The sequence below is a fragment of the Rhizobium sp. RU20A genome (assembly GCF_900155885.1).
Classification (GTDB): Bacteria; Pseudomonadota; Alphaproteobacteria; order Rhizobiales; family Rhizobiaceae; genus RU20A.
Genome location: NZ_FTMB01000015.1, coordinates 1 through 55747, shown reverse-complemented (window position 1 = coordinate 55747; position 55747 = coordinate 1). Strand labels below are relative to the sequence as shown.

At 57.7% G+C, this 55747-nt stretch carries 60 protein-coding genes, 1 tRNA gene and 1 riboswitch (1 of these 62 cut by a window edge); of the genes, 24 read left to right on the top strand and 37 right to left on the bottom strand.

Features of this window, described 5'->3' with window-relative positions:
- The 10 genes from F3H41_RS20850 to F3H41_RS20805 form a co-directional block, all read right to left on the bottom strand.
- A protein-coding gene (locus tag F3H41_RS20850; RefSeq protein WP_244616303.1) for a glycoside hydrolase family 130 protein crosses the window boundary here: on the bottom strand, positions 1-1314 show its 5' portion. The gene continues 42 nt to the left of window position 1, outside the view; 1314 of the gene's 1356 nt are visible here — the first part of the coding sequence; it begins with the start codon at positions 1312-1314; its stop codon lies beyond the left edge, outside the window.
- On the bottom strand, positions 1311-3590 hold the full coding sequence (locus F3H41_RS20845) for a glycosyltransferase family 4 protein (RefSeq protein WP_149740679.1): 2280 nt from the start codon (positions 3588-3590) through the stop codon (positions 1311-1313). Before F3H41_RS20845 ends, F3H41_RS20850 begins: the two co-directional genes overlap by 4 nt.
- Before the next feature lie 62 nt (positions 3591-3652).
- Positions 3653-3856, bottom strand: a complete 204-nt coding sequence (locus F3H41_RS20840) for a hypothetical protein (protein WP_149740678.1) — start codon at positions 3854-3856, stop codon at positions 3653-3655.
- 75 nt (positions 3857-3931) lie between these two features.
- Positions 3932-4195: a hypothetical protein gene (locus F3H41_RS20835; RefSeq protein WP_149740677.1), complete on the bottom strand. Its 264-nt coding sequence runs from the start codon at positions 4193-4195 to the stop codon at positions 3932-3934.
- Positions 4196-4413: 218 nt separating this feature from the next.
- A complete protein-coding gene (locus tag F3H41_RS20830) occupies positions 4414-4731 on the bottom strand; it encodes a hypothetical protein (RefSeq protein WP_149740676.1) in 318 nt (105 codons plus the stop codon).
- 126 nt (positions 4732-4857) lie between these two features.
- A complete protein-coding gene (locus F3H41_RS20825; RefSeq protein ID WP_149740675.1) occupies positions 4858-5145 on the bottom strand; it encodes a DUF1488 family protein in 288 nt (95 codons plus the stop codon).
- Positions 5142-5393 carry a hypothetical protein gene (locus F3H41_RS20820; RefSeq protein WP_149740674.1) on the bottom strand — a complete coding sequence of 84 codons (252 nt, stop codon included), beginning with the start codon at positions 5391-5393 and terminating at the stop codon, positions 5142-5144. Before F3H41_RS20820 ends, F3H41_RS20825 begins: the two co-directional genes overlap by 4 nt.
- Positions 5394-5594: 201 nt before the next feature.
- Complete coding sequence (locus F3H41_RS20815) at positions 5595-6698, bottom strand: AI-2E family transporter (RefSeq protein ID WP_149740673.1); 1104 nt, start codon at positions 6696-6698, stop codon at positions 5595-5597.
- 84 nt (positions 6699-6782) lie between these two features.
- Positions 6783-7589, bottom strand: a complete 807-nt coding sequence (locus F3H41_RS20810; RefSeq protein WP_149740672.1) for a transglutaminase family protein — start codon at positions 7587-7589, stop codon at positions 6783-6785.
- Positions 7590-7723: 134 nt separating this feature from the next.
- A complete protein-coding gene (locus tag F3H41_RS20805) occupies positions 7724-8800 on the bottom strand; it encodes a histidine kinase dimerization/phosphoacceptor domain -containing protein (RefSeq protein ID WP_149740671.1) in 1077 nt (358 codons plus the stop codon).
- Between the two features lie 271 nt (positions 8801-9071).
- Here F3H41_RS20805 and F3H41_RS20800 point away from each other — a divergent pair, with 271 nt between their 5' ends.
- The 4 genes from F3H41_RS20800 to F3H41_RS20785 all read left to right on the top strand — a co-directional run bounded on the left by F3H41_RS20800 (position 9072) and on the right by F3H41_RS20785 (position 11967).
- Positions 9072-10310 carry an APC family permease gene (locus F3H41_RS20800; RefSeq protein ID WP_149740670.1) on the top strand — a complete coding sequence of 413 codons (1239 nt, stop codon included), beginning with the start codon at positions 9072-9074 and terminating at the stop codon, positions 10308-10310.
- Between the two features lie 81 nt (positions 10311-10391).
- On the top strand, positions 10392-10796 hold the full coding sequence (locus F3H41_RS20795) for an OsmC family protein (RefSeq protein ID WP_149740669.1): 405 nt from the start codon (positions 10392-10394) through the stop codon (positions 10794-10796).
- A complete protein-coding gene (locus F3H41_RS20790) occupies positions 10793-11488 on the top strand; it encodes a VIT family protein (protein ID WP_149740668.1) in 696 nt (231 codons plus the stop codon). Before F3H41_RS20795 ends, F3H41_RS20790 begins: the two co-directional genes overlap by 4 nt.
- Positions 11489-11577: 89 nt before the next feature.
- The gene (locus tag F3H41_RS20785) at positions 11578-11967 is read left to right on the top strand and encodes a DUF302 domain-containing protein (RefSeq protein WP_149740667.1); all 390 of its coding nucleotides are present in this window, start codon (positions 11578-11580) and stop codon (positions 11965-11967) included.
- Between the two features lie 87 nt (positions 11968-12054).
- On the opposite strand, the gene F3H41_RS20780 is transcribed toward F3H41_RS20785, so the two are convergent.
- Positions 12055-13644, bottom strand: a complete 1590-nt coding sequence (locus F3H41_RS20780; RefSeq protein WP_149740699.1) for an MBL fold metallo-hydrolase — start codon at positions 13642-13644, stop codon at positions 12055-12057.
- A gap of 550 nt (positions 13645-14194) precedes the next feature.
- Here F3H41_RS20780 and F3H41_RS20775 point away from each other — a divergent pair.
- The gene (locus F3H41_RS20775; RefSeq protein ID WP_149740666.1) at positions 14195-14506 is read left to right on the top strand and encodes a hypothetical protein; all 312 of its coding nucleotides are present in this window, start codon (positions 14195-14197) and stop codon (positions 14504-14506) included.
- Here the strand turns inward: F3H41_RS20775 and F3H41_RS20770 are convergent.
- From F3H41_RS20770 to F3H41_RS20745, 6 genes are read right to left on the bottom strand one after another with little or no spacing between them, the layout of a single operon-like run.
- Positions 14500-14922, bottom strand: coding sequence for a hypothetical protein (locus F3H41_RS20770; protein WP_149740665.1), 423 nt, complete (start codon positions 14920-14922; stop codon positions 14500-14502). The genes F3H41_RS20775 and F3H41_RS20770 overlap by 7 nt on opposite strands.
- A gap of 9 nt (positions 14923-14931) precedes the next feature.
- On the bottom strand, positions 14932-15519 hold the full coding sequence (locus tag F3H41_RS20765; protein ID WP_149740664.1) for a hypothetical protein: 588 nt from the start codon (positions 15517-15519) through the stop codon (positions 14932-14934).
- Between the two features lies 1 nt (position 15520).
- Complete coding sequence (locus F3H41_RS20760) at positions 15521-15871, bottom strand: hypothetical protein (RefSeq protein WP_244616302.1); 351 nt, start codon at positions 15869-15871, stop codon at positions 15521-15523.
- Between the two features lie 54 nt (positions 15872-15925).
- Entirely contained in the window at positions 15926-16630 is a 705-nt protein-coding gene (locus F3H41_RS20755; RefSeq protein ID WP_113380205.1) for a thermonuclease family protein, read from the bottom strand.
- Positions 16627-17163: a thermonuclease family protein gene (locus F3H41_RS20750; RefSeq protein WP_149740662.1), complete on the bottom strand. Its 537-nt coding sequence runs from the start codon at positions 17161-17163 to the stop codon at positions 16627-16629. The genes F3H41_RS20755 and F3H41_RS20750 overlap by 4 nt, the downstream gene beginning before the upstream one ends.
- A complete protein-coding gene (locus F3H41_RS20745; RefSeq protein ID WP_149740661.1) occupies positions 17160-17768 on the bottom strand; it encodes a hypothetical protein in 609 nt (202 codons plus the stop codon). The genes F3H41_RS20750 and F3H41_RS20745 overlap by 4 nt, the downstream gene beginning before the upstream one ends.
- 159 nt (positions 17769-17927) lie before the next feature.
- On the opposite strand from F3H41_RS20745, the gene F3H41_RS20740 reads away from it, so the two are divergent.
- Genes F3H41_RS20740 through F3H41_RS20680 form a run of 13 tightly spaced genes read left to right on the top strand, consistent with a single transcriptional unit; the run spans position 17928 to position 30918 of the window.
- Complete coding sequence (locus tag F3H41_RS20740) at positions 17928-18902, top strand: lytic transglycosylase domain-containing protein (RefSeq protein WP_149740660.1); 975 nt, start codon at positions 17928-17930, stop codon at positions 18900-18902.
- Positions 18903-18912: 10 nt separating this feature from the next.
- A complete protein-coding gene (locus F3H41_RS20735) occupies positions 18913-19260 on the top strand; it encodes a TrbC/VirB2 family protein (protein ID WP_112635882.1) in 348 nt (115 codons plus the stop codon).
- Positions 19260-19559 carry a VirB3 family type IV secretion system protein gene (locus tag F3H41_RS20730; RefSeq protein WP_081950740.1) on the top strand — a complete coding sequence of 100 codons (300 nt, stop codon included), beginning with the start codon at positions 19260-19262 and terminating at the stop codon, positions 19557-19559. Before F3H41_RS20735 ends, F3H41_RS20730 begins: the two co-directional genes overlap by 1 nt.
- Before the next feature lie 3 nt (positions 19560-19562).
- Positions 19563-22022: a VirB4 family type IV secretion/conjugal transfer ATPase gene (locus F3H41_RS20725; protein ID WP_149740659.1), complete on the top strand. Its 2460-nt coding sequence runs from the start codon at positions 19563-19565 to the stop codon at positions 22020-22022.
- Positions 22019-23110 (top strand): lytic transglycosylase domain-containing protein, encoded by a 1092-nt coding sequence (locus tag F3H41_RS20720; protein ID WP_149740658.1) that lies wholly within the window; start codon positions 22019-22021, stop codon positions 23108-23110. Before F3H41_RS20725 ends, F3H41_RS20720 begins: the two co-directional genes overlap by 4 nt.
- A 14-nt stretch (positions 23111-23124) precedes the next feature.
- Positions 23125-23823: a type IV secretion system protein gene (locus F3H41_RS20715; RefSeq protein ID WP_149740657.1), complete on the top strand. Its 699-nt coding sequence runs from the start codon at positions 23125-23127 to the stop codon at positions 23821-23823.
- Complete coding sequence (locus F3H41_RS21660) at positions 23816-24052, top strand: hypothetical protein (RefSeq protein WP_149740656.1); 237 nt, start codon at positions 23816-23818, stop codon at positions 24050-24052. Before F3H41_RS20715 ends, F3H41_RS21660 begins: the two co-directional genes overlap by 8 nt.
- Before the next feature lie 4 nt (positions 24053-24056).
- Positions 24057-25085 carry a type IV secretion system protein gene (locus F3H41_RS20705; protein ID WP_149740655.1) on the top strand — a complete coding sequence of 343 codons (1029 nt, stop codon included), beginning with the start codon at positions 24057-24059 and terminating at the stop codon, positions 25083-25085.
- 33 nt (positions 25086-25118) lie between these two features.
- The gene (locus tag F3H41_RS20700) at positions 25119-25811 is read left to right on the top strand and encodes a type IV secretion system protein (protein WP_149740654.1); all 693 of its coding nucleotides are present in this window, start codon (positions 25119-25121) and stop codon (positions 25809-25811) included.
- Positions 25808-26623 (top strand): P-type conjugative transfer protein VirB9, encoded by an 816-nt coding sequence (gene virB9, locus F3H41_RS20695; protein ID WP_149740653.1) that lies wholly within the window; start codon positions 25808-25810, stop codon positions 26621-26623. The genes F3H41_RS20700 and virB9 overlap by 4 nt, the downstream gene beginning before the upstream one ends.
- Positions 26620-27831: a type IV secretion system protein VirB10 gene (gene virB10 / locus F3H41_RS20690; RefSeq protein WP_149740651.1), complete on the top strand. Its 1212-nt coding sequence runs from the start codon at positions 26620-26622 to the stop codon at positions 27829-27831. Before virB9 ends, virB10 begins: the two co-directional genes overlap by 4 nt.
- Positions 27812-28834, top strand: a complete 1023-nt coding sequence (gene virB11 / locus F3H41_RS20685; RefSeq protein WP_149740650.1) for a P-type DNA transfer ATPase VirB11 — start codon at positions 27812-27814, stop codon at positions 28832-28834. The genes virB10 and virB11 overlap by 20 nt, the downstream gene beginning before the upstream one ends.
- Entirely contained in the window at positions 28831-30918 is a 2088-nt protein-coding gene (locus tag F3H41_RS20680) for a type IV secretory system conjugative DNA transfer family protein (protein ID WP_149740648.1), read from the top strand. The genes virB11 and F3H41_RS20680 overlap by 4 nt, the downstream gene beginning before the upstream one ends.
- 7 nt (positions 30919-30925) lie before the next feature.
- On the opposite strand, the gene F3H41_RS20675 is transcribed toward F3H41_RS20680, so the two are convergent.
- The 3 genes from F3H41_RS20675 to F3H41_RS20665 are packed head-to-tail and all read right to left on the bottom strand — an operon-like array spanning position 30926 to position 34027.
- Entirely contained in the window at positions 30926-31138 is a 213-nt protein-coding gene (locus F3H41_RS20675; protein WP_113380122.1) for a hypothetical protein, read from the bottom strand.
- 6 nt (positions 31139-31144) lie between these two features.
- Positions 31145-33622 carry a conjugal transfer protein TraA gene (locus tag F3H41_RS20670; protein WP_149740647.1) on the bottom strand — a complete coding sequence of 826 codons (2478 nt, stop codon included), beginning with the start codon at positions 33620-33622 and terminating at the stop codon, positions 31145-31147.
- 3 nt (positions 33623-33625) lie between these two features.
- Complete coding sequence (locus F3H41_RS20665) at positions 33626-34027, bottom strand: DUF6290 family protein (protein WP_149740645.1); 402 nt, start codon at positions 34025-34027, stop codon at positions 33626-33628.
- A 552-nt stretch (positions 34028-34579) separates the two neighbouring features.
- On the opposite strand from F3H41_RS20665, the gene F3H41_RS20660 reads away from it, so the two are divergent.
- The 4 genes from F3H41_RS20660 (at position 34580) to F3H41_RS20645 (ending at position 36947) form a co-directional block, all read left to right on the top strand.
- Entirely contained in the window at positions 34580-35293 is a 714-nt protein-coding gene (locus F3H41_RS20660) for a ParA family protein (RefSeq protein WP_149740644.1), read from the top strand.
- A gap of 67 nt (positions 35294-35360) precedes the next feature.
- Positions 35361-35732: a hypothetical protein gene (locus tag F3H41_RS21655; RefSeq protein WP_244616301.1), complete on the top strand. Its 372-nt coding sequence runs from the start codon at positions 35361-35363 to the stop codon at positions 35730-35732.
- Complete coding sequence (locus F3H41_RS20650; protein ID WP_149740642.1) at positions 35729-36151, top strand: hypothetical protein; 423 nt, start codon at positions 35729-35731, stop codon at positions 36149-36151. Before F3H41_RS21655 ends, F3H41_RS20650 begins: the two co-directional genes overlap by 4 nt.
- A gap of 172 nt (positions 36152-36323) precedes the next feature.
- Entirely contained in the window at positions 36324-36947 is a 624-nt protein-coding gene (locus F3H41_RS20645) for a helix-turn-helix transcriptional regulator (protein ID WP_149740641.1), read from the top strand.
- Positions 36948-37052: 105 nt separating this feature from the next.
- On the opposite strand, the gene repC (F3H41_RS20640) is transcribed toward F3H41_RS20645, so the two are convergent.
- The 12 genes from repC (F3H41_RS20640) to F3H41_RS20580 form a co-directional block, all read right to left on the bottom strand.
- Positions 37053-38291: a plasmid replication protein RepC gene (repC, locus tag F3H41_RS20640; protein ID WP_149740639.1), complete on the bottom strand. Its 1239-nt coding sequence runs from the start codon at positions 38289-38291 to the stop codon at positions 37053-37055.
- A gap of 198 nt (positions 38292-38489) precedes the next feature.
- The gene (repB, locus tag F3H41_RS20635) at positions 38490-39488 is read right to left on the bottom strand and encodes a plasmid partitioning protein RepB (protein ID WP_149740638.1); all 999 of its coding nucleotides are present in this window, start codon (positions 39486-39488) and stop codon (positions 38490-38492) included.
- Positions 39485-40702: a plasmid partitioning protein RepA gene (gene repA / locus F3H41_RS20630; protein ID WP_149740636.1), complete on the bottom strand. Its 1218-nt coding sequence runs from the start codon at positions 40700-40702 to the stop codon at positions 39485-39487. The genes repB and repA overlap by 4 nt, the downstream gene beginning before the upstream one ends.
- Before the next feature lie 263 nt (positions 40703-40965).
- Complete coding sequence (locus tag F3H41_RS20625) at positions 40966-41856, bottom strand: zincin-like metallopeptidase domain-containing protein (protein ID WP_149740635.1); 891 nt, start codon at positions 41854-41856, stop codon at positions 40966-40968.
- A 220-nt stretch (positions 41857-42076) separates the two neighbouring features.
- Positions 42077-43141, bottom strand: coding sequence for a Fic family protein (locus tag F3H41_RS20620; RefSeq protein ID WP_244616300.1), 1065 nt, complete (start codon positions 43139-43141; stop codon positions 42077-42079).
- Positions 43142-43206: 65 nt separating this feature from the next.
- Positions 43207-43413, bottom strand: a complete 207-nt coding sequence (locus F3H41_RS20615) for an antitoxin VbhA family protein (RefSeq protein ID WP_113460381.1) — start codon at positions 43411-43413, stop codon at positions 43207-43209.
- A 119-nt stretch (positions 43414-43532) separates the two neighbouring features.
- Positions 43533-43865: a DUF736 family protein gene (locus tag F3H41_RS20610; protein WP_149740632.1), complete on the bottom strand. Its 333-nt coding sequence runs from the start codon at positions 43863-43865 to the stop codon at positions 43533-43535.
- A gap of 393 nt (positions 43866-44258) precedes the next feature.
- A complete protein-coding gene (locus tag F3H41_RS20605; protein ID WP_244616310.1) occupies positions 44259-44762 on the bottom strand; it encodes a thermonuclease family protein in 504 nt (167 codons plus the stop codon).
- Positions 44762-46042, bottom strand: coding sequence for a plasmid replication protein RepC (repC, locus tag F3H41_RS20600; protein WP_149740631.1), 1281 nt, complete (start codon positions 46040-46042; stop codon positions 44762-44764). Before repC (F3H41_RS20600) ends, F3H41_RS20605 begins: the two co-directional genes overlap by 1 nt.
- Positions 46043-46619: 577 nt before the next feature.
- The gene (locus tag F3H41_RS20595; protein ID WP_149740629.1) at positions 46620-46799 is read right to left on the bottom strand and encodes a hypothetical protein; all 180 of its coding nucleotides are present in this window, start codon (positions 46797-46799) and stop codon (positions 46620-46622) included.
- Between the two features lie 69 nt (positions 46800-46868).
- Positions 46869-48797 (bottom strand): ParB/RepB/Spo0J family partition protein, encoded by a 1929-nt coding sequence (locus F3H41_RS20590; RefSeq protein ID WP_149740628.1) that lies wholly within the window; start codon positions 48795-48797, stop codon positions 46869-46871.
- Between the two features lie 680 nt (positions 48798-49477).
- Positions 49478-49684 carry a hypothetical protein gene (locus F3H41_RS20580; RefSeq protein ID WP_149740625.1) on the bottom strand — a complete coding sequence of 69 codons (207 nt, stop codon included), beginning with the start codon at positions 49682-49684 and terminating at the stop codon, positions 49478-49480.
- A 109-nt stretch (positions 49685-49793) separates the two neighbouring features.
- Between F3H41_RS20580 and ligD the strand changes: the two genes are divergently transcribed.
- Positions 49794-50849: a non-homologous end-joining DNA ligase gene (ligD, locus tag F3H41_RS20575; RefSeq protein ID WP_149740623.1), complete on the top strand. Its 1056-nt coding sequence runs from the start codon at positions 49794-49796 to the stop codon at positions 50847-50849.
- Here ligD and F3H41_RS20570 read toward each other — a convergent pair.
- The 4 genes from F3H41_RS20570 to F3H41_RS20555 form a co-directional block, all read right to left on the bottom strand.
- Complete coding sequence (locus F3H41_RS20570) at positions 50846-51097, bottom strand: hypothetical protein (RefSeq protein WP_149740621.1); 252 nt, start codon at positions 51095-51097, stop codon at positions 50846-50848. The genes ligD and F3H41_RS20570 overlap by 4 nt on opposite strands.
- Before the next feature lie 97 nt (positions 51098-51194).
- Positions 51195-51392: a hypothetical protein gene (locus F3H41_RS21400; RefSeq protein WP_052642493.1), complete on the bottom strand. Its 198-nt coding sequence runs from the start codon at positions 51390-51392 to the stop codon at positions 51195-51197.
- Positions 51393-51886: 494 nt separating this feature from the next.
- Positions 51887-51965: riboswitch (SAM riboswitch) on the bottom strand.
- Between the two features lie 301 nt (positions 51966-52266).
- The gene (locus F3H41_RS20560; protein WP_149740619.1) at positions 52267-53307 is read right to left on the bottom strand and encodes a dienelactone hydrolase-related enzyme; all 1041 of its coding nucleotides are present in this window, start codon (positions 53305-53307) and stop codon (positions 52267-52269) included.
- Entirely contained in the window at positions 53297-54907 is a 1611-nt protein-coding gene (locus F3H41_RS20555; RefSeq protein WP_149740618.1) for a hypothetical protein, read from the bottom strand. The genes F3H41_RS20560 and F3H41_RS20555 overlap by 11 nt, the downstream gene beginning before the upstream one ends.
- A gap of 108 nt (positions 54908-55015) precedes the next feature.
- Here F3H41_RS20555 and F3H41_RS20550 point away from each other — a divergent pair, with 108 nt between their 5' ends.
- The gene (locus tag F3H41_RS20550) at positions 55016-55360 is read left to right on the top strand and encodes a hypothetical protein (RefSeq protein WP_149740616.1); all 345 of its coding nucleotides are present in this window, start codon (positions 55016-55018) and stop codon (positions 55358-55360) included.
- A 296-nt stretch (positions 55361-55656) separates the two neighbouring features.
- On the opposite strand, the gene F3H41_RS20545 is transcribed toward F3H41_RS20550, so the two are convergent.
- Positions 55657-55741: transfer RNA gene (locus tag F3H41_RS20545), tRNA-Leu, on the bottom strand.
- Positions 55742-55747 lie beyond the last annotated feature (6 nt).

Genomic DNA, 55747 nt, shown 5'->3' with positions numbered 1-55747 from the left:
CCGGATCTTGATCGTCGTGAAGTTGGAATAGGTGTCCGACACAGCATAAGGCAGGGCGATCAGGTCGCCGTGTCGCATGGCTCCGCAGGAATAGACAACATTCGGCACATAGCCTTCCCGCTCCGTCGGGTCCGGCTGCAGCAAGGGGTCGACCGTCCGCGAGAGAATGATGCTGGGGTCCTGCTTGTCGAGCAAGGTCACCCCGATCGCGTAGCGTCGCATCGGCCCCACCCCGTGGGTGAACAGGAGCCAGCCCTCATCGATTTCGACTGGCGAGCCGCAGTTTCCGATTTGTACGAACTGCCAGGCAAATTCCGGCTTCATCAGCATCTGGCCCTCCTCCCAATAGTGAAGATCGTCGGAATAGAGGAGGAAGAGGTTTTCGCTGTCTTGCCGGGCAATCATCGCGTAGCGACCGTTGATCCGCCGAGGAAAGAGCGCCATGCCTTTGTTGCGGGCAGCAGGGCCTCGCAAAGGGGTCAGGGTAAAGGTCGCAAAGTCTTTCGTCTCAAGGAGTTCCGAGCGGATTGAAGAGCCGCTATAAGCCGTATAGGTGGCAAAATAGATCGTCTGACCATCGTCTTCAAAAGCCACGAAACGGGCATCCTCAATGCCGTTGGATTGGGCCTCGGTGACCGGGAAGACCACGCGCTCGCTGAGGTCGCTGTCACGGTTGAAGCTGAGCCCGATACATCCGGCGGGCGCTAATCCATCATGGGCATGAATGTCCGGCAGCCCAGCCAACCGTGTCGGAGGATCGATGGCCAAAGCACCATTCGGATCAAGCACACCCGAGCGGAAGGTTAGCGAGGAGATGTGGCCCTCTCCGACCGCCCTCAGACTTAGGATCACCCGCCTGCTGCCCTCAACGATACCAGACTGATCTGGATGCGCAACGATGCTGGGATTGAATAGGGCGGCGGATTCGAACGAATACTCGTTCATGAAATAGGCCCCGACCAACTGCCTCTGTTGCTGGCTGAACTGCTGGTGATGATGGAATGCGTCTTCCATCGCATCCGCCCGCAGCTCGAACTGGCGCAACAGGTTGCGGTGTCGTCCGTCGAAATTGGCGAGGATATCGCGCAACTGCTGGGCCGTGGCGACCGGATCCAGCGACAGCACGCGATCGACGATCTCATTCGCCCTGCTCTTGTCACGTGGATTGAGGTGGCGCGGCTCGGTTGATGGCTTGAATGGGCGCACGATCACGCGTGTCGGGTCCGGCCGGAGATACAGAGCCTGCCGGTTCAGAAGGCTGTCTTGGGGCAAAAGGGAACCTGTTCTGTCTGGATGAGGGGTGATCCGGCTCATGAGAGTTGCCGGAACACGACCTTGGGAGGCACAGGCGCGTGTGCCTGATTAACTCTCCCGATCTCGATTGAGGAGATCAGGTAACAAAGTACGGATTCAGCGCCGCGATTTTCATTGGGGCGGTCTGCATGCAGGCCGTCGCGGCAACTCCCCGTTTCCGGATCGACAAGCGAGATCCCATGATCGTTGCTGCCCGTGAACCAATTGAAGGTTCTGTTGGCAACCTCGATCCAGTGCTTGTCGGAGGTGGCTTCGTACGCGGCAAGACATGCCGATATCGTTGCCGTTGCCTCCACGGGCTGCTGATCAAATGGCTTCGGTGGTTCACCGATTTCGAAGAAGCCGTCCGTGCCTATGGCCCGAAAATGACCAGCTTCTGCAGTCTGCTGACCCATCAACCATTGCAGGGTCGCCAAACCCGTTTCGAGATAGGCTGACACCTTGGTCGACAGGCCCGTGACAATCAAAGCCTGGCTCAGTCGCGCGTTTTCGTAGGACAGTCCCTCCTCGAACCAGCGGCGTCCATTCTTCGACACACGCCGTTCCAGATCCATCAGATTTTCGGCGTGCCGAACACGCAGCATACGTGCGTGGGGATCGTGGGGATTGGCCGTGCAGTAGTCGTTCAATCCAAGGAGCGTGAAAGCCCAGGCTCGGGGAGAGCGAAAATCGATCGTGACGGACATGGCCTTCGCAAAGAGCGTACTCGCCCAGCGGCGACGAGGCGCATTGGTGTCGTTGAGCGCACAGCAGCCCAAGGCCCAGAGCGTCCTCCCGTGGCTGTCTTCGGATCCCTCGTCCTCAAGCCAGCGGCGGTCAAAGCTCATGAAGTTGCGAAAACGGCCCGTATCCGGATTCCACGCATGTTCGACAAAGGCTGCGAATGACACTGTCATCCGATCGGGAATTCCAATCTCAGCAGCTTTCGACAGCAGAGACGATAGAAGCAGCGCCCGCGCATTGTCGTCCACGCAGTAACCGTGAGACCTGTCTGGCACAGAAAAGACGGCATGTTGAATAATGCCGGTATCGTCACACATGGCGTGGAAATGACCGAGTTTCAACGCCGCTCGCTGCGCCGGCCGCTTGATCCGCAAGGAGACGAGGTCACTGACGAGCTTCGGCCGAAAGGATTCGCGCGCCTTTGCCATGCTCTCGAGATAGAGTGTGGCCACATGGGACCAGATCATCGAACGTCCCGCATCGTAGGCGAGGTGGCGCATGGCCATACGACGCTCATCGTCTCCGAGGAGGGCGGCTATCGCCTTGCCAGTCGTCGATGCGTCGCCAAATGGAACGAGAACGCCGCGTGCATCGGTCAGAAGTTCCAGGGCGTGCCAGTAGGGGGTCGATACGACTGCGCTGCCCATGCCGAAGCTGTAGGCAAGCGTTCCAGACGTCATCTGCGCTTCGTCGAGATAAGGCGTCACGTAAACGTCGCACATGGCGATAAAGTCGAGCAGTGTTGGCAGGTCTACAAATTGGTTGAGGAATTGCACGGCGTGGTCGACCCCGAGCTTTTCCGCGCGATGCCGCAGGCTGTCTCGATAGGTGTCGCCCTGCTTGCGTAGCAATGTCGGATGGGTGGCCCCAAGCACGATGTAGAGCGCGCGAGGGGTCTGCTCCAGGATCGCGGGCATGGCATCAATCACCACCTCGATCCCCTTGTTCGGAGAGAGCAGGCCAAATGTCAGGATGATCGGTCGTCCCGCGTAGCCTCGTTCGACTTTGGCCAATTCCGGGTCATGAAAGGGGCGATCGGGAATGCCGTGTGCGATGACGTCTATCTTCTCTGGCGCAACCCCATAGACCTCCGTGAGCAAGAGACGTCCGCGCTCCGCCATAACGACAATACGATTTGAGTACGCGGCGACCTTTTTCAGCACGCGGTGCTGCGAAGGTGTCGGATCAGCAAGGATCGTATGGCAGGTTGTGACGACTGGCACCCGCAGATGCGACAGGAGTGTCAGGATAAACTCACCGTCAGGCCCACCAAAGATACCGAATTCGTGCTGAAGGGAAACAGCGTCGAAACGTCCTTCGTTCAGGATCCTCGCTGCGGTCACATAATCTTCAGGTTCGGGCTCCCGGATCTCGAAGATCACGTCGGGCGGATAGGCGTAACTCTGCTGCTCGTCCGTGATGGCGATGATGCTGGCACTGACACCGGCGGCGCTTTCGGTCATGGCGTGCGACAGATCAATCGTAAATGTGGCAATGCCACACTGACGCGGGGGAGAGTTGCCGATGAAGGCGATACGCGCTGGCTTGGGCATGGACGTTCCCCTTCAAGGCACAATGGCAAGCTGGTTGCCGCAAACGGTCAGGGCATCAGAGTTCATCGGGGTTGTACCGCTTCAAGTTCCCGTTCCAGGGCAACTCGTCCCTGTTGAAGTTCAGTATTCCACAGCCGGTATTGCGGGCTGTTCTGATAGGCGGGCATTGGGGCCTCGACGGTGTAGGTGACTGCGGCGGCAGGAGACAGCCCCTTGGTCGTGACGAGGCGGACCATCTGGCCGATGGTAAAGCGATGAGAAGGCATGCTGTTTCTCCTTTTTGAGGGTTCGCTCGACATGGGCGGGACTGCAGGACTGACGGGTCGATGATCGCTTCCCAATCACAGTCCCTGCACTGCGAGCAGCTTGTCTTTTTCCAGGGCGGCATCGAGTTCCGATGGATCTATTTCAACCAAGCTCTTCTTGTTGCCTGAGGCCACTTCGATCATGGTGGAGACGCGCCGATAGGCGAGCCATGAGATCCCGGTGATCTGCTCCTCGTCGTCCAAGACATCGTACTGACCCGCCGGGTACACGCCCTGAAGCCCCGTGAGCGTGAAGGGTGCCTTGAATTGTACGGTTCTCTTTTTCGTTCGCGTGAACATCTGATGTTCCAATCCCTTTGGTGACCTTGCGATTTTGGGGCATCACAAGAGCCGATGAGTGTTACGGCTTGATTGCCGAAGTCATCCTGGTCCGGCCCGAGAACATGAGGACCTTGCACGTCTTGCGCGGACCTATCGGTTTGATCTCGACCATTGCCGTGTGCATCGGTCGAGCTGCAGTTCGTCTCGACCTGACATCGGCCAGAACCACGATGTCATTACCCTTCGCCATCGTCGCCACCCTCCAGCACCTGCTTTTGAGCGGTTCCGGAGGTGGAGGAACTGCCGCCCTCATCTTCCCAGCGAGAAAGCGCAGCGCGCTCTGCAAGAACCATCTGTCGCTTGGAAGCGGGGTAGCCATCGGCCATGATCATGCCGTCGTTGATCTGTGCGATTATCCGTTGCTCACGTGCGCCTTCGGGCCCCACCAGGGCTTCAAGATCAGAAGTCGCATAGTCGGAACGCTTGAGGAGGGATCGTAAGGTCCGCTGCTCTGCTTGCGTCTCAGCGGCATGTGACGTGAGCCGACCTACCATGGCAAAGCGAACAAACGTCCTAAAGGACGTTCATGGGCCTCCGCCGCGTTGACGGAAACAAGGGCTACGAGTGTCATATTGTCATCTCCTCATTTGGATTGCACTGAAACGGGGATGGGTAACCAGTCAGTTCGCGAACCGCAGTGAAGAACCGACAGCGTTCGCGTCCATTTCGATCATCGAGCGGTTTTTCTTCCGATACAGAGCCTGCGCGATCTCCAGGATCCGGCTGTGGCACCGATCGAAGGCCATCAGATAGCCCTGCTCCCGCAGGCTCCAGTGAGAGCTGTCCTGCTCGAAGAGCCCTACCGACAAAAGGAAGACGACCTGCTTTAATCCGTCGTGGCCGACAAACCTGATGACACCGCGGCGCTCGTCGTAAGTCCGTGTCCTATTCGCAAACGAGAGGCTCATACGCCAACCTCCATGGCTGTCGCTTGATCGCGACGCTCAGAGAGACGTTCTGCCCATGTGCTGACCGCCTCGATCAGAACATCCGGCTCCCTCGTTCCATTCTGATAGAGTTCGAGCGCGTATCTGGCCGCATTGCGGTCCAGTTCACACATCGGCTCCTGGTATTGAAACCCAGTGTAGCGAAGAACGTCTTTGATGATGCCGATATCTGTATTGCCAAGCGGAAGAGGATTGCCGTCGGAAGACATATCGTCCTCCTTTGCTGGGGCTCGGGTGCGTGCCGCCCGTAAAATGACAGCGCCCGTAAAGTGGCTGCCATTGATATCAAAGTGGTGTGCAAATCAGAAATTGCAAGAGCACCCCGCAAACAGCGAAAAGATGCGGCCATGACGCATTTGCAGGTTGATGAGACCTGCCATGCTCGACGACTGTCAGGGTGGCGCTGTGTTTTATTGCGAAAACTTATTCCCGCCCTTTTTTCCCGGATCCATCGGGTGGTCTTGAACCTCCGCCCGCTGATCCTGTTGTTTGATGAACAAGGACCACGCGGAAATGAAGAGTGCTGCAATCAGGGGGCCAATTACAAAGCCACTCAGGCCAAAGAGCGATATGCCACCGACGGTCGAAATCAGAACGACATAGTCGGGTAGCCTTGCACCTTGACCGACGAGGGGCGGTCTGAGGATATTATCGATCAAGCCGATGATGAAGGCTCCGACCACCACCATGATTATTCCTTTGACCCAGGCACCGACCAGGAAGAGCCAGATGGCTGCGGGCACCCAGACGATTGCTGCGCCAATGGCCGGCAGCATCGACAGAAAAGTCATCACGACGCCCCAGAGCAGGGCCGCTTCTATGCCCAAGGCCCAAAAGGTTACGCCTCCGATGATGCCCTGGATGATTGCGATGATCACATTACCGCGGACCGTGGCGCGGACAACCGCCGCGAACTTCTCGACGAACTGTCGCGTGTAGTCGTCGCTTAGCGGAATGGAGTGGCGCAAAGTCTTTCCAAGGGACGCGCCATCCCGAAACAGAAAGAACAGAAGATAGAGCATGAGCCCCATGCTGATGAAGAATTGCAGCGTGTTCTGCCCGAAGCTCAACAGACCGCCTGCAATTGACTGGCCCGCCTCCATCAGTCCGGACGAGAGCCGTGCCCACAACTCGGCAAAGCCATCAAGCTTCAGCGACGTCAACCAGTTGCTTACAAATTCCGGAAGCACCGCCTGCAAACGCAGAAGATGGGCATTGAGGTCGATTTCATTGCTGCTGATGCGCTGATAGAGGCTCGTCCCTTCCTGAATAAGGGATGCCAGGATACCGAGAGCCGGCAGGATGACGAGGCAGATGCAAAGGAGCAGCGTCAGCAATGCCGCGCCCGTTGGGCGACCACCCAGCCAGCGCTCCAGCCGCTTGTGAACGGGGAAGAAAAGGATCGCCAGGATGACGGCCCATAACACCGCTGTGTAGTAGGGGATGAGAAGCCACACGAAGGCGCTCGTGATGATGAGAAGGAGGACATAGAAGCTTGCTCGCTGGATTGTCATTTGGCACCTTCCTCTCGTCGGCTCGGCCCTCCGCCATTGCGATGGGTCGAGGTCTTTGTTCATCGCGCCAGGGCCTGATGGCCGTCAGTCGACGTCTTCCGTGACGACTTCGAAATGCGTCAGCGTTGCCGGACCGAAGGCTGTCGAGAGCGCGACATCCGTGGCATCGCGTCCCCTCGCCATCAGGATGCGCCCGATACGCGGGACATTGTGGCGCGCATCGACGGTCCACCAGCGACCGCCGAGATAGACCTCGCACCAGGCACTGAAATCCATGGGATGCGGATCCTTCGGCACGCCGATATCTCCGAGATAACCTGTGCAATAGCGGGCTGGGATGTTCAGGCATCGGCAGAGCGTGATGGTCAGATGCGCGAAATCGCGGCACACGCCCGTCCGGTCCATGAAGCCGCCATGGGCCGTGCGCATCGGGTCGGCCCGGTCATAGTCAAAAGCAAGGTGGCCATGAACGAAATCGAGGATGGCCTTGACCCGCGGCCAGCCGAGTGGTGTTGCGGAAAACTGCTTCCAGGCAAAATCGGCCAGACGATCGGTGTCGCAATAGCGACTGCCCAGCAGGAAGACCAGCACGTCATCGGGCAGATCCTGGATCGGGAGTTGCACGGACTGCTCGGGTAGAAACTCCGGCAGCCCGCTGTCGCTCACCTCGAACTCGGTCGAGATCATCGTCCTGCCGGGAGGTGCCAGAATCCGGCTACAGGCGTTGCCATAGGCATCGAGATAGTCTCGATGGGAAATCGGTCGGCTGAAGGAGAGGTTTTGTTCGGTGCAGAGATCCCGTTCACGCGATGGGTGAATTTTCAGGACGAGCAACATGGGCGTCTCGTTCTGACAATCGTATTCAATGTAAAACCCTGCGCGGATCTTCATGTCACCGTCTTTCTGAAATGTCGCCAAACAGTCTCTTGATCGCAACGGCTGAGGCGCGTCGACGTTCCGATCCATACAGGCTTTGAGGATGGAGGAGGTTGTCAGCGTCCCCCACCCGTCCAGCAGACAAAGCCTCAGGCTGCGGTGCTCGTGCTCGAATGGAACGTCGCATGAGCTACAGTGACACTCATGCCCTTATCGCTGGATGCAATCTCGACCCGCGCATCGAGCTGTTTCGCCAGAGCCTCGATGATCAGGGATCCGAGACCAGATCCGGGCTCAGCCGGCTTCTCCGTCACGCTGCGACCGACACCGTTATCCGCGACTACCAGCCGCCAGTCAGTGTCGCGTGTCTCATAGCTAACGAGAACCCGTTCGGACCCCGTGGACACCGCGAAGGCATATTTGATGGCGTTGATGACGAGTTCGGTCACGATCAGACCGATGCTGACGGCATTGCGAGACGGGATCGTGCTTACGGTGGCGTGGAGGTCGATGACAATCGGCCGACTGTCCACAATGATGGACTTCGCCAGGCCATAACAGAGCTTCTGCAGATAGGCTGAGACCTCGATTTCGTCGACGCCATCCGTCAGATGCAGATAGTTCTGCACCGTGGCGACCGACATCACGCGCTGGTGGGCGTCTTCGAGATGACGACGGCTTTCCGCGGACGTCACGGCGCGTGCCTTCAGCATCAGAATGCTGGCGATGATCTGCAGGCTGTTGGCCACCCGGTGCTGCATTTCCTGGAAGAGAACGCGTTGCTGGGCGAGCAATTCCTCGGTGCGGTCCAAAAGAGCCTGTTTCTCAGCTTCCGCCCGCCTTGCTTCGGTGATGTCGCGAAACGCAAGCAGCGTGTTGGGGGCAGAGGATCCGCCATAATCGACGGTTCGCGCCGACATCAGCAGCGTGCGGCGTCCGATCCTGGCGACGTCCCTGTCAAACTCGAAGGCGGATATCTCCGGGTGGTCCGGGATCGCTGCAGCAAGACGCTTGCGAAGCAGGGGAATGTCCCATTGCCGCTCATCCAGATCAAACAGGCTGATCCCATGTGAACGTCCCGGATCGATCTCGAAGGTTTCGAAGAAGGCGCTGTTTGCGGCGACCAGCCGCAAATGACTATCGAGAACGACGAAGGGTTCCGGTATGCTTTCAACGATGGCTAGTGCTAGCCTGTTCGCGTCACTCGGGTCTCCGAATTGCTGCATCGGCTATCCCTCCATCGCAGAGCGGACGATCCCATCGATCCCAAGCCCGGACGCCAAAAACACTACGCCTCGTTGTTCCCTTTGGCCATAACAATCGGCATGTGCTGTTTGTCATGCGATTGAAGACCTTGGCACAGTAGGCCCGGGCGTTTTCGGGGCCTGCATCGAATAACAAGCAACTGTCGCGGGAAGCGGTGTAGGGTGAGGTCGAGCCTGCGAAGGAAAGGCGTCGACACACCGAACAGACCTCAGTCCTCCCGGAGAGTAGCTCATGCCTTCCGATCAATCCCAAACGGCGCCAGCCCAGCTCCTCAGACGGCTCGGTCTCGTGCACGCCGTCCTTTACGGTCTGGGTGTCACGATCGGCGCCGGCATTTATGTACTCGTGGGGGTCGCGGCTGGTCGATCGGGAATGCATGCGCCGCTTGCCTTTGCGCTGGCCGCAATCGTGATGGGCTTGAGTGCGGGTTCATTTGCCGAACTCGGGACACGCATGCCGGTAAGCGCCAGCGAAGCGGCCTATGTCGAGCGAGCCTTTCACCGCCGCTGGCTCAGTCTTGCCACCGGCCTTCTGGTGATCATCACCGCAGTGATTTCCGCCTCAACGATCAGTTCGGGCAGTGCCGGATATCTGCAGACCTTCCTTCCGTTTGATAGAGTTTGGATCATCGCCGCTGTTGTCAGCTTGATGGGGCTGGTCTCCTGTCTCGCAACCATCCACTCCGTCACCTTCGCGGGCCTCATGACACTGATTGAGGTCGCAGGGCTGGTGCTGATCGTCGGGGCTGGTGTGTGGAACGGAACGGGCTTGCTCACGCGGCTGCCGGAGATCTGGCCCGGAGGCGATTTGGGGGGATGGCTGGGCGTGGCAAGCACAACCATGATCGCAGTCTTTGCCTTCATCGGTTTCGAACACCTGGTCAACGTTGCCGAAGAGATGAAGGCGCCGCGCCGCACGCTGCCCGCTGCCCTGTTCCTTACCCTCGGCCTGACCGCCGTCATCTACGGACTGGTCGTCTGGGTATCGATCATAGCCGTCCCGCCTTCAGAACTTGCCGCTTCCAACGCACCACTCGCTATGGTCTTCGAACGGTTGACGGGTTGGCCGCCATCCAGTCTGAGCGTGATCGCCATCGTCGCAACGCTCAACGGCGTCATCGTCCACATGATCATGATCGCACGGGTCATCTACGGTCTGGCGCAACAGGGAAACCTCCCGCGGGTTCTGGGGCGTGTCAGCAGGAGGACGGGCACGCCGCTTGTCGCGACCGGCATCGGGGTTACGCTCATCCTGTTTTTCTCGACCGCACTCCCGCTGGAGGGGCTCGCCAAGCTCACATCGCAAGGCACACTGGTTCTGTTTGCAGTCGTGAACCTCGCTCTGATCCGCATAAAGTGGCGGGAGTCTACCCCGCCCCCGGAGGTCTTCATCTGTCCCATGTGGATACCCTATGCCGGCCTTGCGGCCAGTCTCTTGCTCTTGGTGTTCGACAGTCTTCCCTTGTCTTGATGTCGATCAAGTCCGGCATGGGGCCTGATGATACGGTGCATCTCGTGAACCTCCAGGAGGATCACATGAGGAGGACTTGCGATGCTTGAATACAGGGTCTCGGCAAGACGGATCGATCCCAGGCAGAGCGTGGCGCGCACAGAGAAGGCAGAGGTCAGGCTTGCCACCGGACTTACCGGTCCGGTCGACGCCTTCAATCCGGCCGAACTGTTGCTGGCGTCGATTGCCGCCTGCATGATCAAGGGGATCGAGCGTGTCCTGCCTCTCCTCGATTTCTCCCTCGATGGTGTGGAGGTGATGCTTCACGCCGTCCGGCAGGATGATCCGCCGCGTATCGTCTCCGTCGACTACGAACTCGTGATCGATACCGACGAGACCGACCAGCGGCTCGAACTCCTGCACAAGAACGTCCGCAAATACGGCACGATCTCCAACACCGTGGCTCTCGCGGCCAGCCTCGATGGCGTGATCCGGAGGGCCTCATGAGGCGCCTTCACAGCGAAACGCATCTCGTTTCCCGGATCGGATGGCTGCGGGCTGCCGTTCTCGGTGCCAATGACGGCATCGTATCGACCGCAAGCCTGATCGTCGGAGTGGCAGCCTCTGCGGCGGGGAGTTCCGAGATCCTGATCGCCGGCATCGCCGGACTGGTGGCCGGAGCCATGTCCATGGCGGCGGGCGAATATGTTTCGGTGAGCTCCCAGGCCGACACCGAACAGGCCGATCTCACCCGCGAACGGCTGGAGCTTGAGAGCCAACCCGATCTGGAGCGCGAAGAGCTTGCACAGCTATATGTCAAGCGCGGTGTCGATATCGATCTGGCCAGAAGGGTGGCCGAGCAATTGATGCAGAAGGATGCGCTCGAAGCGCATGCCCGCGAAGAACTCGGCATTTCCGAGATCACCACCGCCCGACCGATCATGGCTGCCCTGACATCGGCGCTGACCTTTGCTGTCGGCGCCATGATGCCGCTTGCCATGGTGTGGCTGGCGCCCGCCAACCAGCTCGTGTCGCTTGTCTCTGCCGCGTCACTGCTGTTTCTCGCGCTGCTTGGAGCCATAGGCGCCAAGGCTGGCGGGGCAGACGTGCTGAAGGCCACAATCCGCGTCACCTTCTGGGGTGCCTTTGCCATGGCGCTGACGGCAGGGATTGGCGCGCTGGTCGGAACCGCCGTCTAGGTGGTGCGTATCGCTTAGAGGCTATGCCTCTGTGTGGGTCCCACACCGGCAATGGGACCGGTAGTCGCCGATCGCGAGGGAGTGAGATCATGACCTATACACTCGACAAGACAATCAAAGGCATGCCATTTGACGCTGTGGTCGCGGCCACCAAGGACGCCCTTTCGACGAAGGGGTTCGGTGTGCTGGCCGAAATTGATGTGCGAGCGACCATGAAGAAGAAGCTCGACGTCGATGTGGCAGACTATCTCATTCTCGGCGCCTGCAATCCGAAAATGGCGCTCGAGGCGATGAAGATGGAACCCAGGGTCGGAGCCATGCTGCCCTGCAATGTGATCGTGCGATCGCTGGAGGACGGGACCATAATGGTCAGCGCCATCGATCCCGTCGCCTCGATGCAGGCGATCGACAACCCGCATCTCAAGACAGTCGCCGGACAGGTGCGATCTCTGCTGCAAGACGCCGTCGCCGCCATCTGAAACATCGGTTCCCCGGCTCTGCCGCAGGCTCACTGAACGGGTCAGGATTACGCCCGGCCTGAGGCGGCGTCTCCGCTCGCACCGGCCTCAGGTCTCAAGGGCGCGCCTGATCTTGCGGACGATGGCGCGGCGGGCCTTGTCGTCTGCGGCCATGCGAAGCTCGGCCTGGAGATCTTGGATCAGGCCCTGATAGTCGTTGTTCCAGTCACGATGACCCGCCTGCGCCGGATCCATGCGAGGCGGCGGCAGGAAGGTCGAGATGTCGACGGGGCCATCGGCTTCGAGCCGAAAGGCCGAGTCGATGTGGGGGATGAATATCCGTTCCTCGCCAATGACGGCGGCAACCCTTGCCTTCATGGCAGCCAGTGCCCGATCTTCACCATGCACCAGGAAAACTGCGTGGCGGATCGGCTTTCGGGCTGAGAGCCAGTCCGCCAGCTCGCCACCATCGGCATGACCGCTGTAGACATCGATCGAACGGATCCTCGCCCTTACGGCGATCTCGTCGCCCTGGATCTTCACGGTCGCCGCACCGTCCTGGAGTATGCGCCCGAGCGTTCCCGCAGCCTGGAAGCCGACGAGCAGCACCGTCCCCTCCTCCCGCCACAGCCAATTTTTCAGCCTGTGGCGGATGCGTCCTGCCTCGCACATGCCACTCGCTGCGATCACGACATGAAAACCCTTCACGAAGTCCAGCGCCTTGGATTGCTCGACGCTTTCGGTGAAGCGTACGAAGCGCGAGCGGATCGCGCGCTCCAACAGGTCGCCATTGTCCAATTCGCCGGAATGGGCCTTGAAGATCTCAGTCGCCCTTATTGCCAGCGGAGAGTCGATGATGACGGGGCATTCGGGGATTTTCCCTTGCTCCATCAGGAAGGCGAGATCGGCGAGAAGTTCCTGGGTTCTCTCGACGGCGAAGGAGGGAATGATCAGAGCCCCGTTCTGATGCCGCGCGGCGGCGTTTACCTCATCCTGCAAGATCCGTCTGCGCATCTCGTCGGTCGTGTCGATGCGGTCCCGGTCGCCATAGGTGCTCTCGCACACCACGTAGTCCCAGCCCTGAGGCGCTTCCGGATCAGCCTGGAGCAGTTTGAAGGCGGGTCCGAGATCACCGGAAAACAGAAGCCGGACTGGCGCCTCACCGCTAATCTCGATCTCCACAGAGGCCGATCCAAGCAGATGTCCAGCATTCCAGAAGCGGATGCGAATACTGTCACCCAAATACTGCCACTGACGCAATGACAGTGGTCTGAACTGGGTAAGCGTCGCCTCGGCATCTTCGGCTGTGTAGATCGGTTCGACGACCTCGCGGGCGCGCCGCCGGTTCCGGCGGTTGAGTTGCTCCACCTCGAATTCCTGAATATGGGCCGAATCCGGCAACATCACGCTGCACAGATCAACCGTGCCACGCGTTGCATAGATCGGTCCGGCATAACCATGCTTCACGAGCTTCGGCAAAAGGCCCGAATGATCGATATGGGCATGGGTCAGGATGACAGCGTCAATCTGGCGAGGATCGAAAGGGAAAGCCCTGTAGTTCAGTTGCTTCTCGCTCTTGGAGCCCTGGAACATCCCGCAATCCACGAGTATGTGCCGACCATTTACCTCGAGACTGAAGCAGGATCCTGTCACCGTGCCAGCAGCACCATGGAAACTCAATTTTGGGCCTGAACGCATTGTCTTGTCCTCCACAGGCAGCACACTAACCCCAAGAGAACGCTTGCCGCTTGATAAGCATCAAGTGGTTCGCGATCATCCAGCGAGCTTCGGTTCAAATTCGTAAAACGGCAGAACGCAACGCGCTAAACGCCACCGCCGGACGGCATCCCCCCATGAGCAATCCAAATGAAGACATTCAGGGAGCTCCCATGTCGAACGTGAGCGACGGAGCTGAGGGGGCAAAGCTGCGCCAATCGACCGTCGATGATCGGTTTCGGCCGAAATGCGACTTGGCACGAAGCACTGAGGGGGGGAAAGGCGCTCTGCCCTCTCTCCCCCACAAGCATTAAACCGGTCTCCCCATGCTTCGGCCTGCGGCCTGCAGCACCGGCCGCATTTCCCTGAAATCCGTCTCGGCCCTCCGGGTGGGTGATCCCCCTCCGGTATAGCGCTTGTCCCCCTCTCTCCAGCTGTTCCGCACGAGCTCGGGAGCAGGAGCGGGGCTCCTGCCCTCCCTTCGATTTCGGGAGGTCAAGGAGTGATCGCTTGCGCTTGTGGAGAGGGAAAGATGACAGAAAAGCTTGAGCTGCAACCCAACGAGCCATTGTCCGTGAAGGTCGAACGTCACCGAACCGCCTACCTGGCGGCCATCAACGGCGAGGGCAACGCTGACATGGATCAAGAAGCGAAGGCACGTATGGATATCATCAGGCACGCGCCGTCAGATCCAGGTGAGAGAGATCAGAAGCTGCTGTACGTGGCAGGGTATCTGATTGCCTCCAAGGGAAGCCTAGACCCTGAGGAATGGAACTTCTTCTGTCAGGCTCCATCTCACTGCCGGGGCATTGACGAGCAACGGGCATCTGGCCGTAATCAGTAGTTGGTGGCAACCCACTCGCCGGATGCAGACTTGGCAAATCCAATGACACGGGCGAGAGGAGCTGCGTTTGGATTCCTCTTGATGGCCGCAACGCATGATACGCCTGGACCGCTGGCGTTCTCGTCACACTCTCCCAAGGCAAGGGTTACATCGGCTTCACCGCGGCCGGTCCTCAGAGGGTTGCGGGCATAAGCCTTGCGGTATGCGGCTAGGGCTTCCTCTTCTGTCGGTATCTCAAGCACAGGAGCCGGAGGCTCGGGAATTAGGGAGGGATTGGCTGCGATAAGGGCCGCGATCTCTGCATCAGTAGGGGCCCGAACAACTGGCTCCGGCTCCGGCATGATAAGATAGGTGCCTCCTGCACCGGCGAGAATGCCGATACCGGCTGCTGCTACGATGAGAATGTTGCTGTTCATGTCATCCACTCAGTCATTCAGGTTGAACCAAGCACGCTGCTTGACGCCCTTATCGTTCGGAATGTCGAAATAATAAGGATCGGCGCGGCGAGGGCGGGGCTGAGTGATCTGCACCATGCAGCCATTGTCTCGGTTGAAAACATCATTGTCGTTGTTCTGGTTGATCTGCCGGATCGTAACACCCTTGCGCTCGTTTTCGCGCTTGTCACCAAATTGAGTGCGGAAGGCGGCACGGTTGCTGCACTGGTTGACGGTCTTCGTGCACTGATCCTTGTCGTCTCGGCCCAAGAACGACCGATCCCCATCGGTGCGGGAGGAAACGGCGATCATGCCGGCAGGGCATTCCTCGTAAGGTTCGAAGCCGGGTTTTCCGGCTTTTGCTTCATGGCAGATCGGCCAGGAGAAGCCGGACTTCGCCATAGCTGATATGAGCCTTTTCATCGGGGGAACGCAGTAGGGGACGCCATGCCAGGACGGGCTTTGTGAGGCTGCGCACAAGAGAATCTGGCAACCCCATGAGGCATCCTCGGCCTTGGCAGATGCTTGAGACATGGCAAGAGCCGCGAGACCGGCTACGGCAAAAATCACTGGTTTCATATCAGGTGTCCCTCTTGATCAATGCTGCTGAAATTGCCGGCTCGGAAAAAAGTCTTGCGAGCGGAGTCCTGTGTTGGATGCGTTCGCCTGCAGCGTAGATGACGGCCGAGATCAAGGCGAAGCACGCAAACCAGGAAATACCGATGCGATAGAGCAGTGGCTGGTTGGGGATATCCCGAGAAATGGCGGCGAAGGCGAAGAGCCCGACCAGGTAGCCGTCGAACGACAAATGGCGCTTGTCGTGGAAGGCCAGCGACAGAATGAGAAGGGAGATCGCGAGCGGCGCGTGGATCCACCAGAGTTTTTGCGCGGGAATAATCAGGGCGATGGAGAGGGAGATGGCAAGCAGCAAGCCAGCCAAGGAATCCTTTGGAAGAGAGGTCGCAATATGTGCGAGGTCTGGCAACTATCGGTCTGTCCTCTTCGGCTTGTTTCGCGCATCAGCAAAAGGAGGAGAGATCTCGCTTTTCCGCTCGGCCAGTAGATTGAAGTCGGCAATCGGATGCCGATCTAGCGTCTTGTCGACGGCTTTGCGGCGCCATTCGTTCATGTCCAAGACGTAGGTCCCCCACATCCCATACCGGGCGGCCATAGCGTTGGTCTGATAGGCGTAATACTGGGCGTTGATGTAAGGGGAATCGAGACGAGCCCAACCGACGCGCAGCATTTCTGCGGCGAGATCCACACCGTTAGTCGTGCATTGTGCGACGGGTATGCCATCGTTCGCGTAGGCCAAACCGACGCAAGTCGTGGGCCTGTTTCCGACAGTCCTCTTCAGCCAAGCCTTGGCGAAGGGACCGCAAGGGACAGGGGTTGGAGCTTGTTGCTTGTCCCGGTTGATCCACTTTGGGTTCAAAGCCCATTGGGGAAGCTCGCAGGTGTCGATGCCAGCCAACCTTACTTTATAGCCATTTCCAAGCGTGCCGAACCACAGCGTGCGGCCGTCGAGAACGGTCACAGGGCCTTTGAATGTCGGCAACCGAACAGCAGCAGCAACGGGAGGCGCAGCCTGACCGCGTAGGGCGTGCCAGTTCTGATAGATAGGATCGGCTGCGAACGCCGGCAGAGCCAAAGAACTTGCGGCGATAGCAATGATAAGGGGGCTTCTCATGGCTGGGCGCTCCTCGATCGCTGGTTCGCCTCACGACTAAGCAGGATAGAAGGATGCTGAACGTCGGAGAATTGCCAAAGGCCGGCCTTCTTTTGCTGAGCGAGCTGCTCGGCTATTGCGTACGGGGCATGATAAGGGAGACCGTCTGTCTTCAAGGCGGCGAATGCATAGCCGCTCGTCACCATGACCTGCGCGAGGTCGAGACGTTGACTGCCAACCGTGGCGTAACAAACGACATATGAAATGCCATTAAGCTTCGCCACGGGCGCACATATCGGTTTGGTATCCTTGATATAGGCCGCCAACATCGCAAGCGATGCCTCACCGCAGTCTTGTCTATTGCCCTGACCATCCGTGTAGGCAGTGCCGCGCAAGCAAGACTGTATGCCATAGAGACGAAACCGCTCTCCGTCAGAGATCCAGGTGTCCCCCGTTTCCAAGGTGATGCCTGCAGTAAGATCGAAGTACCCTTCAGGTGCGGCATTGGCCGCAAACGGCAGCAGAGCCGCGACGAGTCCAGCAGCAAGTCTCATTGCGCCTTCACCCGAGGATCGGCCCACATCCCGAAGGAGCCCTTCTGCCCGATCTCCTGAGCTTCCGCGAGATCCGGACGTTCGAATGAGCCATCGGTCTTCTTCGTGAGACGAACCGCTCCCAACGACAGAAGCTGCTCCTCAAGATTATCAACCGTGTCCATTGCTCCAGGATAGTTGTAGTAGCCGTAGCAAGTGACATCCTGAACGGGGGCAGTCTGCTCACTGATGAAGGCCCTGCAGAACAGGACCTTGGGGCTTTGCAGCATCGTTTGCAGCTGCTGCGTGCCAAACTCCTCGCAAGTCCCGGAATAGTCCTCGGCGCGATTGACCAGATCGCCGCTGCAAGGCTGAACGCCATACAGATGCAACGTTGTCGATTCGTCGACGCGAAACTCAGTCGCCGAGATAGCTTTGAAGCCATTGGCCGTGGCGTAACCTTTGCGGTCAGCGACTTTCCCGGTCCCGTCGTAATACTCGACGACAAGAACCGTCTTGCCCGGCGCCGCCAGCGACCTGATGTAGTCCTTGCTCACCGCAGGAGCGGCAAGCGCTTGTGTTGCCAATGCGCAACTTAGAAGCGCGGGAATGATGGCCTGTTTCATAATCTAGCCCTAACCACCCTGAGTCCGATTGTTGACCCTGCAAAATAGGGTTTAACACCGATCAGAAAACTTGTAAGAGTGCATCAAATCGGTATCATGCGTGAATTAACTCTAGTCGGTTTTCGTGGCGATCACAACACCGTTTGACGGGCGGGTGCGATGGATAAAAACACTGTCTGTGCAGGGTATCTAGGCCCGCGAACCCTGACTAGCGCAGCATTATCCGTGCTGCTCGCTGCCAATGCAGCTGCGTCACAAGACCTAGCCACATCAGGGCGTAATTCCAGCGATTACAACGGTTCTTTGACAATCAAAGAGGAATCTCTTGTCACAAACTTCGAAGATCGCTGGAGCGGTGGCGAGACATCAGAGAAGGAATTCGTCCTTGGTGCAAACGGTGTTGTCACGAAGGGCGGAGCCGAATATTTTGGCGTAACAGCGCCGAACGACGCGGGTGCCAAAGGGCATCATATTGATGCGGCTGTCAGCGCGTATTTTGATGTCTCAGCGCGCGCCACAGGCCGCATTGATCCTGTCCAAACTCCAACTCTAGACACTACATCTATTGATACCCCCGAAAATCTAGGGGCAGGAACTCTCGTTGAAGAGTGCGGGCCGTCGCCCCTGTCACCCGACGAGATTAAAGCGCTGGTTGCATCTACCGCGCGTCGATACAGCGTCGATGAGGGCTTCGCGGTTGCGATTGCCTGGGCCGAAAGCCGCTTCGATGAGATCCGCAATTCACCGAAAGGCGCACGCGGACCAATGCAGCTTATCCCGGCAACCGCGGCTCGCTTCGGGGTTCAGGATATCTGCGACCCTGCCCAGAACATCGAGGGCGGGGTGAAGTATCTGCGCTTCCTCCTCGATGAGTTCCAGAACCCGCTTCTCGTTGCGGCTGCGTACAACAGCGGCGAGGGGCGCATCTACGAGTATGGCGGCGTCCCCCCGTTCCCAGAAACCGTCGGCTATGTCGCAAAGGTCGTGAATTTCCAGCTTGGCCTACCGATGCCAACGGGCAAACGGAAGGCGGCCGGAATCGTCCGTGACATGGCGGCAAAGAACACCAGCGATGCCGGAGTCATCGCTGTGGAGAAGACCGGCAAATTCGTCGGCGGCGTGATGCACTTTTAAGGAGAGAACTATGAGACATGTCGTTTCCCGGCATTCCGGGGCATTGAAGGCAGTAGCCGTCATTGGCTTGGTGGCAGCCCTGCAAGTTGCAGGTGCTGATCAAGCGCTTGCACAGGCAAGCGGTGGCGGCGGCGGTGCATTCGCCCCCCTTCAGACAGCCGTGCAGATGATCGTTGACTTCATCACCGGCCCCTTCGGACGTCTGATGGCAATCATCGCCGTGATTGGCCTCGGCTTCCTTGCCTTTGCCGGCAGGCTCTCGTGGTTCACGGCTGGAGCCGTCGTCATTGGCATCGGTCTCGTGTTCGGCGCCCCTGCCATCGTTGACCAGATGATTTCGTCGGTAGGCGGCGGCTGATGAGCGATTTTCAGGACGAGAAGCCAGCTTTGACGCCGTTGGTGATCGGCTTGACCCGTTCTCCGACGCTATGGGGCGTGCCCTACATGGCGGTCGTCCTGATCATCGGCGTGACCATCATTGGGTGGCTGGTGACGAACCATCTGGCGGCACTGCTGATCGCGCCAGCCGCCTACCTTGTCCTTTTCTCGCTTTGTGCCTGGGACAGCAAGATTCTCGACGTCCTGCAGGTCACATCCCGCAAGACGCCAAGGACGCCCAACAAGCGCTTTTGGGGCACCAACTCATACGGACCATAGTAGATGCTGAAAGTCGTCAAGGAAGAGCTTGGGTTTGGGAAGGTCGCCGGCAACGAGCGGCCTATGTCCGTTCACATCCCCTACATGCGGCACGTGTCTGACACGGTCATCGGGCTCGAGAATGGAACCCTGATCAGCGTCATCAAGCTCAATGGCCTGTTCTTCCAGACGGAGGACCAGGCCGAGCTGAACATGCGTTCTGTCGTCCAGAACACGATGATCCGGGCCCTCGGTTCAAGCCGCTATTCCCTTTGGTCGACCGTAATCCGGCGTGAAGTCGAGACCGAAATCGGCGGTTCGTTCGATTCATCCTTCTGCGAGATCCTTAACGATCGCTACATGGACCAGCTCCGCAAGAAGCGGATGTTCACGAACGAAATCTACCTCACGATCGTGCGTTCGGGCATGAAAGGGGCGCTGGGCCTCGGGGACTCCCTGAAGCGGATATTTGAACGCTCGAACAAAGAGGCCAGGGCTCAAGCAACCCGTGAAGATGTGACGGACCTCGAAGAGTTGGTTGGGAACATCGTGAAGGAGTTGCACAAGTACGGCGCTAAGCCGCTTGGCATCACTTATCGCAAGAAATCCGACGATACCGCGAAGAAGGACATCGATGGAGAAGAGGGCAAGGGCGATCCGTATTCTGAGCCCTGCGAGTTCTTCAACACGATCCTGACTTGCGGTGTGCCGCGAAAGATGCGGCTTCCGCGCATGGGTATCCGCAACTACGTCGGCACTTCACGGCTGCATTTTTCAAAGCGGACGATGCAGGCACAAGCGGCGGTGGAAGAAGATAGCCGCTATGCCGCCCTTCTATCGATCAAGGAATACCCTCCATTCACTGGTCCCGGCATGTTGGACGGGTTGCTGCAGGTGAACCATGAGTTCATCCTGACACAGTCTTTCACCCTTGCAGACAAGCCGATCGCACAAGAGCGGATCAGCCGCCTTCAACGACAAATCAAGGCCTCCGACGAAGCGGGTAGCTCTGTCGAATCCGACATCGATTATGCTTTGAACAGCCTCCTCAATCAGGAGGCTGTATTCGGCTTCCATCATTTTTCGCTTCTGTGCATTTCAAGGGATCTCGAAAGCCTGAGCCGCTGCGTCTCTGAACTTGGCGCGTGCCTCACCGATATGAATATCAACTGGCTCCGGGAAGATTTGAATCTGGAAGCCGCGTTCTGGGGGCAGTTGCCGGGCAACCGCTCTTACATATCCCGCATCGCCATGCTGTCGAGCGCCAACTTTTCGGGCCTCTCCTCGATGCATAATTTCGCGACCGGACAAGCGGATCGCACCCATTGGGGCCTGCCGATCACCATTCTGGAAACGACCTCGCAAACCCCCTACTGGTTCAACTTCCATCGTCGGGATATCGGCCATTTCACGGTGACTGGTCCGACAGGATCCGGCAAGACCGTGGGTCTGACCTTCCTGCTGGCGCAAGCGATGCGGGTTTCACCCACGCCTCGAGCCGTGTTCTTCGACAAGGACCGGGGGGCTGAGATCTTTGTAAGGGCGATTGGCGGAGCCTATGAGGTTCTGTCTCCGGGAACTCCCACGGGCTTTAACCCGCTGCAACTAGAAAACACCGGCGAGAACCGGGAGTTTCTGGTTCGCCTGCTCAAGGCCATGCTGAGCGGTGAACGTCGCACCGACTTCACACAAGAGGACGAGGACACCTTGGAAAAGGCGATCGTCCGGATCATGCAGGAGCCGGCAGCTCAGCGGAGCCTCCCCAATCTTGCCGGCCTCTTGATGGGCCGGTCTAAAGCCGATGCCAACGATCTATATTCGCGGCTTCGCCCTTGGATCGAAGGCGAGAAAGCCTGGCTGTTTAACGCGCCCCATGACGTCCTGTCCTTCTCGGGTCACAGCGTCTTTGGCTTCGATATGACCAACATCCTCGGAAACGAGGAGCTAAGAACCCCTGCGCTGATGTACCTTTACCATCGCTTGGACGAGCTGCTGGACGGCAACCCCGTCATGTTCTTCATGGATGAAGGCTGGCAGCTGCTGATGGACGACACGTTCAGCGCTTTCATCGTCGATAAGATGAAGACGATCCGCAAGCTCAATGGCATTGTGGGCTTTGGTACGCAATCGGCCGCTGACATCACCAAATCTAAAGCCTCGCATACGCTCATTGAGCAGTCGGCCACCAACATCCACTTCCCGAACCCACGGGCTGACGAAGAGAGCTACATCAAGCGCTTCGGCCTGACGGTGAAGGAATTCAAGTTCATCAAGAACACGCCTCCCGAAAAGAGAACCTTCCTGATCAAGCACGGCAATGACTCTGTCATCGCGCGCCTCGATCTGTCGACAATGCCGGATCTCGTGAAGGTGCTTTCAGGGCGCAAGGAGACGATCGAGGAGTGCGCCGCACTTCGCGAACAGTACGGAGACGAACCCGAAAACTGGTTGGCGAAATTCTGCGGATGGGAGAAGGCCGAATGAGGAACAGTCCGACTCTGAGGCTGCTTATGGCAGCCTTTGCATGGGGAACAGCGCTACCCGCCTCCTCGCAGGTTCCTGTTACCGATAAGGCTCACACTGCGACCGACGCGGAACGCAACGGCACAACTGAGCAGATCGAGGAAACAGACAAGCGCCGACATACGGTTAGCAAGAGCGTCACCTGCTCGATGTACCGGCCGGGGCGCGGAGGTGATGCCCCCTCGGCAGCACAAGCAAATCCAGAGATTGTCGGGCTTGTGAAGCGCGTGGCGCGTGAGGAAGGGGTAGACGAAACCCTCTTCATGTCTCTCGTCTACCAGGAGAGCCGGTTCAATCCCTGCGCAAAGTCGCCGGTCGGCGCTATGGGCTTGTCGCAGCTGATGCCGGGCACAGCCAAGGATCTTGGCGTCAATCCTCACGATATCGAGGATAACCTTCGCGGCGGCGCGCGCTACCTGAAGCAGCAGCTCCGTACCTTCAACGGCAATACCAACCTTGCGCTCGCCGCATACAACGCGGGGCCAGGCAACGTTCGAAAGTATGGCGGCATCCCTCCGTTCAAGGAGACGCAGGGGTATGTAGCCGCGATCAAAGGGAAGTGGATGCCCCAGTTCGGAGGCTCCGATGTGTCGAACATCCCCGAAAATTTCGGAGGAGGCACGTCGGGCTTTTCAGGTGCGAGAGACGCGACCATCAACTCGATGGCGACCAGCCAGTCGATTTCCGAAAACAGCGGGAACGTCGCGTCATGGCTTCAGCAACTCGGCCAGATGGAAAGCGGCACGATCCAAGACAGCTGGGACCACAATTCCGGCGCCCGTAATGCGAACCTTGAGATGATGAACCAGGTCATCCGCCTCGGAACAACGATGGCCGAGCTTATGAATTCTCAGAATGCGCTCGATCTGGGGGGGCTCTCGGGGTCTTCGCGATCCAGCGACTACAAGCGAGATGAGAAGGAAGAGGATCGCGAGGTAGCTGACCTCTGCGACAAGGAACTGCAGCTTGAGTGGAATCCGGAGGAACAGGTCTGCGTTCGAAAACTCGAACCAGAGGCTGACATGAAGCTGATGTTGAGCGCCGAATGACAAGGAGAACGGCCATGAGAAGAGCATTTCTGACTGCGTTTTCGCTAGCGATGGCGTCTACCGCGCATGCACAAGTTCCGGTGATCGACAGCGCCAACCTGAAGATCGCGACAGAAACTTCTCAGACGACTGATCGGATCCTGGACACGAACAGGCAAGTTCTGACGACGGTAGAAGAGACACTTAAAGCCGTCACAGGGGATCGCGGGAGCGTTTCCAATCCCATGCAGAACCTCGCCGTTGGTCAAGGGTTCAGCGTTTCTCAGATGCCGTCACTCGACAGCCTCATGCAGGGCGGTGTCCCGAACTTCGGCAGCATGGGCGGTGACATCGGCCAGATTGCCACCACCTTCATCAACGGTCTCCAGCTCGTGAAGAACTTGTCTGGCAAGGCAGACAGCACGTTCTCGGGCGACAAGTCCTACGAAGAAATGATGAAGACCGTCTTTGGAGTTGCCGCCCTAGTCACCGGCTCGCAACAAGCCGTTCAGTCGCGAACACAAGCGTTTCAGCAGGCAGGCCAGCAGATCGGTCAGGCTCAGGACATCAAGGGGTCCATCGATCAGAACACGCAGCTGCAGGTTCAAACAGGCCTGACAATCAACGAGATGATTGGCGTGATGAATGGTGCCGTCGGCTCCCTGCAGGCTCAAAACCAGCGCCGCCTTGTCGACATCTCCAATACCAAGAAGGCGCTGACCTACGGTGACTAAGACATTCCGAGTGAAAGGCTTTGTGCTCCTCTCCGTCCTGGTTGCTGCCGGCGTAACCGGCTGCGCCGGCGCCCCGAAAGAGAAGACCGCACCATGCAAGAGGCCCGCGAACCTCACATCCTACGCCGAGGATCCGCGACAGGAATGTGGCCCAATGACCAGCGTGAACGGCAACCCATCGGAAGCGCTGGCGGCGATCGACGCTTTCGCTGGAAGCGGAGAGCAGTGACCCCATGAACTTTCTAGGCGGCCTGCTTGAGGCTCTTGAAGATGCAGGGCGGAATTTCTCGGAGCGGGCTTATGAGGTCGTTGGCGACGAGATCATGCCCTTGCTGACGATCATGCTAATTGCCTACGTCGCCTATTACGGACTTCAACTCGTCCTGGGGACCGCGCGAGTGAGCGTCGGCGAGATCGTCGGCCGGGTCGTGCGAATGATGATTATAGTCGCCTTCATTGATCAGTGGGGCAATTTCCAACTCTTCTTTTACGACTGGCTGAACAACACGCCGGAAGACGTGGGGCGGGCGCTCCTGACAGCTAGCAGTACCGGGATAACTGAGCCAACAGACGGCCTATCTATGATTTGGGAGACGGCGAATGAGGCAGCAGCAGCATTCGCGGAGCAGTCAGGCTACTTCGCCATTCTCCCGGGCCTCGTCGGGTTCCTGATCATGCTGGCGGTTGGGCTATTCATTGCCGTTGCGCTTGCCATCCTCGTGCTTGCGAAGGTGATGATGTGGGTGCTGCTTGGCACCGCACCGATTTTTATCGCCTGCCTATTGTTTGATTCCACACGCCAATACGGAATGGCTTGGTTCCAGCAGGTTTTGACGTACGCGATCATTCCGCTCTTTGTGTATGTCGTCGCCGCCTTTCTCATCACGACCATGGACGCTGAACTGCAGAAGGTCGCAGCGGCAGCATCCGCGAACGAGATCCAGCTAGACGATATCTCGGCTTTTGTCCTGATCTGTGCGGCTGGCGCTTTTGTCCTCTTCAACATTCAAACGCTCGCCCAGGGAATTACCGGGGGTGTGGCAACGGGCGTTGGGCAGATCGCTCGATCGGTTGGCTACGCGACCGGTGTTGCACTGCCGGCACGAGCTTTGACCGCGACACGTTCTGTAGCCGGGAGGGCTGGAGAATTAGGAATGGCCGCACGCGCCAGAACCCATGCCGGCATGAGGGAAAACATCCAAAACGCCGGTGCAGCAGAAGCGATGCAGAACAGAATTACCAACAACAGTCTGCCCAACTAGGCAACTGGTGGCGGGAATTAAGGGCTAGGATACATGGCAGAGAATAACGATGCTCTCCGGAGCTATTTTCAGGATGGGGACCGTTGGGAACAAGAGATCGTCAAAAAGGCCAAACGGTCCAAGGCGTTCGCTTGGCTGATTACGCTGATCTTCGGCGGCATCACGATCCTGTCGCTCTCCGCATTGGTAATGCTCGTGCCCCTCAAAAGCTTCGAGCCGTACATTGTCGAGGTCGACAAGAACACTGGCTATATTGAGGTCAAGACAGGGCTGACCCGAACATCGAACATCACCGATCAGCAGGCAGTCACTCAGGCGAATGTCGTCCGTTACATTCGATCCCGCGAGGGCTATGATCCTTTTGCCATCGAGCAGAACTTTGGAATTGCAGCTTTGCTCTCCACCGGCGACGCAGCGCGCGACCTCCAGGCCCAATGGAGTGCCGCGAACCCTGACAATCCAGCTCGCCGGCTCGGCAAAAATAAGTCGATCACCGTCGACATAAAGTCTGTCACCTTCCCCAACACGACAACGGCGCTCGTCCGGTTCTCGACGCATGAGCGCTCTGCTTCAGATGTCATCACGCGCCACTTCATCTCTATCGTTCGCTATCGCTACACGGATACGCCTGAGCGCAACGAATGGCGCTTCGAAAATCCGTTGGGCTTCCAGGTTTATGACTACCGCCGTGATCAGGAAACGGTGACCTCGGGAGGTCAGCAGTGAAATATGGCTTCCTACTGGCGGCGTCGATCGCCGCTCTCACGATGGTCCAAGCCTATGCGGCGCAACAGCCCCGCCCTGGCAGTCTGGATGCGCGTGTGACCAGTGTCGTCTATCAGCCGAACAACGTCGTGAAGGTATCTGCGACCTACGGCATCTCAACGATGATCATCTTCGACGAAGATGAGAAGTTTGAGACGATTTCGCTTGGCGACACCGACAGTTGGCAGGTTGCCCCGTCCGAAAAGGGCAACATCCTTTTCGTCAAGCCAATAGCCAAGGACGTCTCCACAAACATGAACGTGGTGACCTCAAAAAGGATCTACTTCCTTGAGCTCAATGACTATGCACCGCAAGCAGGGAAAAAGGTCTTCGGCATTCGGTTCGTTTATCCGGAGAAGAACCTGAACGAGTCTCTGCGGAAGGAGGCTGAGTTTCGGGCGGCCAACCCGAACATTTCGAGCATCGACAAAGCGAACGTCAATATTGACTACTCTTTCTCGGGCGACGCGGCACTGAAGCCGACAATGGTGTTCGATGACGGCAAGAAGACCTTTTTCAAGTTCGGCCGAGGGACTGTGCCGGCCATTTTTGCCGTCCAATCCGACTTCTCCGAGACCCTGCGAAACTTCCGCAAGGAAGGCGAATACATCGTCGTTGACGGCGTAGCGACGCAATACACGCTCCGGGACGGAAACCAGTGGACGTGCATTTTCAACCTCCGCAAGCCGGACTTTGCAGCACCTGACCCTGACATCATGGCTCCGAAACAGGATCCTGATGCCAGCAAACGCAGGAGGAGCGGCAACTCATGAAGCGCAGCCCTGAACTCGACGCTATGGCGGCGGCCGACGAGGCCGAAATCAGCAATCGCAACGTGAAGCGCAATCAGACGGTCGGCATGGCCGCTCTGTTGCTCGCTGGTGTCTTCGCCGCGTACCTGGTGCTGGCCACGTCCGGCGAAAACCCGCCTGAGAGCCCGCAAAGTGAAGAGGAATTTCGGACAACGACTTTTCGGCCGCCTGGCTTTGTGCGCGATGGGGAGCCCACTCCCCCACCACCAGAACAGCCGGTTTTAGAACTCCCGCCTCCACCGCCTCCGCCGCCAGCTCCGCCGGTCGACGTTACAGAATTTAACGTGCCTCCCCCGCCCGAGGTAGCTCAACCGGCAAGCGCTCCCCCGCCCGCCGAAGAGGTATTTCCGGAGCGGTTTCGGTCGAAGCTAATTGCGCTTGACCAGAACTTAGGCGGCGCCGCGAATGGTTCGCTGGATGGCTCGAACAGCGGCACGCCTTTGACCGTCGCTGGCGAGGATCGCAACAGCCAATACCTGTCGTCAGCGAGCGCGATCGGGGACCGTTCCGCGAAGGCGCGAAAGATTGAGCGGATCGACGCGATGATTCCGGAGGGCACGCTGATCCCCGGCATCTTGGAAACGGCGATCGTCAGCGACCTTCCGGGGCAGGTCCGGGCCATCACATCCAAGGATGTCTACTCCTTCGATGGCCGGCGTGTGCTGATCCCGACAGGTACACGGTTGATCGGGGAATATCAGTCCGAAGTTACGCGGGGGCAGAAGCGGGTCTTTGTCGTGTGGACGAGGCTCATCCGCGATGACGGCGTGTCGGTGCGCCTGAATTCCATCGGAACGGACAGCCTCGGTCGATCGGGTCTGACTGGTCATGTCGACAACAAGTTCCGTGAGCGCTTTGGTGCATCGATCCTGCTATCTATTGTCGGGGGTGGCGCAAGCTATCTCACCGGATACGGTAGCGACTCCAGCTCCGGAAACGATGACGCCGAAAGAGGCGCAGAATTGGCGCGCGAGACGATCGCGCAAACCTTCAGCGACATGGCGAACACGGTCCTGGCCGAAAATCTGAGGATCCCGCCAACGATCAGCGTACCTCAAGGCGAGCGGATCTTCGTGTATGTTCGCCAGGACCTCGATTTCAGCGCCATGTACGACGATCCTGTCACGGAAGCGATGAAGGAGATCAAACGTGAACGTTATGGTAGGTAACACGACGGCTCATGATCCCCACTATTTCCTGAACCGGTCTTTGGAGCCCATCAGGCAATTTCTCGATGACCCGAAGGTGGTTGAGATTGCAGTGAACCGGCCGGGCCAGGTCTATGTTGAGCGCTTCGGTGCTGATCACATGGAGCATCATGAAATCGATGCTCTGACGGCACGCGAGATCGAGAACATTGGCGAGCGGGTTGCCGCAGCAACAAAGCAGTTCCTCAACGCCGCTAATCCGATCCTTAGCGCAGCACTGCCGACCGGCGAACGTATCCAGGTTGTCTTGCCGCCCGCAGCACCTGACGGTGGGTCGATCACGATCCGTAAGCAGGTTGTGCAGAATTTCTCTCTGCAGGACTACCGTGACAACGGCTCTCTCGACAAAGTCTCGGTTGCTGTCGGGGGCCTAAGCGACGTGGATCGGGAGCTGATCGCCTATCTACGCGCGGAGAAGATCTACGACTTCATCCACACGGCCATCACGAAGCGGGTTTCGATCCTGATCAGTGGCGGCACGTCGTCGGGAAAAACCACGTTTCTGAATGCGTGCCTGAACTCTGTAGACCTGAATGAGCGGATCCTGACGCTTGAAGACACTCGAGAGCTATTCCCACCACAGAAGAACGCGGTCCACCTGATCGCCTCCAAGGGTGGGCAAGGCACCGCAAACGTGACGATTCAGAACCTCCTTGAATCGGCGCTTCGAATGCGGCCGGATCGCCTCTTTGTTGGCGAAATTCGTGGAGCTGAGGCCTTTTCCTTCCTTCGTGCCATCAACACCGGCCATCCAGGCAGCATGTCAACAGTTCACGCCGATACGCCGCTCGGCGCGTACGAGCAGCTTGCCATGATGATGCAGCAGTCCGGCATGTCCGCCGGCTACTCAAAGCACGATCTGATGTCCTACATCCAAATGGTCATTCCGATCGTGATCCAGCTCAGGCGGGAAGGCGGCAAGCGCGGGGTTTCCGAAATCTACTTCGCACGGGATGCATCATGAGCAAAGGTCTACAGGCCTTCTATCTGTTCTTCTGCCTGTTGATCGCATTTGCAGTCTGGATGCTGGCGTACGGGGCGGGGCTTCAGCTCTTCTACGGTGACGGTAGGATCCTCGAGGCGACAATTACCTCAAACCCATTCGCGCCAATTCAGCAGTTCTGGGCCTATAGCTCCTCCCCTTCCCTTCAAAAGGTCGCGCTCGGCTCCGTAGTCCCGGCGCTGCTCGTATCAGGCCTTATTGCTTACCTTGGGCTCAAACCTACCAGCAATCCATTGGGGGATGCGGCCTTTCAGGACCTTCCAACCCTTCGGCGCGGGAAGTGGTTCGGCAGACGAGGTCACATATTCGGCCGTATCGGGAGCAACGTCCTCCGCGCGTATGACGATCGCCACCACCTCATTATTGGCCCGACGCGATCCGGTAAGGGCGCGGGCTACGTCATCCCTAACGCTCTCATGCACGAAGGCTCTATGATCGTCACGGATCTGAAGGGCGAGGTCTACAAGGCAACCGCCGGCTATCGGAAGCGCAACGGCAGCCAGGTCTTCTTGTTTGCGCCGGGTTCCGAGACGACCAACAGCTACAATCCCTTGGATTTCGTTCGTCCGGAGCGAGGTAATCGCACGACCGACATTCAAAATATCGCCAGCATTCTTGTGCCGGAAAACACCGAATCCGAGAATTCAGTTTGGCAGGCCACGGCTCAACAGGTTCTCGCCGGCGCCATCAGCTATGTTCTCGAAAGCCCCTTCTACAAAGGGCGCAGGAACCTCGGCGAGATCAACTCCTTCTTCAACAGCGGGACCGATCTGCAGGCCTTGATGAAGTACATCAAGGACAAGGAGCCATATCTGTCGAAGTTCACGATGGAGAGCTTCAACTCATACCTGTCTCTCTCGGATAGGGCCGCGGCCTCGGCACTGCTTGACATCCAGAAGGCGATGAGGCCCTTCAAGAACGAACGCGTTGTGGCCGCAACGAACATGACCGACATGGACCTTCGATCCATGAAGCGTCGCCCCATCACGATCTACCTTGCCCCGAACATCACCGACATCACGCTTCTTAGGCCGCTGCTGACGCTATTCGTTCAACAGGTAATGGACATACTCACCCTTGAGCATGATCCCAACTCCGTGCCGGTCTATTTCCTGCTGGATGAGTTTCGCCAGCTGAAGCGCATGGACGAGATCATGACGAAGCTGCCCTATGTGGCCGGCTATAAGATCAAGCTCGCCTTCATCATCCAGGACCTGAAGAACCTGGATGAGATCTATGGTGAGACGTCCCGACATTCGCTTCTTGGCAACTGCGGTTATCAGCTCATTCTTGGTGCCAATGACCAGGCCACGGCTGAGTACGCCTCCCGGGCGCTTGGCAAGAGAACCATCCGTTATCAGTCTGAATCGCGCACCATCGAGCTTATGGGCCTCCCGCGCCGAACAAAGGTTGAGCAAATTCGCGATCGGGACCTGATGATGCCGCAGGAAGTGCGTCAGATGCCCGAGAACAAGATGATCTTGTTGGTGGAAGGTCAGCGGCCGATCTTCGGGGAAAAGCTGCGCTTCTTTAAGACGCAGCCCTTCAAGGAGGCCGAAGCCTATTCGCAGACGCACATACCGACCGTGCCGACTGTCGATTACCTGCCACCCAAACCCGTTCCAGCAACCACGCCGGCCTATGCCAATGCAGGCCAGGAACAGACTGAAGAAGCGGAAGCGATAAAGCCTGCAACCGAGGCCAGAGCTGATGCACCGCAGGCGCCAGCCCAGAAGGAAACTCCGAAGGAGCAACCAGCCTCCACCCCACCCCCTCGCGTCGTGAACCCCTCTGCACTGACCATCAAGAAGGCCAGCGCCGGTGGCACCGCGGAACCTACACAAGCAGCTGCGCCCGCTCCCGAAAAGCGCGCGATGCCTATCTCAGAGGACGAAATTGAGAAAGCGCACAATGATCGAGTTAGCCGCCTCAAGGAGGTGGTAGATCGGGAGGCAGAGGGGAAATCACCGCGCAAAAGGAAAAGCTTGGAAGAGCTATTCGCGGCGACCGTTCCTGATCCAATCATTGAACAGGCCGGCCGCTAATCCAGGGTCAGAAGGGCCAGAAGCTCGCTGCGTACTGACCCGCCTCTGTTAGCCAAGCCGCTGAAGCATGATACCAGCCGATCACGGTCCCGTAGACCTTGATCAGGATCGCGAGGATCCCAACGGAGACCATGCCCCACACCATCATCTTGCCGACGATGTCGGCAGACTTGGGGTCGTTTACTTCCACCAGGTAGGTGTTCTGGTTACCGTCCTGCATGACACTTTAGCGATCACGGTCGTCCCGATTACGCTCCCTCTGTTCAACCTGTTCACGCTCCAACTCCTCGAGACGAGGAATGTGCTGTTGCGCGGGATCAGTCCGAGTGGTCTCGCCGCCCCGCTGGGCCGCTTCCCTGTCTCTGTTTACACTTTTCTGCTGCCTCTGAGTAGCGTCCACCGTCTCGGCGAGCTGGTGAGCCTCACGCTCCGCTTGTCCGATCGGACGTTCTTCTTCCAGATCCACCCTGAGATCGCGTTGGCGATCGTCGGCAGTGTCCGCAGTTACCGGCTGCTTGTTTGACTTATTTTCGTCCCCACGCTCTTTATTGCGTTCAATGGTCTCGATCTCCGCGCGCAGTTCCGGATCCTCATTGGCAACATCCCGGAGATAGCCGTTTCCGGAAGCGGCGAGTTGAGCTGCATGATGTAGCGAGTCCTCAAGCCCCTTCTCATACAGCTCTCGGTTTTCGTCTCCGAGCTCGCCGGTTTCGACATGGGCGAGGCCGGAGCGATAGTGTTCCACATTTGCCATCGCATCGCGACCTACCCCAACGACAGCCTCTCCATGCTTGGCAACAGCTGCCTCCCACTGGTGGTTTGCATTCATCTGCTCTTGCACCTCAGATGCCGTTCTTTCCGGCGCGGCACCACTTTCTTTGGAGACGTCGCCAGCAGCGTTTCGCCCATCCTGCTCATCAAGCCCTCGCTCCTTCATTTCGAGCATCTGCCTGCGCAGATCGACGATCTCGCGAGCGAGGGAGGAAACTTCTTCGAAGCCTGACCGGTCCTCTGGACCAGCGCTGCGCTGAAGGTTGAACAGAGCCGTTTCAACCGTCTTTTCGTACGCTTCGAACTCTGGGCGTGTTTGCTCGCGCATGTCCTTTGCCTCCGACAACATGTCTCTGATTGCTACCATATTGGAGCGGTAATCACGGCCGAAATCTGCATGAATGACTGCACCAGCAGCCGAATGACCCACCTGGGCAAGGCCGTTTTCCAGATAGGAGCGATGCTGTGCGGCGTAGGCCGCAACCACTGTGTCGCCGGCGTTGACTGCAATCTTCTGCCAGGTCTCCTGAGCTTTTAGAATGTACTGGCGGCTCCTCTGGCTCGTCGCCACCACGCGCCGATCAGCTCGCTTTGCGTCATATCGCGCCTGTGCCGGCTCGCTGGTGCCTACATGCTCGGTACGACCGTTATGTTTGACGGCGCGAACCTGATTTCGCGTAAAGGCTGGCGGCGTAGCGAACTCGCGGCGATCGGTCATTTCCATATTGATGCCGTGGTCACGCGCCTTCTCGGCCATGACCTCCCGCCATTGCCGGAAGGTGGCCGGAGTCGTCTCGATCCGGTCGCCCGATTCCGATCGCATCGTCACGATGGCATGGGCATGAACATGCGGTCGCTTGCCCCCCTCAGCGGCTTCCTTCGGATCGTTCTCCGGATCGTGCAGGGAGAAGACATAACGATGGCCCGCAAACTGTGCTGCCAGGAAGTCGCGAACAGCTCCTTCAAACGCAACTGCATCCGTTCCGGCACGCGCCGACATGATCACGTGCATCACGTCACGGCTCTTGCGGCTGTGCAGCTCATCCCGCCATTCCTTCTGCACGAGATCGCCTGCAGCCTTGTCATCGGCAATCGAGCGACCCTGATCGTCCCGAACGTCGTTGCGCTGCGCGATCAGGTCTCGCACCTTGGCAGCGCCGTATTCCACGCCGTTGCCGTAGCCTTTGAACGAGAACGCCGCTGGGGCCTCTTTTGCAACGGCGCTGGCGTTAAAACGCTCCTGAACGATGGCGGCTGCCTTTGCGTCCGCCGTCAGTCGCTCGCCCTGCCCGCTGCGCAACACAACGTAGCCCTCAATCTTCAGCGATCCGTCATTCTGGGTTTCGACAGAGTAAGCGTAGCGCCGATCACCAAAGCCACGCTTAAGAATCTCCCGCACCTGCTCATGCCGGTCCGAGCCGCCGGACAAGCTCACCTCGACGCTGAACGCGCCGATATCGCGGCTCTCGGTCCTGTTCTGGAAAAGGTGATCCCAATCACCACGCAGACGCGCCAACTCCTCACGGCCACGCAACGTCTCGCCGTTCTCATTTTCAACCTTCAGCTCCCCGCCTCTGGAAACATAGTTGAGCATCGAACCGACACGGGCACCACCACCGTAGGACGCCAGTTTAACCACGGCTGGCTGGCTCCCTTTGGCAACGCTCGCAAGACGAACTTCCATCGATCGCGCAGCACCCGAACCGGCAGCCACCGACCTCGAAGGGGATGACGCGTTGAATGCCGAAGTCCCCCCGCTTCCCCTGGCTCCGGATCCGCCTTTTGACATTCCAACCTGGTGCTGGAGATTTTTCAGTCTCTTCTCAAGCTCTTCTTCTACGGCGCTCCCACGGCCGCCAAGCGTCATTTCGTGCAATAGCGCCGCGCGTCTCTGCTCCCACTCGCTTGTGAAAGTGCCAAAGAAGAACTCCACGGCCTACACCTCGCCTCGGCGCTCATGGCCGGCGCGGCACGAAAGTGTCCGGAGCTCGCTCATGACAGCCGCCTGTATCCGCTGGACATTGCCAAGATTGATGTCCAGTTCGGAAGGGTGGACACCCTTGCCCGCATTCAGCGAGCGCGCGACCTGGTTCAAATTGATGCCGATCATACGCATGTCTTCGAGAAGTGCTGCCATGATCAACCTGTCTTCTGCCGTCAGAATTGGGCGAACGCCAGCACCCTCGAGGAGCAGCGAACGGAAAAAAGCAGACACACTCATACCGGCCGACTTGGCCGCTTCTTCGATAGCCGAATGCTCAGCATCGCTGACGCGGACGTTGATGAGACGCCCCTTGCGTTGCTTGGCTGACGGTACTTCGATCGTGTCTTCGTTCATCAATCAATCAAGCCTTTTCGGAGCCTAGCGACCCTCATCGTGGGCACGTCCCACGATCGAAATGCAAAATGTAAAACATTTTTACGTATCCTGCCACTCTCAACATAAAGCACTATACCCTACTTTCAATCTAATTCCACTTCTTGACTGGCTCCGCTTCGCGTCGCGTTGTTTCCGTTGGAACGCTCACCAGGGTTCACCGCCAAAACCGCTCTCGAAGGCCTTTGTCTGTCCCTCGTACTCGAGGTGACAAGGGACGCTTCGCTCTTCGCCCTTGGCACCCTCCGTGCGAGCGCCAATTGAGGCCTTACGCGGCTCCGGGGTTCACCACTCGACCGGAGCACTCGACTAAACCACACGACTAACTCGTGTGGTTTAGTAACGGCATATTACCGTGTGTTCACACGGTGGTTTTGATCTTAACCTGCGTGCATTCACATGTTAGTTTCGCATCGATGTTATGATCTTAACGACGATATGGCTTTACCGATTGAGCACTCGTTGGACTGCTAGGGGGCGGGGTGCACTGTTAGACTGGAAGTGGATCGTGAAATGGCAATCTGCATATCGCTGGTAAGCGGCAAGGGCGGCGCGGGGAAGACAACCGCCGTTATCCTGATCGCTGGGGAATATGCGCTTCATGGTAAGCAAGTGCTTTTGATTGATGCGGACGGACGACAAAACCTAAATGAGTGGTGGTCCCGCTCCGAGGCGAAAGACAACAGGCCAGACGGCATTGAGCTTCGCACGGCGGTAACCAACGCATCACTGCAGCATATTCTGGAGAACGAAACCGCCGGGTTTGACGTCGTGTTAATCGACTCACCCGGTCAAGACACAGTGCTACGAGACACGATCATCGCCGGCTCGCACATCGTTATGACGCCGATCCAACCAAATCAGGACGAGATCCTTGCAGCTGGCCAGGCCGCAATGGACGTAGCTGACGCCTGCGATCGGACCGGACGAAACATTCCTCACCTCAACTTCAGGACCCGGATCACTCTTCCCGGCCGCTCACTGGAAGCTTACCGCCTAATCCGCCCCTTCATCGCAAACCTGCAGGAGCAGGGATATGATTCACACCTCCTCGACACCGAGCTTTATGAACGAAACCCGTATCGCGACATCAGGCTCGGATATGGGACACTGCAAATGCTGGAGCTCAGCGACTCGGTCAAAAAGGCCCGGAGTGAGGTTATGGCCATGATGCAAGAAATTGAACGTTTCCTGCCAAACGAGCAAAAGAGGGCGCAAAATGGCTAAAGGGACTTCTAGTATATCTGATTTTCCCGTTGCACCGCGACGGTCGCGGGGGAATGTGCCCAATCCAATGTCGCAACCGGTTATAGACCATGAAGCAGAAAATGTGGTGCCCAGCGATCATCTGGACCAGGTCGCTTTAGAACAAGCTCCCGCTAAGGTCCCTGACGTTCAGGTGCCACAAAGGTCGAGTTTAATCCTGCCATCACCGGAGGCTCGCCGGGAAAGAGCGACGAGCAAATCGTTGGAGCGTGAGGCGTCCAGAATACGACTGCAGGAGCTCAAACAGAACAAAGCGCGGGAGAGCAAACACTTCGTCAACTGCCCCCTTGATTACGACACCAAGAAGCGTCTGGAGCGAGCAGCCTCTGACAACGATTTGAAAATGACGGTAATCGTCAAGGCCGCGATCGACCAGTTCCTGAAGGATAATGGTTATTGATCCTCGACCTTCGATTCCTGGCCGGGATAGCGGTAGGCACAACCCTTGGATTTTTGATCAACCCTGAAGCGGCAGAGAAGGTCGGGATCGATATTCATGCCATAAAGAGAACTTTACCCAGTTTCGGCGCCGCTCCACCGGAGCCTTTCAAGCAAACAGACTGGCCAACGGACGATCGCGCCAAACGTGAGCTGTTCCGGTTTGCAATGTGGGACTTCGAGGCATACGGACCAAGGTCTGAGATCCGGATCACAAGATGCATCAGCATCGACCAGCTCTCCCTGGCATGCGAAATGCACGTGAAGTTGAGTTGGGTCACCGAAGAGAGGACCCTCGAAGGCGTCTTTCAATCTAATCCCCACGGCTGGAATCTGATTGCTGCGAAAGCGGTGAACAGGAATACGCGCGGTCAATCTTAAGCCTGACGGACAACGCGCCTCTGAGTTGCGCATTTCGCATCCAAGAGATCCATGCCGACGTCATTCCCCCCAATTTTGTGAGGGTTTTGTAACTGGTGCGAAGGATGACAGTGCCTTAATGGCACGATATGGTGCGTGATATCTGCCACAGGCGGATTTGGGGACTGAGGGAATGCCTACGGTGCGGAATCTATCCGACTATATCAAATCGAGGGAACTGGTTGAGACCACAGATCCAGATTTCCAGAGACCCCTGTACCGCAAGGAGGGATTCGACGGCATAGTCAGCTTCGGCGAGATTGACGCAAAACTTTCCGCATTCCTCTTGGACGAACGCGCGAAAACTGGTCTGACCCAGAGCGATTTTGCGACCTTGGCAGGTCTCGCACGAGTGGTCTATAGCCGCTATGAACTGAACATTTCGCGACTGACCGTCTCTCGAATGATCCACCTTTCCGAGCTCCTCGGGTTCCTGCCGATGCAGATGATTCATGCCGCTGCACCTCATCTCTACGGAAAAAATCCTGAAGAGGCCGACGATCGGGTTGAACTCTTCAGACTCATTCATGACCTCCCGCACGACACCATACGCAGTTTGATCGGTATAGTTGGCCAACTGACGCCTAAGGATGTCCTTGAAGCTCGGCAGAAAGCGGAAGCGGAGGCCGAAGCACAAGCTGAGGCTGAACGACAACGACTGGCTAGAAAAGCGGCGAGAGTGAGCAGGAAAGGCCGTCCCCCTGGCCGGCCACCAGGTCGTAAATCATCCAAGGTCGAAACCCCGACAGACGATTGAAGAACAGAAAACGGCCGTCAAGTGATGGCCATTTAAGAACGCGCCCTCCCTCGTCCCTGTGGTCTATTCGATCGAGCTCACAACTTGGTACGTCGGCACTCCCCCTCACCCCGTTTTCCGGTCGCTGTTCGCATTTGCACGCATCAGCGACATTAGCATTGGTCCCAGCCCAAACTCCCCTACCCTCGCTCGGCGCGTGAGATCGCGGAGATATCCACCTGCCGAGTTGATATGCCCTGCCCTCTCCAAGATTGCGGCCATAGCAACCGCCGCGTTCTCAGGACCCATAACCTCGCACGCCTCCTGGTAAGCCGACGGGCTGACGCCAAGCATTGATCGAACCACCACCGCGGCCCCCATCAGTTCGCGCCAGTGCGAAATTGCGCCCCCGGGCCCATAGTCGGAAATCTGCGGGCAGGCTTTCAGGACCATCGACAGCGGGAACGCCTTCATCTGTTCCGGCTTTGCAAACGGCTGAGCAACTGCTTTGGGTGCTACTTCCAGCTCGACGGCTCCGCCCTGCTCTTCTCTAGAGCTAGGTTCAAGTTCATTGATGGAGTCGGGTTTTGAATTCTGTATGTGGCAGCCATTTTGAACAGCATTGCCATCCATATTTTGAGAATTCAGCTGATTTTCCAGAAGGTTGAGGATTTCGGTGCGCAAAAGCTGCATCTCGTCGAGGATTGCCTCCACCTGGTGACGGTCAGAATTGCGGGGAAGTCGGCTGACAATGCCGACATACATGCCTTCAATGGCTTCCCAGTCGCCGTCGGCCCCCTCCTCCATCGCTGCTGAAATCAGCTTGCGCACATCACGCCGGCAGATCGTCAGTGCCTCTTTGGCTCGCCTGAACTGCAGGCGTTCCGCAGCGACTTCCTGTGCCAGGATTGCCAGTTCCGCAGCGCGAGCCAAAAGTGGCGAAAGATCGAACCCAAAGGCCTGCTCAATATCGCCACCCTTGTCCCGGTGAGCGTAGCGCTTGCCGTTCGGACTATCTTTGCGCTGGATGAGTCCGGCTTCGACCAGGGCAGCCAAATGGCGCCGCAAGGTCGTTCCAGTGATGCCGTGCGCTCTGACCGAGAGTTGGGCATTGGATGGGAAGACGACCAACCCATTCTCGCTGTTGAGTTCGCTCCCCGGATAGAACGTCAGCAGGGCGTCGAGTACAGTCAGTGCCCTGTCCTGCAGCCCAAGTCGCTGACGTGCTTCACAGGCGTCGCGAAACACCTTCCATTTTTCAACCGGGCGGCTTGGTTTCGTCTCGGACGTCTGGAGCTGCCTCTTTACAAGAGCAAGCACAACCGGCCGCCGCCCAAAGGGCGTCGTCACATTTCCACTTTGCATTTTCTCAGCCTTCAATAAGGCAAAAGAAACCTGCTCACCAAATTGGCGCCCTAGACTCTTGACTGGGATTCGGGGAAATGCGATTCTCTAGTTGCTACACGATGAGAAGGGCTTCCACGACGGCGACGTTTTGGGGGCCTTTTTCTTTTGCGGGTCTGCTCTCCTGGTTTCACAACTGATTGTCAGCTGACAATCACGCTAATTGTCTGTTTGAGAAGAATTTTCTCGTTCGAATTGTTCGACGAGATCGCTCATCTTAGCGTCAAGGAACTCCGCGAACGCTCTTGATGTAACAGTGATTTTTGAGCCTTTTGACGTCCGCTCCACAGCTGCCAGAACGAGCCCCTTCCGAGTGCGAATCTGTCCTCGACTATTGTCTTTCGAAGCTTTCGGTGCCTGACCGCTTAGCCAGAGACGCGTAAATCTCTCGTTTGAATCAATTGACGTGAACTCGGCCTCGTCAATCGCTTCTGTGATCCTTGCGTAAGCTGCCTTGTCCTTCAAGAGATCGGCAAACGCCAACCACCGAGGTCGCCCCACCTTTGCGGCTGGCCCTATAGCGAGGATTATTTGTTCTGGGATAGCGTCAGCAACTTGCAAAAGACGGGAAATTTCAGGTTTGTCCACTGACAGAACTTGGGAGATCCGGTCCCGGTCAAAACCATGCAGCTCGAGATGTTTCGCAAAGAGAGCACGCTCGATGAAGCTGAGATCGACGCGGGGACCGTTTTCTTGCCCTTGTGCGACGATCAGTTCATCGTCCGAAAGTTGGCGCACGATGGCCTTGATTGGGCGATCAAGAATTACCGCCGCACGCAATCTTCGATGGCCATATGCCGCTTGATAGTGGTTTTCCTTTGTTGGATGCGGACGAACCAGGATGGGAACTTGCTGTCCGCTTTCCCTCATGGACGAAATGAGTTCTTGTAGGGCGGGATCATGGTCAGTCGGGATACGATCCCGAATGAACGACGCTTCGATTTGAGCGGGACTTAGCTCGACAACTTTATCACCAGCTGCAAGCGCGGTGCGAAGCTCCTTCGCAGCCGCGGCCTCATCACCGAGTCGACCGAGTGAGAGGTTCATAGCTCGAACGGCCCCAGCTGGCTTGTGTGGAGCCTGCGTTTGAACGGGCGACTTGGTTGAATCGCTCGCAGACGAGCTCACCATGTTCTTCAGGATATCGCGGCCTTTCATGCACGCCCCCATGAACTTTTCAGGAGATTTTCAACTTCAAAATTGACCCCGTCCATCGCTTCCACAGCGCGATCATATGTCTGCCGATTCATTGATTCTCGCGCCGCTTCATAAATTGTCTGCTTTGACAGGCCCGCATCAGAGATCGCAGTTGATTTCACCATCATTGATGTAAGAACGCGTTCGCCAAACAAACTTCGCAAGAAGGCAACGATTTGCGCTTGGGGGCCGTCGTTCGGCTCGTACCGTGTGACCAGATATCGCATCCAATCGTATTCGAGATTGCCACCTGCTTCCTTGACCACCGAGAGAAGATCAGAGGTCATAGCCAAGAACTGGTTCATTGACGCCACGTCCAGCATCTGAGGGTGAACTGTTATCAACACGGCAGTTGCTGCGCACAGAGCTGACAGCGTCAAAAATCCGAGGGTTGGCGGGCAGTCTATAACGACGACGTCGTAGCGATCGGAAAGATCGCTTAACGCCTTCCCTACCCTGAGAAAGAACATGTCGGTCTCTGAGCTACTGCGCTCGGCAAGAGCTCTAGGGGTGTCGTGCTCAAATTCATGCAATTCGAGATTGCCCGGTATCAGATCAAGTCCAGGGAAATAAGTCTCCCGAACCACCTCGCCTACTGGACGACGAAGCTCATCATATCGAATAGCTCCGAATAGTGTCTCGTTTTCGCCAACATCGAATTCCGGCTGATATCCAAGCATGGCTGACATCGACGCCTGTGGATCAAGGTCGACAGCCAGCACACGATAACCACGGAGCGCCAGATACTGAGCGAGATGCGTTGACGACGTCGTCTTACCAGATCCGCCCTTGAAGTTAGTAACTGCTATGACCTGCAGGTGGTCCCCTTCCCGGCGTGCAGGAAGATACGCGGGCTTAGTCTTTCCCAGGATGTGTCGGATCGTGTTGATCTCCGACAGAGAAAACGTTCGACGACCACCCGCTGTCTTCTCAGACGTCACCGAGTCTTCCTGTGATGCCAGGTGCCGGACATAGCTGTCGGTCACGCCAAGCAATTTTGCAGCTTCGGTACTACTGAAACGCCTCAACGCTTTTTTTTCGTCAGGTGAAAACAGACGCGCTGATAGTTCCTGCAGATTACTGCTGAGTTTTGCAGAATCATCAGCAATAGTTTTATCGATCGAAACACGTTCGATTTTTTCGATCCGGCTGATTTTCGCGGTCTTATTCGCCATTCACGGTAAACCCGATAATTCGCTGCAATTTGCGCAAATGATCTCATGGCGTGTCTATCCGTCAAGCAGTTTTTGATTAACGCATATTAACTTCCTGGGCCTAGACAAAGATGTTATTAGATTCAATGGCTTGACTGAATTGTCAGCTGACAATCAACAGGCTCACAAAACGCGCGCTTGGATCTGATTGCTCCGACAAGCTAGAATCAGTCTGCGGCGAGTCAGGGCATTAAACTCGCCGCAATATCAGGAACGGGAGGTGACTAACATCCCGGCTGGCAATCCGTTGAATTCGATAGGTTCAGAGTCCGCAGATAGTCAGCGACTGCCTGAGCCTTCGCGGCGGCAGTGATGACTGCACGTGAATCCTGCTTCAGCACCTTGAGCCAGCTTTCAACGTAAGTCGCGGTGTTGTCTCGCGGATCATGCTCGATGCCAAGATCGGCGCAGACGAACGCGGCTGAGATCTCGGCAACAAGCTCCTCCATGGCGTAGGCCTCACTGCCGAACCGCCCACTCAGATCACGACCCAAACGTGCCTTTGCACCACTCCAATGAGAAATCTCATGAAGAACCGTGCTGTAAAGGTGAACTTCGCTGAGGAACCGCCCCCGATCCGGCATCAGAATGTCATCGAGACCAGGGCGATAACAAGCCTGCTTGCCGCCGTAGGTGATCTTCGCGCCAGTGCGATCTATGAAGGATTCGACGTCTTCGAGAACTGGAACGGCATCCATTGGCACATCTTCGGCCGGGCTCTTGAAGCGGTCAGGCAGGTTGTCGATCTGCTCGACGTTGAAGACAGTGTAGCCCTTGAGGTAGGGGACTGCGCGATCGTCCGCCTCCTGCTCCTTCGGCGTGAAGGTGCCGTACTTGACGACGAGGGTTCCTTGTTCACCCTTGCGGACCTGAGCGCCAAGCTCCTGAGCCTGCCGGTAGGTCATCCATGTGTTTTCGTCGTAGCCGGCGAGTTGCCCGGAGAGCCACAGCATGACCACGTTGATGCCGCGATAGGCTTCGCCGGAGGCGCGGAGCGGTGTAACCGACCTGCGACTGTTTCCACGCCATGGCCGAATCCAAGGCTTGGTGCCGGCCTCGAGCTGCTGGATGATGGTGTCAGTGATCCGCTGGTAGGTGTCCTTTACGCTCTGCATTGCCGTCTCCTGTTCGTTGGTTGACGGCAAAAATCCGAAGATAGCGAAACGACCCCATGCACCCATAGGGCCGCAACGGAGTGTAGGACCGCGCAAGCGGTTGAATAGGGAAGGGGCTATCGTAGTTTGTCCGTCAAATCATCCAACGGACAGGGGGGGCGCAGAGCTCCGGCACCCCGGCCAACGACACAGGCCCTCACTGCAGCGATAGGGCCGCAGGTCAGCGCTCTCGGTCGTCTTGGTCGCGGTTCCGCTGGCGATCGACAAGCTGCTGCGCTTCGATAGCCTTAAGCTCGGCGTTGATGTGCTGCGACTGAGGCTCTTGAGCCTTTTGCTGACCTGGCTGCGATTGGGCATCTTGGACCTGTTCCGGCCGCCCCAGAGTCTTGAAATCAGATCGAGCGGTGAACTTCACCTCCTCGTCGTCAGGAGGCATCCGCTCGGGAAGGTCAGCGCGGTCAACGGCCACAATCCCCTTGTCGGTCACAAGGCTCGCCACGCGATTGTCGTGCCCAAGAACCTGCCCTTCGATCACTTCGCCCGGGCGGGCCGTGCGGATATTGTGCTCGAAGGGTTTCTCGCCAGCCTGTTCAAGATCTGACATGGCGCTGCGGATCGCCTCGCGGCGGTTAGGCTCCATCGCATCCTGGATGAGGTGCTTCATCGCCGGACTGGACGGATCGTTCGTGGTCTCAATGGATGCCTCGATCATGCGAGGCTTGGTGATGACGGTAAGATCAATGTCATGACCGTAGGTGCGGCCCAATGAGACCACCATCGCTTCGTTTGCCCTTCCGTTGCCTTCACGAAAGGCATGAACGTAGTTCAGCTCAGATAGGACGTGAGCGGCCTTCTCGGCGAATTGCTCAGGTGTGGCGGCTCGCAAGCCCTGAACGTCTTTGGTGGGCCGCAGTGCCTCGTTGAGCCCCATTTCGATCCGCGATCCGGGCAGGAAGGTCGTGTCACCCTTCGAAAGCCCCCCTACCGGCTCTACCCGCTGTCCATCGACGACAGGACTTTCGTTGCGCGTATGTCCTGCCCATTCATAGATATCTTGGAAGATGTAGCCGTGCAGAGCCTTCAGATGCGCTGCATCGTGATTACCGACTGGGCCTTTTCCCTCGGCCAGCTCCGTTTGCCTCAAAGCTGTGAATGCGTATTCGGCTTCACGCAGCGCAGATTGGCTCCTGATATCAAGCTTGTTCTTCAGAACATCCTTGAAATCCTTATCCTCTGACGTGTTGGGATAGGTGTAGGAGCCTTTGGCTTCATCATCGCGCGCCAAGCAAAACCTCATGCAAAAAAGCCGCCTGAGATCACAGGCGGCCGCTACAAATCTCTAGGCGATGATCAAGCCCGCTTAAAGCGTGCCAGAAGCTCTTGGCGCATTTCGTCGGAGGTGATGTCTCCGGCAACGTAACGGCTGTTTGCTTCTTCCAAAACCGGATCGCCGGTGTAACCCTGCCGCATGTTGGCGGCACGAGCCTGATCGACGGCTTTCTTTCGGGCAGCAACAGCTTCCGGAGAGCGATCGGGGCGGGGGGCATGAACGTTCATTGGCAGAGCCTCCAGTTACTATTCAACGTAGCACAAAAGGAGCCAAATATCCAGCGAATGTGGGGTAGTCGGCTCTTTTATGGTGGGAGCCCGATCAGAGATCGGGCCTCCCAGAGCGATCAATCGCGGGGTTCCCATTCAATGATGGCCTGCAGCGCCAGGTCATCTTGGCCGGGGTAGCGGCCCAAGTTGGCGTTGAAGCCGAGGCGTTTGATGGAGAGCGTGTAGTACGGCTTCCCTTCTCCGCTGGTCTTTTTCCAGATGCCGCCAACTTCGATGTCGTGGCCGCGAGGCGACTTGGCATAGACGCGATGCGTCGGAGCCTTTTCGTTGGCGGAGTCGAACGGTGTGACCTTGATATCCAGGTCCCGGTCGATGGTGGAGATGAGGCCGGTTCCCTTGGCGTTGTCGATGTCGTCTTTGTCGAACTGGATGAAGTTGGTCATGCTCATGTTAATCACTCCTCTATGGTGGTTGCGATGATCGTTCATAGGGCACGGGGATAAGCGGTGCGCACCGTAGGCCGGAGCGCAGCAAAGGAGGCTGGACGGGGACAAATATTGCTTCGCGAGGAAGCCGAAGGCGGGGAAAATTTGGAGACGAACAGCTTTGCGCCAACCGCGTCGCCGTGCGAACGGGCATCAAGAGCAACCACTTTGGAGGTGTGGGGCCTGAGCGCTTGCAGCAATACGTCACCTCGAGAAATGAGACATCGGCACAGGTCAAGGGCGCGATCGTGCGGAATGCAACCGAACCGACACCCCGAAACAAGTGGCTGGGGTGACCGAGAGTTCCGCAAAACGTGAGATCTCGCCATCTGTTGCTCACAGAGTGCCGCCAGTCGTTCAGTTGCCGGAATGGCTGCGGCGATAGGAGGAGGGCGATTCGACCTCGGCTCCCCACAAGCCTTGGCCGAGCTGTCGGGCTCGATTCTCGGCGCGGCGGTACTGGCTCAGGTCGATTGGGTGGGATCTCGGTAGATAGCGCAACAAGAGGGTGGCTTGGCCCGCCTTCACCATCTCGAGGCCAATATCCGAGTTCTCGACGAAGCACTGGCCGACAAGGCGTTTATACTGGTCTCGATCGACTTCAATGCAGCGGACATGCTTGCCATCGATCATGCGGGCGAGGAAGCGACGTGCCTCAATCCCGCAATTCCATATCACACCGTTTTTGGAGCCGGTCTGGTCCCGCTCACAGGCGTCAATGGCCGCGATACGGATCCTCTGTTGACGAATGCTGAAGGTGTCACCGTCGATCACTCGCGCTCGGCCTGAATAGTCGGCCGCTGCAGAAGACGGGGTGAACAGAAGCGCGGCCAGCGCGGCTCCAACCAAGCGATTTTCTATCACGAGTGTGCCTCCATTGAGTTGCGGGCTGCCAGCCCAAATACCGAGCGGTTTAGATGAAGCTCTCCCCTCGCGGCACGGTCTGTCATGGCCCGCAAATAGCCGCCCGGCGAGCTGATTTCGGCGCGCGTGTATTTCTCAAAGGTGAGAGCGATCGCAACGGCGGCCGCCTGGTGGCCCATTCGGTCCACGGCGCGCTGGCGCGCATCCTCGGACACACCGGCGAGGCGGCAAAGTTGGGGAGCTATCCGGTCCAGATCCGCCCAACTGCGCGGCGGTTGGTAGCCGTATTCGGCTAGGCTTGGGGCAGCCCGCCACACATCCTCCAGCGCCACAAGAGAAGGCCGCACTTGCAATTGCTTATTGCTTTGGCGCGAACGGCTCCCCAGGCTTTCCTCAAAAGCCCTCTTGCTGGCGGAGCCAGCCCCTTGCAACCTGATTTGTTCGGCTAAAGCCGAACGCCGTTTATCATTACGAGGTTCAAAAGGTTCGGGGGTTGTAATCTGTATGTGCATGTCGTTTTCGACATCCGTGCATGTCATATTTGCATCTATGTCGGACGCTTGAGGAGTCCGATTCACCTTACGCAGGCGGTCGGCAAGCCACTCCAAAAGCATTGTTGCCTTCCGGAGGACGTGGCCCGATGCGTGCCTGGCTGATCCAATGACGGCTGCGACCCTTTCAACACGGGACGCGATCCGTCTCCGAATGGCTTCCCCTTGATCGATTGAAGACACGAGAGCATACCTTGCAGCACGCAGAGCGTCCCGGAATCGACGAGCCGCCTGGTCACGAACTCGTATCTCTTCCCGCTTCTGGCGTACAAATTGATCAAGCTCGTGGTGCCGGGCAATAAGGACACGCAGATCAATGCCGCAGGCGTCGGCAATATCTCCTTCGCCATCGCGGATCGGATAGCGCTTGAAATTCGCACTGTCCTGCATGGTGACAAGGCCGAGGTCGTACAATCGGGAGAGAATTCGGCTTACGCGTCCCGGTGACTTGTTGATGTCGTACCCCAGCTGTCGGTTCGACTTGTAGACGATCGGGCGCCCGCCTTTGTCAAAGGCATCGGCCTTGGCGGTCGTTATGATAGCCTCGAGCAACGCATATTCTGAGGTCGTGATCATTCCGATCGTCATCAGATTCTTAGCGAGCATCGCAAGCTGGCCACGCGTCACCGCTCCGATTTCCGTTGACTGCGCCAGTCGCCGAAATTCGGATCGCTCTTTCGTCATTCTGCGACCAGTCGGCCGCTTGTATTGTGTGGGTTCCCCCATCGTCCGTCTCCTGTCAGAGGCCAGACAAAGCTCCGCCGTTCACCGAAAAGGTGTTTTGATTATTGACATCGGAGGGGAGGTCTGCGAGAACGATGGTGCTTTTATATTTTCGAACTGCAGACCGCTTCCGGATTTTTCGGGAGCGGTTTTTCTTTTCTGGGCCGGTTGCTATCTCCAAAACTGTTAGAATGTATAAGTCGGAATCGGTTGTGGTTCCGGCTATTGCGATTTGTAGCCTGAGATACCGAATTGATGCAAGTTGCACATTTTGCGCTTTTGCGACCGCACAGCCATCATCGGAGATAAACGTTTTACATCAATTTGTTAGCTCCCTTTTTGGAGTGCTCTCTTTGCCACGCCCAAAACTTTGATGTTTCCAGGCGGGGCTTTACCCCCGTTATTGTTGGGGAAATTCAGCCCGGTGGGGAGGAGAGTTTGAGAGGAGGGGGCGCGGGCCTCCTCTCAACAAGTGGCCTGATCTGCGGTCCCGAAACCTTTCTGCCTCCCAGGCTCCCACGAAAGCGCCCGCATTGGCTCGATGCCAAGGCGGGGCGCTAAGGTGCGATCTGAGGAAAACTCAGGTGCGTTGGTTAGCTTCTTCGATGCAAGTTGGAGGGAGATCGAAGGCTTTGAGCGCTGTATCGAGCGCTTTTTGCACATCATCCCTATCAACATGCTCCGGATCGCTCAGGTAGGCGTTGATTAGCTGGCAGCAGATTTCGGCGGCAAGGGTCGGATCAGGGACAGAATCAAGCATGGCATGTCCTCTGTAATAGGGGGAGCCGGTCACGCTGGAGGACGTGACCGGCGGAAAGCAGCGGCGGGATTATTCCGCTGCCATCGGGAACGAGTGTTCGTTCTTGTCCTCTAAGGTTTCAGCCTCATCCTCTGCATTGGCGTCTGAGGCGATCCGAACGTGAGGAGGAAGCCAACCGCTGTCTTTGATGGACTTGGCGGCATACTCCGCAGCCTCGCCCTTCTTCATGCTGAGAATACCAGCGGCGAAATCTTCGCCGCGCACCTCGGCAACGACTGCTTGAATGGTTGGTCTGTTGACGTGGCTGAAATAGCTGTCAGCCGTAGTTTCAAACCAGTCACGCATGTCCACGTTCAATGCGCGGCCCATCTGGTCGGCATGGGCCAGCGCTTGGCTGCGACTGCTGAACTTCTTCTCAATCGCATTTACGGAATGGGCGGCGGCATAGGCCAGAAGCTGCAACAACTCGCTTTGCGACTGATCCATCAGCCATTCCCAAAGGTCAGCAGGATCGCCGGGAAGCCGGTGCCCAAAGTTTTCCTCAAGGCTTCCCCACGCCTCAAGGGCCTTGTTCTCGGCGGGACGCTTCATCGAACCGTCCAGCACTTCATGAGTGACAGAGATTTCAAGCGCGCTCTGGTGGCCGGGAATGCCCCATGCCGTGCGGTATTGCACTTTGAGCAACATCGCGTGGACAACCGCCACAAGCGCAATGTCGGGATTGTTCGCCAACTCGACGCGAAGCGCCGCCGTCTTCTGAGCGGTCAGGTCCTCGATCAAAGCCGCTGAATGGGTCAGCGCCGTAGATTTCGAAGCGCCGTCAGCTTCCTCGGTCGCCCCGCCTTGCTTCCCTTCCGTAGCCTCGGCCTTCTTCTTGTCCTCGTCGCGGACAAGGCCTCTCAGCACCGACAACTTGCCCCAATGATCGATTGTGACGATTGCCCCTGCCATCGCGAGGTCTTCGCTGCGATATGCTTCTTCGCGCTTCTGCAGGACGGCGATTTCCTGCTCGACGGCCGACAACGCGGCCTCTGCACCTTCATCCTCCTGATCCGCATCAATCTGCGCCGCCAGTTCGTCATAACGCTCAGTCAGTGCGTCAAGCTTGGCTTGATCCTCGTCGCTGAGGTCCACGCGCTGCGGGTAAACCCGGGCCATCTGATAGATATTATCCGGCTGCTGAGCGCACCACTCGACCCATTTCCAGCCTTCGGCCTTCACGGCTTCCGCCTCGACCTCCAACTTCTCGGCAACCAGCTTTTCAAGCAAGCCGCTATCGCATGCAAAGCCTCCTCCCTGCTCGGCAAACAGGTCGCGGCGCACTGGACCGCCAGCCGCTTCATAAACCTCCAACCCGCCGATCAGCGCGAGCCGCTTGTCGCTTGCGGGAACTTCATCCACGGCGAGACGGCGCTTGATTGTGTTGGCGCTACGATCCCATGAGGGGAGGGCATTCCAAACCTCTTCCTGTCGAGCGTGACCATCGGTGATGGTGAAAGCAGCAAGCTGCTCAAAGGTCATATCCTCGGCGCGGAACGCCGCGAACAGGACCGGGGAAACCTTCGCCAGCGCAAGACGGCGGTTGACGATGATTTCAGTTGTCCCGAACCGGGCAGCGATATCCTTGATGGACTTGCCCTCATCGAACAGCGCTTTGAAAGCCTCGAACTGGTCTGCGGGGTGCATCGCTTCCCGCATGACATTCTCGGTTAGGCTCAATTCCGTTGCGTCGCCCGCCTCCCGGACAATAACATTCACAGCGTAGTCAGCCGTTATCTCGCCCCGTTCGGCCAGAAGATTGAGGGCTGCGAGGCGGCGACCGCCAGCGGTTACGAGGTATCTCCCCTTGGATGCCTTGCGCACCACAAGGTTTTGAATGACGCCATTGGCGAGGATCGAGGCCGACAGGCTCTCGATGCTCTCCTTGGTGTAGGTCTTGCGGACGTTCTTCGGGTCTGCGTCCAGCTTGTTCAGTGCTATCGCGATGATGTCGCTCATGGTTCCTTGCTCCAGTTTTTCCCGTTTCCCTTGGGAGCAGCCCCGCTAGTGGGCGAAGCCTCTGCCTTCGTTCTCGAAGGATGTGCCCCCACATCCGGCGGAACGAAGGGGGAGGGCGTAGCCCGCTCCCGTTAGGACGCCGATCGGGTCATGGGGCGGGAGGAAGGAAAAACGGAAGGTTTGCCGGCCTGACGGCGAAAGCCGTTTTTCCTGACGAGCGACAGCGATTGCGCGCTTGCCCATTGGCGCGATCGGCGACCTATCGTAAGAGCGGTACAGGGCAAGGTGGATGGGCGGCCGATCCTGGCCGCTCCTTTGGGATGCGAACCGGCGACGCCGGTTCTCCGCCTTCTTATCCGGGTCATAACACGATGGATCTGCCCGCTGCGCTCCGAGTGATGAGCGCTCCGCTCCTCGGGCAGCTCTCCATTCCAACCTGATCCAACGTATCGATAGCGGCAGCAGCCGCCCGGCTCGGATCGATCGGCGCCAGTCCGAGATCCGAGAAGAACAATGAAGAACATCGGAGCTTTCAGCACAGCGCCGCCCCTCCTTCAGGGGCGGGAAAGCGGGAATTCTCGACACGGTTTGACGGATAAAGGGAAGCCGCAGGAGGCTTAGCATAGCGCCGCGAAGCGGAAGCCGGGACCGACTTCCCCCGCCAAAACCGTTCCGTGCCTCTACAGTCTAGGTGTTGCATTCATGATGTAGTGGGCAATCTGAAACAGCTGCTCGACAGTCGCAGCCAGGTCAGCTGAGGCTTGCTGGATCTCTGGTGGTTGGGACGGATCGCCGGCGAGCACACCGGCCTTAGCGATGATATCCTCGCAAGGGTCTGCAATACTGTGAATGAGCTTCAGCAGTTCCTGGGCGGTTGCCTGATCCACCAGCGCCTGTCCTACGTCGTTTTCGGGCACCAAACCCTATGGAGCAAGCCGACTGAGGTCCAGAGGCTTCCTAAGCCGGTTGTTAAGCTGTCTCTGCTGAAATGGCGGAATGGTAAAAGGACCGCGAAAGCCGCCGAAACCGCTTCTGACGGAAGATAAGGCGCCGCTGCGAAGCGGACGCTTGAGACCTCGCGACCCTGAACAGCCGCGCCTCCTGTTCGATCCCATGCCGGATCGCGTCGAACCTTGCCTTGCCGTCTTGAAGAACCGCCCGCCGAAAGGGCCGGAATGGTCCTACGACATCAAATGGGACGGCTACCGGATTTCTGTTCACCGGGAGCTTTCAAAGGTGAGGATCCTGACGCGCGGCGGCTTTGACTGGACGGCGAGGTTCCCGGCTATTGCGTCAGCGGCAGCCGCTCTTGGTCCAGCGACTTTCATCCTCGATGGTGAAGCCGTCGTTCTCGACGAGATGGGGCGATCGGACTTCGGATTGTTACAAGGCTCGCTCGGCGGCCGGACCGGAAAGCAGCCACCCGGAACCGCGCTCATGTTTGCATTCGATCTCATGTACCTCGACGGACACGATCTGCGGAAGCTGGAGTTTTCCGCCCGCCGGCACATCCTTGAGGATCTGCTGGATGAGGCTACAGGCGCGATCCGCTTGTCTGAGGAGATCAATGAGGATCCCGAAAGACTAATCGAACACGCCTGCGCTCTGGGCCTGGAAGGCATCATCGGCAAGCATCGTGATCGTCCCTACAGACCGGGCAAGACTGGCGACTGGATCAAGATCAAGTGCGTCCAGCGAGAGAGCTTTGCCATCCTCGGCTACGAACTGTCCTCAGCTATGCCAGATGGCTTTGGAAGCCTGCTTCTCGGAGCTCTCAAAGAAGGTAAGTATGTCTATGTCGGAAGCGTCGGAACCGGCTTTAAACATCAGCAAGCGCGATCGTTGCGAAAGCAGCTCGACAAGCTGAAAACGAACAAACCGGTGATCCGCTTCAAAGAAAAGAACAGGATCGCTACATCGCCAGCGCTCATCGCTGAAATCGATTTCCGCGGTTGGACGTCCGATAAAAAGCTGCGACATGCTTCATTCAAGGGGGTTCGGGACCCTGAAGACGCCGGAGCTGTATACTCGCTCGATGCTGGTGACGCCTAACCGGCACGATTGGGCGGGGGCATGTTTCTTCGCAGAGCAGCAAGAAGCAGGTCGAGATCCCGATTGGCAGCAGCTGCCAGCATGAGGTTGTCGGAAACCTCCGTAATGGCGCAGAGAACTTCCGTTTCCTCCCAACCGCGACGCATGGCGTCCTCTACCAGGTCCTGCAAAATAATCTCAACCGCAATCTGACACGTGATGTAGCGGCTTTCGTCCTTTTCGGGTGGCGCTTTTGGAAAATCTGTCATCTTCCAGCAAATATGCTTCCTGCAGGCGCGTGCAAGGCCGCGGGTTTGGGATTACGACGGATAGGCCGCACCCTGCAGGGCAGGGTGCGGCCTATCCTCACTGAGGCTTGTTGTCGTTTCCGGCCTTGCTGTTGAGCTCGACTTGGTAGCTGAACTCGACCTTGGCGATGAGCGGAAGCATCACGGCGATGGAGAACCGGAGTTGGCCCTTATGGGACAACTTCGCGATTTGCCGGTTGATAAACTGGCGAAGGCGACGGCCGGTTTTCTGGCAGAAGGTTACGAGCGTTTTCATCAGAGGTTCCTCCTTAGTGGTTGTGCGTAATCGCGAAGCTCGAATACGGCTGGAACCGCCGAGTGCATCGCGCAGCGATCGCAACGGAGCGAAGCGGAGAGAAGAACCCTTTAGGGTTGCACGCTAAGGCGGAGCCTGCCGTATCGTGCGCAGCACTAGAATACGTACGGCCACTAAGGAGCGGCCTGAAAACGCGGCCTTCGTAGCCCCGGCCGTCGCCTTCGCCTTCAACCGGCAAATCGTGATCCGGCCGCCAGGTCGGATCTCCATCGCTGTGATGCTGCAGCGGTGGGGAGCTGACATCGACGCTCTGGCCGGAAACGACAAGCCTCAGTGAGCCGCCCAGCTTGCGGGGCGCTTCCGTCGTGACGGGGACGGGGAGTTTGAGGGGAGGGGCCGAAGGGGGCTCCCCGTCATTGCGATTGGGTGCCGCTCGATGCGGCGCTCAATCGCACCATTTTCGAACACAAAAAAACCGGTCGCGATAACGGACCGGTTTCGTAAACCCGGTCTATTTAGCCACTTGTTTAACGTGGCTGCAAGCCGACCGGCCAAATCACCACGGGATAAGGCTGCCTTACGCCTTCGCGGGTCTTGCGTCAATTAACGGGGTTTGGTTTGGTTTTAGGTGCGTGATTTGTAGACGAGATGGCTTCCACACCCATCGACTAGCCGGGTCCAAACCGGCTGGGCTGTGCTGAAAATCGCGAAGTCGAGAAGAAAGGAGCGGCATCCAAAGCCGATTCCCCTCTTCTCGGCGCTTCCGAACCCGTTTGGAGCGGGTACCATATCCTTGTCGCAAGGCCCGCCGTCTGACAACCGATCCCGCTAGATTTTTTCCAATGTGTCCCCCACTTTTGTGTTTGCGGGACACTTATCTGCTGCGAGACGACGCCACAAAAGGCGCAGCCTTCCGTTGAATTAGAAACCGCTTCAAGCTCCATCCGGCCCCCAAGATGTAGGGTGGCCGCCCAAGAGAGTAGTGCCCGCAATTCAGCCTCAGCACGTTCACTCTGGCTCCGGCATTCTTCAGCCGTCCTAGCAGCCGATCGGACAGGCCCGACAGAACAACCGTATCCCTCGACGCCAGAATCACATGAAGTTCGAGGCCTGGCCGCGCCAGCCTGTCTGCATGGTTTTCGAGATTGAGCGGTGCCCACGCTCTTTGCAGTTGGGCAAGCGTAAGATGCGGCTCGAGGCTTGTCCGGATCGATCGGGTTGCGCGCCCGGACCATACCATTTCGGCAAGACTCCCTGCCGTGAGGAACAAAGACGCCCGCGAGACGGCGGGTTCATGCGCCGCGACCAATCCTGCAACCCAAGATCCAAGGCTCATCCCGAGAACGGAAACATCCCGATAGCCTTCGCGCTTTAGCCAGCCGATAAGCTTGCGCCCGTCCCATACCGCCTGTTTGACGGCCTGAACTGTTCGCCCGAGATTGGCGCTGAGCATGTAATCGGCATAGAGCGATCCGGGCCGCTTGCGTTCCAAGTGGTAGGGCATGGCGATTTCGATAACCGTGATCCCCTGCCAGGAAAGGAACCCGGCGATCTGCCGGTTCCGACTTGTAGCGTTCCAGTGATGGAAGATTACGACTGCCTGATCGCGTTTTCCGCTCTCGGTGATCCTGGCCCATACGATGTTGTTTTCAGCAACATCAGTTGCAACGTCCGAAGGGAATTTCAGCCAGCCATCCCGCAGCTCAAAGGCTTGATCGCTTGAATCGGGCGGATCAAAGAAGCTCGGATCAGCGGCGGCCCTTTCCGCATTAGCGCAAAACTCATCTACCGTTTCAGCCGCCCCAACGCTGGGGAAGGCGCGATCGGCGTCCAGAATGAGGCCTGTAACCGTCTTGGCCTCTTCGCCGCTCTGGGCGCGGCTCTCGTCCCATCGGTCCAGCCAATTATGAAACATGCCTGTCGCCTTCCATATCGCCGGCTCGCCAAGCGGATCCAAACTCCGGATCCAATAGCCCGTATGTTGCGATCAGTGCGGCGACCATCAGCAAGACCGAGAAGCCGTCAAAGGCATCGATCGTGAGGTATGAGACCAGAAGCAATACAATAGCGGAAGACATCTTCCACAACGGAGCGCGCAGACGTCTGTCCCCACCTAAACGGATGGCTCCATACAGGAAGACACTGCAGGTCGATATTGCGACAAGGAGGCTGCTATAGTGGGTTGGCATTCGATAGCTGAAGATGCGATCGCCGTCGTCGTAGGTGGTAAGGGCAGCCCAAACATCGCGAACCATCCATGTTATGATGTCGGGGCCTTGTGAAGCGAGATACGCACTCTGCGCCTTCATGCAGATGGCTGCCAGAATGACGAGAACGGTGCATCGGAACACCCCGCGCATGATCCTCAGGCCGGCATCACTGACTCCCGGCCATGATTCCTGAACAGCCCGAAGCTTCGCTGGGCTGCCGAGCTTCCATAGATCATGGATGATCGTATGCAGAATGATCAGGCCCGCGAAGAGCAAGTAGAACGTCACGGACATGTAGAGGTAGGCGAGGGCGGTGAAGACGATGGCCGCCGGGGTCGAAAGTACGTCAGGCCGTATGATGCCAATCGTCCCCCAACTCGGGGCAAAATCCTGCGCCTGTTCTAACAGTGGGATCAGCTGTACCCCAATCCATTGAGCCAGACCGGCAAACAAGATGCAGATCAAGAAAACGGCCCTATAGGTATGGGAGTTCGCCTGCAGGTTTTGAATCCAGGCATTCCCGCTGTGTGGTCGATCGGCATGTGCCAGAAACCTCGGACGCGCATCATGTTTCCAGAAAACCAAAAGTTCGATGACTATGGCGAAGAACAGCGGCAGCAGCACCATGAAGAGGAACGTCCAGTTCGGCGCCCACAGAAAGCCGACCTGTTTTTCGATACCGTCCTCACGCATATAGGTGATGGTGTGGATCCCAAGGATATAGGACAAGAACCCAAGCGCGGATGACCCGGCAAAGACTGAAGACGGCAAATTCAAGTGTGATCCATGAGAGAAAATCGCCTCGGTTTTGATTGCCAAACCCGAAGGCCGCTCCGGCGACATGGGTTGAAGCTCCACCGAGATGACCGGCGTTAGCGGAATATGGTTTGCAGCTGGCGCTTGCATTTCCTGCATTCGCAATGTGTCTGCGCCGCCAGTCTTTTTGTTATCCCGTCGCTTGGCGGTCAGGCGCGCTTGCGCTGCACTGAGCGCCTTCATCCAATCATTCGTCGCCTCCTTGTCGCCGCAGCCAAAGATGCGTGCGAGCCAGCGGATGTTGGTGGTGCTGATTCCCTTGTCGTTATCCTGAAACCATAGCTGGACTGTCCGCAGATCCACCCCAACACGATTCGCGTCGATCTTCGAGATGGCATCCGCCAACAGCTCTGGTGTCCATGGTCCTTGTGGAAAGCCGTCTTCACCCAAGGGGCGCCCGGCACCCGCAGCAGCCATATTTTTGAACAGTTCCTTGAAGTCGCTTTCGTCTTCAGGCGGGGAAACAAAAATCTTACCGTTTCTTTCCAATGGTTTACAGCCCCAGATTTCGTCTCGTTTCGTATCCTATCGTGCGTTGTGGACGTTTTGATGGTCTGAAACGGTCCCCAATGCAACTAGATCCGTTAGGCATCTCCCATGCTACCGTCGTCATCCAGTTCGCGTTCGACCAATGAAGCAGTTGCCGCTCGTGGCAACAAAGCGGCTCGGGCATTATCCACGCCTACCAAAGCTGGAGAGACGGTCGCAGTCAGCACGACAAAAGAGGGGCCTTCGCTTCGCGAGCTGATCGGGCAGCATTCTGCGGCAGTTCAAGAGGGGAGAAGGGCGACGGCACGCCGCCAGGCAATCATCAATTACAAGCCAAAGGGTGACGGAGAGGCTAAGCTGAAGCTCACCTATCTCGCAGCCTATCTGATCGCGACCAAAGGCACGCTTTCGGCCAAAGAAATGAGTTCATTGATAGCGGATCGCCCGATTTGATCCACCTCCTGATCGACATGATCAAGCGCCACCCACCGCGGCTCGTATGCCGGGCGGGAAGGGAGCCGAGGGGAGGGGCATGGGCTCCCTTCGGGCGAATCGCAGCCCGCTCGATGCGGCCAGGTTCGCAAAAGCCAAATGGCGACGGGGCCAGTTCTTCCGAACCAGCCCCGACAAAACATCCGACAACTGTCAGCGACGCACGGCATCGACTGCCACGTTACCAATGATTGGGACTGAGAAGTCTTTGAAATCAAAGGCAACAAAAAACCCGGCTCCAAGGCCGGGTTCTTTCTTGGTGCGGTCGAGAAGACTCGAACTTCCACGGGTTGCCCCACAGCGACCTCAACGCTGCGCGTCTACCAATTCCGCCACGACCGCATCGTG

Bases quoted from the DNA above. Each gene is read 5' to 3' on its own strand.
- F3H41_RS20845 (WP_149740679.1), bottom strand. From the start codon at position 3,590: ATGCCCAAGCCAGCGCGTATCGCCTTCATCGGCAACTCTCCCCCGCGT.
- F3H41_RS20840 (WP_149740678.1), bottom strand. From the start codon at position 3,856: ATGCCTTCTCATCGCTTTACCATCGGCCAGATGGTCCGCCTCGTCACG.
- F3H41_RS20835 (WP_149740677.1), bottom strand. From the start codon at position 4,195: ATGTTCACGCGAACGAAAAAGAGAACCGTACAATTCAAGGCACCCTTC.
- F3H41_RS20830 (WP_149740676.1), bottom strand. From the start codon at position 4,731: ATGGTAGGTCGGCTCACGTCACATGCCGCTGAGACGCAAGCAGAGCAG.
- F3H41_RS20825 (WP_149740675.1), bottom strand. From the start codon at position 5,145: ATGAGCCTCTCGTTTGCGAATAGGACACGGACTTACGACGAGCGCCGC.
- F3H41_RS20820 (WP_149740674.1), bottom strand. From the start codon at position 5,393: ATGTCTTCCGACGGCAATCCTCTTCCGCTTGGCAATACAGATATCGGC.
- F3H41_RS20815 (WP_149740673.1), bottom strand. From the start codon at position 6,698: ATGACAATCCAGCGAGCAAGCTTCTATGTCCTCCTTCTCATCATCACG.
- F3H41_RS20810 (WP_149740672.1), bottom strand. From the start codon at position 7,589: ATGAAGATCCGCGCAGGGTTTTACATTGAATACGATTGTCAGAACGAG.
- F3H41_RS20805 (WP_149740671.1), bottom strand. From the start codon at position 8,800: ATGCAGCAATTCGGAGACCCGAGTGACGCGAACAGGCTAGCACTAGCC.
- F3H41_RS20800 (WP_149740670.1), top strand. From the start codon at position 9,072: ATGCCTTCCGATCAATCCCAAACGGCGCCAGCCCAGCTCCTCAGACGG.
- F3H41_RS20795 (WP_149740669.1), top strand. From the start codon at position 10,392: ATGCTTGAATACAGGGTCTCGGCAAGACGGATCGATCCCAGGCAGAGC.
- F3H41_RS20790 (WP_149740668.1), top strand. From the start codon at position 10,793: ATGAGGCGCCTTCACAGCGAAACGCATCTCGTTTCCCGGATCGGATGG.
- F3H41_RS20785 (WP_149740667.1), top strand. From the start codon at position 11,578: ATGACCTATACACTCGACAAGACAATCAAAGGCATGCCATTTGACGCT.
- F3H41_RS20780 (WP_149740699.1), bottom strand. From the start codon at position 13,644: ATGCGTTCAGGCCCAAAATTGAGTTTCCATGGTGCTGCTGGCACGGTG.
- F3H41_RS20775 (WP_149740666.1), top strand. From the start codon at position 14,195: ATGACAGAAAAGCTTGAGCTGCAACCCAACGAGCCATTGTCCGTGAAG.
- F3H41_RS20770 (WP_149740665.1), bottom strand. From the start codon at position 14,922: ATGAACAGCAACATTCTCATCGTAGCAGCAGCCGGTATCGGCATTCTC.
- F3H41_RS20765 (WP_149740664.1), bottom strand. From the start codon at position 15,519: ATGAAACCAGTGATTTTTGCCGTAGCCGGTCTCGCGGCTCTTGCCATG.
- F3H41_RS20755 (WP_113380205.1), bottom strand. From the start codon at position 16,630: ATGAGAAGCCCCCTTATCATTGCTATCGCCGCAAGTTCTTTGGCTCTG.
- F3H41_RS20750 (WP_149740662.1), bottom strand. From the start codon at position 17,163: ATGAGACTTGCTGCTGGACTCGTCGCGGCTCTGCTGCCGTTTGCGGCC.
- F3H41_RS20745 (WP_149740661.1), bottom strand. From the start codon at position 17,768: ATGAAACAGGCCATCATTCCCGCGCTTCTAAGTTGCGCATTGGCAACA.
- F3H41_RS20740 (WP_149740660.1), top strand. From the start codon at position 17,928: ATGGATAAAAACACTGTCTGTGCAGGGTATCTAGGCCCGCGAACCCTG.
- F3H41_RS20735 (WP_112635882.1), top strand. From the start codon at position 18,913: ATGAGACATGTCGTTTCCCGGCATTCCGGGGCATTGAAGGCAGTAGCC.
- F3H41_RS20730 (WP_081950740.1), top strand. From the start codon at position 19,260: ATGAGCGATTTTCAGGACGAGAAGCCAGCTTTGACGCCGTTGGTGATC.
- F3H41_RS20725 (WP_149740659.1), top strand. From the start codon at position 19,563: ATGCTGAAAGTCGTCAAGGAAGAGCTTGGGTTTGGGAAGGTCGCCGGC.
- F3H41_RS20720 (WP_149740658.1), top strand. From the start codon at position 22,019: ATGAGGAACAGTCCGACTCTGAGGCTGCTTATGGCAGCCTTTGCATGG.
- F3H41_RS20715 (WP_149740657.1), top strand. From the start codon at position 23,125: ATGAGAAGAGCATTTCTGACTGCGTTTTCGCTAGCGATGGCGTCTACC.
- F3H41_RS20705 (WP_149740655.1), top strand. From the start codon at position 24,057: ATGAACTTTCTAGGCGGCCTGCTTGAGGCTCTTGAAGATGCAGGGCGG.
- F3H41_RS20700 (WP_149740654.1), top strand. From the start codon at position 25,119: ATGGCAGAGAATAACGATGCTCTCCGGAGCTATTTTCAGGATGGGGAC.
- virB10 (WP_149740651.1), top strand. From the start codon at position 26,620: ATGAAGCGCAGCCCTGAACTCGACGCTATGGCGGCGGCCGACGAGGCC.
- F3H41_RS20680 (WP_149740648.1), top strand. From the start codon at position 28,831: ATGAGCAAAGGTCTACAGGCCTTCTATCTGTTCTTCTGCCTGTTGATC.
- F3H41_RS20675 (WP_113380122.1), bottom strand. From the start codon at position 31,138: ATGCAGGACGGTAACCAGAACACCTACCTGGTGGAAGTAAACGACCCC.
- F3H41_RS20665 (WP_149740645.1), bottom strand. From the start codon at position 34,027: ATGAACGAAGACACGATCGAAGTACCGTCAGCCAAGCAACGCAAGGGG.
- F3H41_RS20660 (WP_149740644.1), top strand. From the start codon at position 34,580: ATGGCAATCTGCATATCGCTGGTAAGCGGCAAGGGCGGCGCGGGGAAG.
- F3H41_RS21655 (WP_244616301.1), top strand. From the start codon at position 35,361: ATGTCGCAACCGGTTATAGACCATGAAGCAGAAAATGTGGTGCCCAGC.
- F3H41_RS20645 (WP_149740641.1), top strand. From the start codon at position 36,324: ATGCCTACGGTGCGGAATCTATCCGACTATATCAAATCGAGGGAACTG.
- repC (WP_149740639.1), bottom strand. From the start codon at position 38,291: ATGCAAAGTGGAAATGTGACGACGCCCTTTGGGCGGCGGCCGGTTGTG.
- repB (WP_149740638.1), bottom strand. From the start codon at position 39,488: ATGAAAGGCCGCGATATCCTGAAGAACATGGTGAGCTCGTCTGCGAGC.
- repA (WP_149740636.1), bottom strand. From the start codon at position 40,702: ATGGCGAATAAGACCGCGAAAATCAGCCGGATCGAAAAAATCGAACGT.
- F3H41_RS20625 (WP_149740635.1), bottom strand. From the start codon at position 41,856: ATGCAGAGCGTAAAGGACACCTACCAGCGGATCACTGACACCATCATC.
- F3H41_RS20615 (WP_113460381.1), bottom strand. From the start codon at position 43,413: ATGAACGTTCATGCCCCCCGCCCCGATCGCTCTCCGGAAGCTGTTGCT.
- F3H41_RS20610 (WP_149740632.1), bottom strand. From the start codon at position 43,865: ATGAGCATGACCAACTTCATCCAGTTCGACAAAGACGACATCGACAAC.
- repC (WP_149740631.1), bottom strand. From the start codon at position 46,042: ATGGGGGAACCCACACAATACAAGCGGCCGACTGGTCGCAGAATGACG.
- F3H41_RS20595 (WP_149740629.1), bottom strand. From the start codon at position 46,799: ATGCTTGATTCTGTCCCTGATCCGACCCTTGCCGCCGAAATCTGCTGC.
- F3H41_RS20590 (WP_149740628.1), bottom strand. From the start codon at position 48,797: ATGAGCGACATCATCGCGATAGCACTGAACAAGCTGGACGCAGACCCG.
- ligD (WP_149740623.1), top strand. From the start codon at position 49,794: ATGGTAAAAGGACCGCGAAAGCCGCCGAAACCGCTTCTGACGGAAGAT.
- F3H41_RS20570 (WP_149740621.1), bottom strand. From the start codon at position 51,097: ATGACAGATTTTCCAAAAGCGCCACCCGAAAAGGACGAAAGCCGCTAC.
- F3H41_RS21400 (WP_052642493.1), bottom strand. From the start codon at position 51,392: ATGAAAACGCTCGTAACCTTCTGCCAGAAAACCGGCCGTCGCCTTCGC.
- F3H41_RS20560 (WP_149740619.1), bottom strand. From the start codon at position 53,307: ATGTTTCATAATTGGCTGGACCGATGGGACGAGAGCCGCGCCCAGAGC.
- F3H41_RS20550 (WP_149740616.1), top strand. From the start codon at position 55,016: ATGCTACCGTCGTCATCCAGTTCGCGTTCGACCAATGAAGCAGTTGCC.